Annotated in this window: 55 protein-coding genes (1 of these 55 only partly in view); 34 read left to right on the forward strand and 21 right to left on the reverse strand. The window is 65.6% G+C overall.

What is annotated here, in order from left to right; genetic code table 11:
* Positions 1-36 precede the first annotated feature (36 nt).
* Both ACMHYJ_RS13155 and ACMHYJ_RS13160 read right to left on the reverse strand, forming a co-directional pair.
* The gene (locus ACMHYJ_RS13155; protein WP_414246634.1) at positions 37-354 is read right to left on the reverse strand and encodes a hypothetical protein; all 318 of its coding nucleotides are present in this window, start codon (positions 352-354) and stop codon (positions 37-39) included.
* The gene (locus tag ACMHYJ_RS13160) at positions 351-1,016 is read right to left on the reverse strand and encodes an MFS transporter (protein ID WP_414246635.1); all 666 of its coding nucleotides are present in this window, start codon (positions 1,014-1,016) and stop codon (positions 351-353) included. Before ACMHYJ_RS13160 ends, ACMHYJ_RS13155 begins: the two co-directional genes overlap by 4 nt.
* Before the next feature lie 273 nt (positions 1,017-1,289).
* On the opposite strand from ACMHYJ_RS13160, the gene ACMHYJ_RS13165 reads away from it, so the two are divergent.
* The 11 genes from ACMHYJ_RS13165 (at position 1,290) to ACMHYJ_RS13215 (ending at position 14,111) form a co-directional block, all read left to right on the forward strand.
* The gene (locus ACMHYJ_RS13165) at positions 1,290-2,711 is read left to right on the forward strand and encodes a PLP-dependent aminotransferase family protein (RefSeq protein WP_414246636.1); all 1,422 of its coding nucleotides are present in this window, start codon (positions 1,290-1,292) and stop codon (positions 2,709-2,711) included.
* Positions 2,712-2,719: 8 nt separating this feature from the next.
* Positions 2,720-3,658, forward strand: a complete 939-nt coding sequence (locus ACMHYJ_RS13170; protein ID WP_414246637.1) for an alpha/beta fold hydrolase — start codon at positions 2,720-2,722, stop codon at positions 3,656-3,658.
* Between the two features lie 31 nt (positions 3,659-3,689).
* On the forward strand, positions 3,690-4,199 hold the full coding sequence (locus tag ACMHYJ_RS13175; RefSeq protein WP_414246638.1) for a DinB family protein: 510 nt from the start codon (positions 3,690-3,692) through the stop codon (positions 4,197-4,199).
* 47 nt (positions 4,200-4,246) lie between these two features.
* The gene (locus tag ACMHYJ_RS13180) at positions 4,247-5,014 is read left to right on the forward strand and encodes an SDR family NAD(P)-dependent oxidoreductase (RefSeq protein ID WP_414246639.1); all 768 of its coding nucleotides are present in this window, start codon (positions 4,247-4,249) and stop codon (positions 5,012-5,014) included.
* Positions 5,015-5,215: 201 nt separating this feature from the next.
* A complete protein-coding gene (locus ACMHYJ_RS13185; RefSeq protein ID WP_414246640.1) occupies positions 5,216-5,503 on the forward strand; it encodes a co-chaperone GroES in 288 nt (95 codons plus the stop codon).
* A gap of 92 nt (positions 5,504-5,595) precedes the next feature.
* Positions 5,596-7,233: a chaperonin GroEL gene (groL, locus tag ACMHYJ_RS13190; RefSeq protein WP_414246641.1), complete on the forward strand. Its 1,638-nt coding sequence runs from the start codon at positions 5,596-5,598 to the stop codon at positions 7,231-7,233.
* A 367-nt stretch (positions 7,234-7,600) separates the two neighbouring features.
* Complete coding sequence (locus tag ACMHYJ_RS13195) at positions 7,601-8,632, forward strand: AAA family ATPase (protein WP_414246643.1); 1,032 nt, start codon at positions 7,601-7,603, stop codon at positions 8,630-8,632.
* A 64-nt stretch (positions 8,633-8,696) separates the two neighbouring features.
* A complete protein-coding gene (locus ACMHYJ_RS13200; RefSeq protein WP_414246644.1) occupies positions 8,697-11,123 on the forward strand; it encodes a S8 family peptidase in 2,427 nt (808 codons plus the stop codon).
* Between the two features lie 71 nt (positions 11,124-11,194).
* Positions 11,195-11,578, forward strand: coding sequence for a diacylglycerol kinase (locus tag ACMHYJ_RS13205; RefSeq protein WP_414246645.1), 384 nt, complete (start codon positions 11,195-11,197; stop codon positions 11,576-11,578).
* A 137-nt stretch (positions 11,579-11,715) separates the two neighbouring features.
* The gene (pyrF, locus tag ACMHYJ_RS13210; protein WP_414246646.1) at positions 11,716-12,540 is read left to right on the forward strand and encodes an orotidine-5'-phosphate decarboxylase; all 825 of its coding nucleotides are present in this window, start codon (positions 11,716-11,718) and stop codon (positions 12,538-12,540) included.
* Between the two features lie 98 nt (positions 12,541-12,638).
* Positions 12,639-14,111: a diguanylate cyclase gene (locus ACMHYJ_RS13215; protein WP_414246647.1), complete on the forward strand. Its 1,473-nt coding sequence runs from the start codon at positions 12,639-12,641 to the stop codon at positions 14,109-14,111.
* Between the two features lie 7 nt (positions 14,112-14,118).
* Here ACMHYJ_RS13215 and ACMHYJ_RS13220 read toward each other — a convergent pair whose 3' ends face one another.
* The 7 genes from ACMHYJ_RS13220 to ftsY all read right to left on the reverse strand — a co-directional run bounded on the left by ACMHYJ_RS13220 (position 14,119) and on the right by ftsY (position 19,929).
* Complete coding sequence (locus ACMHYJ_RS13220) at positions 14,119-14,622, reverse strand: CinA family protein (protein ID WP_414246648.1); 504 nt, start codon at positions 14,620-14,622, stop codon at positions 14,119-14,121.
* A gap of 112 nt (positions 14,623-14,734) precedes the next feature.
* The gene (locus ACMHYJ_RS13225) at positions 14,735-15,253 is read right to left on the reverse strand and encodes a phosphatidylglycerophosphatase A (RefSeq protein WP_414246649.1); all 519 of its coding nucleotides are present in this window, start codon (positions 15,251-15,253) and stop codon (positions 14,735-14,737) included.
* Positions 15,254-15,258: 5 nt separating this feature from the next.
* A complete protein-coding gene (gene thiL / locus ACMHYJ_RS13230) occupies positions 15,259-16,236 on the reverse strand; it encodes a thiamine-phosphate kinase (protein ID WP_414246650.1) in 978 nt (325 codons plus the stop codon).
* A 17-nt stretch (positions 16,237-16,253) separates the two neighbouring features.
* On the reverse strand, positions 16,254-16,736 hold the full coding sequence (nusB, locus tag ACMHYJ_RS13235; protein WP_414246651.1) for a transcription antitermination factor NusB: 483 nt from the start codon (positions 16,734-16,736) through the stop codon (positions 16,254-16,256).
* Entirely contained in the window at positions 16,729-17,253 is a 525-nt protein-coding gene (gene ribH, locus ACMHYJ_RS13240; RefSeq protein ID WP_414246652.1) for a 6,7-dimethyl-8-ribityllumazine synthase, read from the reverse strand. Before ribH ends, nusB begins: the two co-directional genes overlap by 8 nt.
* 14 nt (positions 17,254-17,267) lie before the next feature.
* The gene (ribBA, locus tag ACMHYJ_RS13245) at positions 17,268-18,452 is read right to left on the reverse strand and encodes a bifunctional 3,4-dihydroxy-2-butanone-4-phosphate synthase/GTP cyclohydrolase II (protein WP_414246653.1); all 1,185 of its coding nucleotides are present in this window, start codon (positions 18,450-18,452) and stop codon (positions 17,268-17,270) included.
* 106 nt (positions 18,453-18,558) lie between these two features.
* Positions 18,559-19,929 carry a signal recognition particle-docking protein FtsY gene (gene ftsY, locus ACMHYJ_RS13250; protein WP_414246654.1) on the reverse strand — a complete coding sequence of 457 codons (1,371 nt, stop codon included), beginning with the start codon at positions 19,927-19,929 and terminating at the stop codon, positions 18,559-18,561.
* Between the two features lie 62 nt (positions 19,930-19,991).
* On the opposite strand from ftsY, the gene ACMHYJ_RS13255 reads away from it, so the two are divergent.
* Positions 19,992-20,624, forward strand: a complete 633-nt coding sequence (locus tag ACMHYJ_RS13255) for an RsmD family RNA methyltransferase (protein ID WP_414246655.1) — start codon at positions 19,992-19,994, stop codon at positions 20,622-20,624.
* Positions 20,621-21,124, forward strand: a complete 504-nt coding sequence (gene coaD / locus ACMHYJ_RS13260; protein WP_414246656.1) for a pantetheine-phosphate adenylyltransferase — start codon at positions 20,621-20,623, stop codon at positions 21,122-21,124. Before ACMHYJ_RS13255 ends, coaD begins: the two co-directional genes overlap by 4 nt.
* A 61-nt stretch (positions 21,125-21,185) precedes the next feature.
* Here coaD and ACMHYJ_RS13265 read toward each other — a convergent pair whose 3' ends face one another.
* Together ACMHYJ_RS13265 and ACMHYJ_RS13270 are read right to left on the reverse strand one after the other, a co-directional pair.
* On the reverse strand, positions 21,186-21,584 hold the full coding sequence (locus tag ACMHYJ_RS13265) for an MOSC N-terminal beta barrel domain-containing protein (protein WP_414246657.1): 399 nt from the start codon (positions 21,582-21,584) through the stop codon (positions 21,186-21,188).
* Positions 21,585-21,660: 76 nt separating this feature from the next.
* Positions 21,661-24,309, reverse strand: a complete 2,649-nt coding sequence (locus ACMHYJ_RS13270) for an AsmA family protein (protein ID WP_414246658.1) — start codon at positions 24,307-24,309, stop codon at positions 21,661-21,663.
* Positions 24,310-24,575: 266 nt separating this feature from the next.
* On the opposite strand from ACMHYJ_RS13270, the gene ACMHYJ_RS13275 reads away from it, so the two are divergent.
* The 10 genes from ACMHYJ_RS13275 to ACMHYJ_RS13320 all read left to right on the forward strand — a co-directional run bounded on the left by ACMHYJ_RS13275 (position 24,576) and on the right by ACMHYJ_RS13320 (position 33,393).
* The gene (locus ACMHYJ_RS13275) at positions 24,576-25,859 is read left to right on the forward strand and encodes a bifunctional O-acetylhomoserine aminocarboxypropyltransferase/cysteine synthase (protein WP_414246659.1); all 1,284 of its coding nucleotides are present in this window, start codon (positions 24,576-24,578) and stop codon (positions 25,857-25,859) included.
* Positions 25,860-25,964: 105 nt separating this feature from the next.
* A complete protein-coding gene (locus ACMHYJ_RS13280; protein ID WP_414246660.1) occupies positions 25,965-27,083 on the forward strand; it encodes a Re/Si-specific NAD(P)(+) transhydrogenase subunit alpha in 1,119 nt (372 codons plus the stop codon).
* Positions 27,083-27,391 (forward strand): NAD(P) transhydrogenase subunit alpha, encoded by a 309-nt coding sequence (locus tag ACMHYJ_RS13285; RefSeq protein WP_414246661.1) that lies wholly within the window; start codon positions 27,083-27,085, stop codon positions 27,389-27,391. The genes ACMHYJ_RS13280 and ACMHYJ_RS13285 overlap by 1 nt, the downstream gene beginning before the upstream one ends.
* On the forward strand, positions 27,388-28,824 hold the full coding sequence (locus ACMHYJ_RS13290; RefSeq protein WP_414246662.1) for an NAD(P)(+) transhydrogenase (Re/Si-specific) subunit beta: 1,437 nt from the start codon (positions 27,388-27,390) through the stop codon (positions 28,822-28,824). Before ACMHYJ_RS13285 ends, ACMHYJ_RS13290 begins: the two co-directional genes overlap by 4 nt.
* A 164-nt stretch (positions 28,825-28,988) precedes the next feature.
* Positions 28,989-29,171, forward strand: a complete 183-nt coding sequence (locus tag ACMHYJ_RS13295) for a type II toxin-antitoxin system HicA family toxin (protein ID WP_414246663.1) — start codon at positions 28,989-28,991, stop codon at positions 29,169-29,171.
* A 20-nt stretch (positions 29,172-29,191) separates the two neighbouring features.
* Positions 29,192-29,581, forward strand: a complete 390-nt coding sequence (locus ACMHYJ_RS13300) for a type II toxin-antitoxin system HicB family antitoxin (protein ID WP_414246664.1) — start codon at positions 29,192-29,194, stop codon at positions 29,579-29,581.
* A 72-nt stretch (positions 29,582-29,653) separates the two neighbouring features.
* On the forward strand, positions 29,654-30,394 hold the full coding sequence (locus ACMHYJ_RS13305; protein ID WP_414246665.1) for a flagellar brake protein: 741 nt from the start codon (positions 29,654-29,656) through the stop codon (positions 30,392-30,394).
* Between the two features lie 72 nt (positions 30,395-30,466).
* The gene (locus ACMHYJ_RS13310; RefSeq protein ID WP_414246666.1) at positions 30,467-31,714 is read left to right on the forward strand and encodes an NAD(P)/FAD-dependent oxidoreductase; all 1,248 of its coding nucleotides are present in this window, start codon (positions 30,467-30,469) and stop codon (positions 31,712-31,714) included.
* 87 nt (positions 31,715-31,801) lie between these two features.
* The gene (locus ACMHYJ_RS13315) at positions 31,802-32,746 is read left to right on the forward strand and encodes a 4-hydroxyproline epimerase (RefSeq protein WP_414246667.1); all 945 of its coding nucleotides are present in this window, start codon (positions 31,802-31,804) and stop codon (positions 32,744-32,746) included.
* Complete coding sequence (locus ACMHYJ_RS13320) at positions 32,743-33,393, forward strand: GntR family transcriptional regulator (protein WP_414246668.1); 651 nt, start codon at positions 32,743-32,745, stop codon at positions 33,391-33,393. The genes ACMHYJ_RS13315 and ACMHYJ_RS13320 overlap by 4 nt, the downstream gene beginning before the upstream one ends.
* A 477-nt stretch (positions 33,394-33,870) precedes the next feature.
* Here ACMHYJ_RS13320 and ACMHYJ_RS13325 read toward each other — a convergent pair whose 3' ends face one another.
* Both ACMHYJ_RS13325 and dapA read right to left on the reverse strand, forming a co-directional pair.
* Entirely contained in the window at positions 33,871-35,352 is a 1,482-nt protein-coding gene (locus ACMHYJ_RS13325) for an aldehyde dehydrogenase (protein ID WP_414246669.1), read from the reverse strand.
* A gap of 117 nt (positions 35,353-35,469) precedes the next feature.
* The gene (gene dapA, locus ACMHYJ_RS13330; protein ID WP_414246670.1) at positions 35,470-36,345 is read right to left on the reverse strand and encodes a 4-hydroxy-tetrahydrodipicolinate synthase; all 876 of its coding nucleotides are present in this window, start codon (positions 36,343-36,345) and stop codon (positions 35,470-35,472) included.
* Between the two features lie 87 nt (positions 36,346-36,432).
* On the opposite strand from dapA, the gene ACMHYJ_RS13335 reads away from it, so the two are divergent.
* The 6 genes from ACMHYJ_RS13335 to ACMHYJ_RS13360 all read left to right on the forward strand — a co-directional run bounded on the left by ACMHYJ_RS13335 (position 36,433) and on the right by ACMHYJ_RS13360 (position 42,834).
* Complete coding sequence (locus ACMHYJ_RS13335) at positions 36,433-36,630, forward strand: hypothetical protein (protein WP_414246671.1); 198 nt, start codon at positions 36,433-36,435, stop codon at positions 36,628-36,630.
* 22 nt (positions 36,631-36,652) lie between these two features.
* Complete coding sequence (locus tag ACMHYJ_RS13340) at positions 36,653-36,841, forward strand: 4-oxalocrotonate tautomerase (protein WP_414246672.1); 189 nt, start codon at positions 36,653-36,655, stop codon at positions 36,839-36,841.
* Positions 36,842-36,910: 69 nt separating this feature from the next.
* On the forward strand, positions 36,911-37,564 hold the full coding sequence (locus tag ACMHYJ_RS13345) for a thiopurine S-methyltransferase (protein ID WP_414246673.1): 654 nt from the start codon (positions 36,911-36,913) through the stop codon (positions 37,562-37,564).
* A 120-nt stretch (positions 37,565-37,684) separates the two neighbouring features.
* Entirely contained in the window at positions 37,685-39,490 is a 1,806-nt protein-coding gene (locus ACMHYJ_RS13350; RefSeq protein WP_414246674.1) for an alpha/beta fold hydrolase, read from the forward strand.
* Between the two features lie 269 nt (positions 39,491-39,759).
* Positions 39,760-41,589 (forward strand): methyl-accepting chemotaxis protein, encoded by a 1,830-nt coding sequence (locus ACMHYJ_RS13355; protein ID WP_414246675.1) that lies wholly within the window; start codon positions 39,760-39,762, stop codon positions 41,587-41,589.
* An 84-nt stretch (positions 41,590-41,673) separates the two neighbouring features.
* Positions 41,674-42,834: an ABC transporter substrate-binding protein gene (locus tag ACMHYJ_RS13360; protein WP_414246676.1), complete on the forward strand. Its 1,161-nt coding sequence runs from the start codon at positions 41,674-41,676 to the stop codon at positions 42,832-42,834.
* Positions 42,835-43,026: 192 nt separating this feature from the next.
* Here ACMHYJ_RS13360 and ACMHYJ_RS13365 read toward each other — a convergent pair whose 3' ends face one another.
* The 3 genes from ACMHYJ_RS13365 to ACMHYJ_RS13375 form a co-directional block, all read right to left on the reverse strand.
* Positions 43,027-43,917 carry a DsbC family protein gene (locus ACMHYJ_RS13365; protein ID WP_414246739.1) on the reverse strand — a complete coding sequence of 297 codons (891 nt, stop codon included), beginning with the start codon at positions 43,915-43,917 and terminating at the stop codon, positions 43,027-43,029.
* 64 nt (positions 43,918-43,981) lie between these two features.
* On the reverse strand, positions 43,982-45,166 hold the full coding sequence (locus ACMHYJ_RS13370) for an FAD-dependent monooxygenase (protein ID WP_414246677.1): 1,185 nt from the start codon (positions 45,164-45,166) through the stop codon (positions 43,982-43,984).
* A 36-nt stretch (positions 45,167-45,202) separates the two neighbouring features.
* A complete protein-coding gene (locus ACMHYJ_RS13375) occupies positions 45,203-46,468 on the reverse strand; it encodes a murein transglycosylase A (RefSeq protein WP_414246678.1) in 1,266 nt (421 codons plus the stop codon).
* Between the two features lie 164 nt (positions 46,469-46,632).
* Here ACMHYJ_RS13375 and rpe point away from each other — a divergent pair, with 164 nt between their 5' ends.
* The 4 genes from rpe to ACMHYJ_RS13395 all read left to right on the forward strand — a co-directional run bounded on the left by rpe (position 46,633) and on the right by ACMHYJ_RS13395 (position 51,182).
* Positions 46,633-47,340 (forward strand): ribulose-phosphate 3-epimerase, encoded by a 708-nt coding sequence (gene rpe, locus ACMHYJ_RS13380; RefSeq protein WP_414246679.1) that lies wholly within the window; start codon positions 46,633-46,635, stop codon positions 47,338-47,340.
* A gap of 59 nt (positions 47,341-47,399) precedes the next feature.
* A complete protein-coding gene (locus ACMHYJ_RS13385; RefSeq protein ID WP_414246680.1) occupies positions 47,400-48,092 on the forward strand; it encodes a phosphoglycolate phosphatase in 693 nt (230 codons plus the stop codon).
* Positions 48,093-48,277: 185 nt separating this feature from the next.
* Complete coding sequence (gene trpE / locus ACMHYJ_RS13390) at positions 48,278-49,798, forward strand: anthranilate synthase component I (RefSeq protein WP_414246681.1); 1,521 nt, start codon at positions 48,278-48,280, stop codon at positions 49,796-49,798.
* Positions 49,799-49,877: 79 nt separating this feature from the next.
* Positions 49,878-51,182, forward strand: coding sequence for a sugar transferase (locus ACMHYJ_RS13395; RefSeq protein WP_414246682.1), 1,305 nt, complete (start codon positions 49,878-49,880; stop codon positions 51,180-51,182).
* A gap of 76 nt (positions 51,183-51,258) precedes the next feature.
* Here the strand turns inward: ACMHYJ_RS13395 and ACMHYJ_RS13400 are convergent, their stop codons facing one another.
* The 4 genes from ACMHYJ_RS13400 to ACMHYJ_RS13415 form a co-directional block, all read right to left on the reverse strand.
* On the reverse strand, positions 51,259-52,512 hold the full coding sequence (locus tag ACMHYJ_RS13400) for an oligosaccharide flippase family protein (protein ID WP_414246683.1): 1,254 nt from the start codon (positions 52,510-52,512) through the stop codon (positions 51,259-51,261).
* A 361-nt stretch (positions 52,513-52,873) separates the two neighbouring features.
* Positions 52,874-53,776, reverse strand: coding sequence for a metal ABC transporter permease (locus tag ACMHYJ_RS13405; RefSeq protein ID WP_414246740.1), 903 nt, complete (start codon positions 53,774-53,776; stop codon positions 52,874-52,876).
* Positions 53,776-54,543, reverse strand: coding sequence for a metal ABC transporter ATP-binding protein (locus ACMHYJ_RS13410; RefSeq protein WP_414246684.1), 768 nt, complete (start codon positions 54,541-54,543; stop codon positions 53,776-53,778). Before ACMHYJ_RS13410 ends, ACMHYJ_RS13405 begins: the two co-directional genes overlap by 1 nt.
* Positions 54,534-54,671, reverse strand: coding sequence for a hypothetical protein (locus ACMHYJ_RS13415; RefSeq protein ID WP_414246685.1), 138 nt, complete (start codon positions 54,669-54,671; stop codon positions 54,534-54,536). Before ACMHYJ_RS13415 ends, ACMHYJ_RS13410 begins: the two co-directional genes overlap by 10 nt.
* 48 nt (positions 54,672-54,719) lie before the next feature.
* Between ACMHYJ_RS13415 and ACMHYJ_RS13420 the strand changes: the two genes are divergently transcribed.
* Complete coding sequence (locus ACMHYJ_RS13420; RefSeq protein ID WP_414246686.1) at positions 54,720-55,199, forward strand: Fur family transcriptional regulator; 480 nt, start codon at positions 54,720-54,722, stop codon at positions 55,197-55,199.
* 39 nt (positions 55,200-55,238) lie between these two features.
* On the opposite strand, the gene ACMHYJ_RS13425 is transcribed toward ACMHYJ_RS13420, so the two are convergent.
* Positions 55,239-55,362, reverse strand: the 3' portion of a protein-coding gene (locus ACMHYJ_RS13425) for a TOBE domain-containing protein (protein WP_414246687.1). It continues 302 nt past the right edge of the window; the window shows 124 of its 426 coding nt (coding positions 303-426); its start codon lies off the right edge, out of view; its stop codon occupies positions 55,239-55,241.

The raw sequence follows: 55,362 nt of genomic DNA on the forward strand, positions 1-55,362 counted from the left end.
CGTGAATTTGTAGTGGTGCAGTTTAAAACAGAACTCTTAAAAATCAATAGCTTGCGTTTTTAACTGTCGAACTCTGGAGGCAAAAGCATAGGCGCTGGCTGCCGTGACCGGCATCGAGATAAACAGCAACATGGCCACCACTCTGGTGGCATACAAGCCCGCCAGCACACATTTGACACGCCATATCCCGGCGGATCGGCTGCAGACGTAGGTTCCGAAGATATTCGCCAGTGCGACCAAGGCCAGGGCCGTACCCGCCTGCTTCAGACTCAGCCCGTGCGCCAGCAAATAGGCAGGCAAGTGCGTCGCAATGAAGCCCAGTTGAAAACCACAGGCGAAGAACCCCAGATTCAACCACCAGAAGCCTCGGCGGCGCAGGGCGTCGCGGATCGAGACCCCCGCCGGGCGGTGCTGGGGATACGCCGGCTGTCTCCTGCCCGGACACACAGCGGCACAATCAGCGGCAGGCTCGCCAGCATCAGCAAGCCCAGGATGATCGCGGTGCCTTGCCAACCCACCCCGACCAGCAGGGACTGAACCAGCGGCACCAGAACGAACTGTCCCAGCCCGCCGATTGCGCCGGCGACAGCCAACGCCCAACTGCGCTGATGTGATTCGAAAATCCGAGACAATGCGCCATAGACCGTGCCGAAAGCCGTACCCGACAAGGCCATGCCGATCAGCACCCCATTGCCAAGCGTGAAACCGACGGGCCCCGAAGCCTGCGCCATCAGGTACAGGCCCAGGCCATAGGCCAAGATGCCGGCCAACAGCACGCGGCGGGCTCCGTAGCGGTCGGCCACCCAGCCTGTCAGGGGTTGCGTCAATCCCCAGACGAGATTCTGCAAGGCCAACGACAGTCCGAACGTTTCCAGGGGCCAGCCATTACCGGACGTCACCGGCTGCATGAACAGCCCCTGTGTATGCCGTATCCCCAGCGACAGGCCCATGAGGGTACCACCGGAAATGACAATCATCCAGCGGGAGGCGAAGAACGGATCAGTATTGATTTTCATGGCAAGGCGCCGGGGGTTGTCATCAACGGAACCATCCTCACCGATCTCGCGTGTGCATCAAATACACAATCACGCCGGATTTTTCCGATACACGCCGGGTGATCCAGCAATTGAATCCCCAAAAAATCCCGGATCTGTATCTTTTCTCCATGCCGGATCGGCCTTACAGTGACAACAGGTTCGCTGGCTCGCCATCGCGCACAGGGCTTGATCAGCGGGCGCACCGGGTCGCCCCAAACGCACGGGCTGGGCGCACCGCACGAAGACAATCCCATGAGTCGCTATCTCAACCTCGCCAATACCCTGAGCCGCCGCATCGAACAGGGCCTCTACGAGGCCGGGGGCCGGCTGCCTCCGGTTCGCAGCCTCAGCACCGAGCACGGGGTCAGCTTGACGACCGTCCAGCAGGCCTATCGCTGGCTGGAAGCGGCTGGCCTGGCTGAAGCGCGGCCCCGGTCGGGCTGGTACGTTTCGGCAAGGCGGCCGACGCCTGCACTGCCGACCATGGGCGAACCCGCGCTGCGTCCGATCGACGTGTCTGACTGGGGACAGGTACAGGATCTGCTGGATCTGGAACGCGAAGGGAAAACGATACAACTGGGCCGAGGCATGCCGGACGTCGAGAGCCCCTCCCTGCGTCCCCTGCAGGCGGCGCTCGCCCGGGAAGGCCGGCATGCCGGCATCGCCAGCCTGCATTACAACGACATGCAGGGAGTACCCGCCCTGCGCGAACAACTGTCCCGTCTGGCCGTGGACGCAGGCTATCAGGCATCCCCTGACACGCTGATTGTCACGACCGGCTGCCAGGAAGCGTTGTCGTGCGCCATACGGATCCTGTGCGTGCCCGGTGATATCGTGGCCATCGCATCCCCCAACTATCACGGCACGATGCAGATCCTGAAGGAGGCCGGTGTCCAAGCCTTCGAAATCCCCTCGGATCCCGTTCAGGGCATCAGTCTGGAGGCGCTCGAACTCGCCCTGGACCGTTGGCCCATCAAGGCCATTCTGGTGATCCCGAACGCCAGCAATCCACTCGGCTACACGATGCCCGAACATCGCAAACGGGGCCTGATTCGCCTGGCCCAACGCTTCGATGTCCCCATCATCGAGGACGACATTTATGGTGATCTGGTCTATGGCTGGCCCCGGCCCCATGCCTTGAAGGCATTCGACGAGGACGGCCGGGTCTTGCTGTGCAGTTCATTTTCCAAGACCCTGGCCCCCGGACTGCGGGTGGGCTGGATCGCTCCGGGACGCTACTTCGACAAAGCGCTGCGCATGAAATACACCAGCTCGGGGCCGACCGCACCGCTGCCGCAAATCGCCGTTGCCGAGTTCCTGCGCAAGGGACATTACCCCGTTCATCTGCGTCGGATGCGGCGACAGTACCAGCGCCAACGAGATGTCATGACCGAATGGGTACAACGCCATTTCCCCGAAGGCACCCGCATCAGCCATCCGCAAGGCGGTTTCACCCTGTGGATCGAATTGCCGGAATCGTTCGACACGCATGCGCTCGATCCCATGCTGCGGGAAAACGGCATCGTCATCGCGCACGGCAATATTTTCTCGGCCGCCGGCAAATACCGGAACTGCATGCGGCTGAGCCACGCCTCGGTCTTCACGCCCCGCACCGAATGGGCGGTGCACAAGATCGGCCAAGCTGTCGGCAAAATGCTCAACACCCACCCCTGAAACACGATATGCCCGACACCATCCGCATCCCCGCTGCCGACGCCTATCCGCTAGGCGGCTTCCAATGGCGCCACGCACCGGCCACCGACGCCCCGCCCCCGGTCGCGCTCATCAACCCCGCCACTTCAGTGCGCTGCCGATATTACATGCGCTTTGCCGAATATCTGCATGCGCACGGCTGGGATGTCGTGACCTACGACTACCGTGGCATCGGCGAATCCCGTCGGGGCGCTTTGCGCCGCTTTCAGGCCGACTGGATCGACTGGGGCACACAAGACTTCGAGGGGGTGCTGCAACACACCAACCGCGCCTTTCCCGGCCAGGCCATCGACGTGGTCGGGCACTCCGTCGGCGGCTTCGTCATCGGCTTGGCGCCTTCAGCGCACCGCATACGCCGGATATTCACCATGGGCGCCCAGTTCGCCTACTGGCGAGACTACCAGGCTGACAAACGGCGCGGCATGTTCCTGAAATGGCACGTTCTGATGCCGCTCATCGCACAGCTGCTGGGCCACGTGCCGGCCAAGCGGCTGGGCTGGATGGAAGACACGCCCAAGGGCGTGGCGCTGGATTGGGCCCGCATGAGCGCGCGTTTCGAGGATTCCGTCCGCCGGGGCATTCTGACGGCTGACGGCCTGCCGCAGGCAATCGAGCTGGCCCGCAATTTCCAGACCATCAGTGCGCCGATCCTCGCGCTGGGCACCGAGGACGACCCCTACGGCACCGAGGCAGCGCTGGATCGCCTGCTGCGCTACTACAGCGCCAGCCCGCGCAGCCACCTGCGACTCGCCCCGCAGGACATCGGCCTGGACACCATCGGCCATTTCGCGTTCTTCCACGAACGCTTCCGCGGCATCCTGTGGCCCTACGCGCTGGAATGGCTGCGACATGCCGCGCTGCCGACAGGCGCCGCCGGACGGTTGAAGATCATGCCGCCCGGTTACTGAATCAATCGTCCGCCCATGGACAGGAGCCCACATGAACCTGCATCACACATTCCAGACAATGGCACGCTACAACCGTTGGATGAACGAAAAGCTCTACGACACCTGCGCCCGCCTGAGCGACGAGGAACTCAAACTCGACATGAAAGCCTTTTTCGGCAGCATTCATGGCACACTGAACCATATTCTGCTCGCCGACCGAGTCTGGCTGGCGCGGCTTGCGGGGGTGCCCTGCGCGATCCGCTCACTCGACCAGGTGCTGTACACGGAATTCATCCCGCTGGCCCAGGCACGCAAGACAACGGACAATGACCTCGACCGCATGATGGCCGGCCTGTCCCGGGAAGCCATGGACGAGCGCATCACATACCGGCCCATCTCCCAAGGAAAAGCATCCAGCGCAACACGCGGCTTCATCCTGCTGCATCTGTTCAATCACCAGACCCACCATCGCGGACAGGTGACCTCGTTGATCTCGCAACTGGGACATGATGTCGGCGTGACTGATCTGATCGCCCTGCCGCAGGCCGCCGCCTTCGACTGACCCAACGTCCCGCTTCCAAGACGACCCGCTTCCAAGGAAACCCACCCATGAACCATCGACTCCCGGACGGCAGCGACCCAGGCACGCTGCTCATTACCGGCGCCGGCCGCGGCATCGGCGCGGCGACTGCGCTGGCTGCCGCGCGCCTGGGCCGCGACATCGTCCTGAACTATGCCCGCGACGAACAGTCGGCCCGTGCCGTGGCGGAATCTATCCGCGCCATCGGCCGCAAGGCCACCATCATCCAGGCCGACGTCGGCCGCGGCGAGGATATCCGGCGGATGTTCGACACCATCGAGCACGAGATCGGACCGCTCCACGGCCTGATCAACAATGCGGGCATCACCGGGCCGATCGGGCCGTTCACGGATACGGCCCAGGCCACCATCGAGCACGTGTTCCAGGTCAACGTGCTGGGCGCCATGCAATGCGCACGCGAGGCGCTGTCGAATTTCAGGCGCCATGGCACGCAGGGTGTGATCATCAATGTCTCGTCCATCGCGGCCCGCACGGGCAGCCCCGGAGAATACGTGCACTACGCGGCCAGCAAAGCCGCACTGGATGCCTTCACCCTGGGGCTGGCCAAGGAAGTGGCCGCCGAAGGCATTCGGGTCTGCGGACTGGCGCCGGGCAGCACACTGACGGATATCCACGCAGCCGCAGGCGAACCGGCCCGGCCCGCTCGCATCGCCCCCGGGATTCCATTGGGCCGCCTGGCGCAGCCCGCCGAAATCGCGGAAGCCATCGCCTGGCTGGCCTCGCCGGCGGCTTCCTACGTCACGGGCACAACGCTGGTCTGCGCCGGGGGGCTTTGACGTCAACCCCCGGTTCGGGCCCGTGTCGCAGCAGATCGAAACCCAGGGGCATTCGGCAGCGGGCCATCGCACTAAAATGTAACGTTGCCGGCCACCCCTTGAAATCCAAAAATTCATCCCTATAATTAGCACTCGATGGGGTTGAGTGCTAACAACCGGCCCCCGCCTTTTTCAAACTTCATACATAACAGGAGTTCCTCCATGGCACTGCGTCCTTTGCACGATCGCGTGATCGTCAAGCGTCTGGACAACGAGCGCACCACGGCGTCCGGCATCGTCATCCCCGAAAGCGCGGCTGAAAAGCCCGATCAGGGTGAAGTCCTGGCCGTTGGCCCCGGCAAGAAAACCGAAGACGGCAAGATCGTCGCGGTTGACGTCAAGGTCGGCGACAAGGTTCTGTTTGGCAAATACGCCGGCCAGTCCGTCAAGGTCGACGGCGAAGAAGTGCTGGTCATCCGCGAGGAAGAAATCCTCGCCGTGGTCGAATAAGCATCCGCGCTCAAGGCCCGAAACCGGCCCTTTTGCCTCCCGGCCTTGTCCGCAAGGCCGAATTGTCCTGAATCATCCCAAGGAATTTCAACATGGCTGCAAAGCAAGTTTACTTCGGTGACGACGCCCGTTCGCGCATCGTCCGTGGTGTCAACATCCTGGCCAACGCCGTCAAGACCACCATGGGCCCCAAGGGCCGCAACGTGGTGCTGGATCGCTCGTTCGGCGCCCCCACCGTGACCAAGGACGGTGTGTCCGTGGCCAAGGAAATCGAACTGAAAGACAAGTTCGAGAACATCGGCGCCCAACTGGTCAAGGAAGTCGCTTCCAAGACCTCCGACAACGCCGGTGACGGCACCACCACCGCCACCGTGCTGGCTCAGTCCATCGTCGAAGAAGGCCTGAAATACGTGGCCGCCGGCATCAGCCCGATGGATCTCAAGCGCGGTATCGACAAGGCCGTGGTCGTGGCCGTGGACGAGCTGCACAAGCTGTCCAAGCCCTGCACCACCAGCAAGGCCATCGCCCAGGTCGGTTCCATTTCGGCCAACAGCGACGCCTCTGTCGGTGAAATCATCGCCAACGCCATGGACAAGGTCGGCAAGGAAGGCGTCATCACCGTCGAAGACGGCAAGTCGCTGGAAAACGAACTGGACGTCGTCGAAGGCATGCAGTTCGACCGTGGCTATCTGTCGCCCTACTTCATCAACAACCCGGACAAGCAAGTTTCCGTCCTGGACGATCCGTACATCCTGATCTTCGACAAGAAAATCAGCAACATCCGCGATCTGCTGCCGGTGCTGGAACAAGTCGCCAAGTCCAGCCGTCCGCTGCTGATCGTGGCCGAAGACGTCGAAGGCGAAGCCCTGGCCACCCTGGTCGTCAACAACATCCGCGGCATCCTGAAGACCACCGCCGTCAAGGCCCCGGGCTTTGGCGACCGCCGCAAGGCCATGCTGGAAGACATCGCCATCCTGACGGGCGGCACGGTGATCTCCGAAGAAACCGGCCTGTCGCTGGAAAAGGCCACGCTGGAGCTGCTGGGCCAAGCCAAGCGCATCGAAGTCGCCAAGGAAAACACCACCATCATCGACGGGGCCGGCCAAGCCGTCAACATCGAAGCGCGCGTCAAGCAGATCCGCGCCCAGATCGAGGAAGCCACGTCCGACTACGACCGTGAAAAACTGCAAGAGCGCGTGGCCAAGCTGGCCGGCGGCGTTGCCGTGATTCGCGTCGGTGCCGCCACCGAAGTCGAAATGAAGGAAAAGAAAGCCCGTGTCGAAGACGCCCTGCACGCCACGCGTGCCGCCGTCGAAGAAGGCATCGTCCCGGGCGGCGGTGTCGCGCTGATCCGCGCCAAGGCCGCCGTGGCCCAGGTCAAGGGCGACAACGCCGACCAGGACGCCGGCATCAAGCTGGTTCTGCGCGCCATCGAAGCCCCGCTGCGCACCATTGTCTCCAACGCCGGCGACGAAGCCAGCGTGATCGTCAACGCGGTTGAACAAGGCGAAGGCAACTACGGCTACAACGCCGCCACCGGCGAATACGGCGATCTGGTCGACCAAGGCGTGATCGACCCGACCAAGGTCACCCGCACGGCGCTGCAAAACGCCGCTTCCGTGGCCAGCCTGCTGCTGACGACCGAAGCCGCCGTGGCCGAAATCGTGGAAGACAAGCCCGCGGCCCCGATGCCCGACATGGGCGGCATGGGTGGGATGGGCGGCTTCTAAGCCTCCCCGCCCGGGCTGGTGTACGACGCATCAGCCCCCCCGGCACCCCGAAAACCCCGCTCGCTTCTTGGCGAGCGGGGTTTTTTGCTTTGGGCCGCCCCAAGGCAAAGAAAGGGCGGGATGAGGTTCACTGATGGTAAAATTGACTTATCCTCACGCTTGTCGCAACCCTTGAGAAAGCGCACCCTTTCGACAGTTGCCAAGATTGCCGCGACATTGCATATATCTGTCGGTCTGCTTTTCGTTTTGGCGGCCGATCAGGATGAACTATGAGACACTGCCGAGCAGGTCGCCGATCAGTTGATGCAGTCTGCGCTGGCATCTCTGAGAGCCTCGGACAACATGACAGCGCAAGTGGGAGGCCGTTATGGCTAATGCCGAACAACTCAAGGCGTTGGTGAAATCCCACATCGAACGGGACGACCGGCATTTTTATTCCGTTGCCATGCAGGTCGCAGCCCGTGAAGCCAAGGTGGGCCACGGCAAGCTCGCTCAAGAACTGCGCGACATGATCGACGCAGCCAAGTCCCGTGTGTCGCCCGCCGATGCGACGGGCAATCTCGTGCCTCTGGCGCGCCCCCGCGGCGAGCTGGCAAACCTGCTGACGGTAACCTATCCGCAAAATCGGCTGGTGGACATGGTGCTCGATACGGATGTGGCCGAGCAGCTTGGCCGCATCCTGAAGGAGCAAAAGCATCATTCGCGCATCCGCGAGCATGGCCTGTCACCACGACGCAAACTGCTGCTGGTTGGGCCACCCGGCACGGGCAAGACGATGACGGCCTCCGTGCTGGCGGGCGAGCTTGGCATTCCCTTGTTCTCCGTGAGGCTCGATGCGCTCATCACCAAGTTCATGGGTGAAACGGCCGCCAAATTGCGTCAGATATTCGACGCCATCAGTGAGGTTCGCGGCGTTTACTTTTTCGACGAATTCGATGCCATTGGCTCGCAGCGAGGATTCGCCAACGATGTGGGCGAGATTCGGCGAGTGCTCAATAGTTTCCTGCAAATGATCGAAAGCGACCAGTCTCACAGCCTGATCCTTGCTGCGACCAACCATGTCGAGATACTCGACTACGCGCTTTTCCGTCGATTCGACGACGTGATCGAGTACCGGCTGCCGAGCGGGCCTCAAGCCGCCAAGCTGCTGCAGGCGCGACTCGGGAAATTTGCTCCCAAGCCCTTCCCTCTGAAAACTTTCACCGCAAAGGCGGAGGGGTTAAGCTACGCGGAAATCAGGCGCGCCGTGGACGAGTCCATCAAGGAGGCGGTGATGCATGACGAGGATCGCGTGACGTCTGATGCGCTCGCGCGGGCCTTCGAGGAACGCCGGAAATTCAGCATCAGAATGAACGATAAGAAGGCTGTGCAGAACTATGCCGGATCAACCGCAAGCTAAACGTCCACACCTCATTCTTCGAGACACATCACGAGCAGTTGAATTCACGGCGAAGTCGTCGCCCGTGAAGCAGAAGGACATTCCAGTTCAACCCAGGCAGCAGCATGCAGCCTATCTTCAAGGGCAGATCGAGGACTTGAAGCCCGCAGCGGCCAAGGCTGTGCGCGTCCAGCAGGAGCTGCAACTGGAAAGCGGGCTGGGCCTGCAAATCCAATTCACCAGCCAGCCAGATGTGGCGCTGGCATTTATGAGCCTGGCGAACGCGACCAAGAAAATAGAACTCCTGAGCGTCCGCGAAGAAGGCAACCGCACGCTCGCCAACGTCTTCGTCCCGGATGGAGGGCTCGCGCACTTCGAGCAATATGTCGCGGACTATCTGGCGGAGAAGAAAGGCAACAAGAATCAGGCGCTCGACCATCGGAAGCTGCTCGACGCCATCGAATCCATCCGAGTGGCAGAGATCAGGGCGTTGTGGACCGATGCGCCCGAACTGTTGCCGGCTGATCCCGCCACGGCTTTCTGGTGGGAAGTGTGGCTGCCGGTTCGAGGTGCGGGGCAGCGGCAAGCCGTGGTGGAGGATTTCAAGAAACTTGCTCGCCTGGCAGATTGTGCGGTCAGCGACCAGCAGGTCAGCTTCCCCGAACGCACGGTGCTGTTGATGTATGGCTCGCAACAGCAACTCTCGCGCTCGGTGATGACCTTGAACTGCGTGGCCGAGCTTCGCTATGCCAAAGAGACCGCCGAGTTCTTCGATGGCATGGCGGTGGCGGAACAGCGCCAATGGGCGGACGATCTGCTGCGGCGTGCGCGATTGCAGCCCGCAGGCGATGCCCCCCGGGTCTGCCTGCTGGATTCGGGCGTGACTCGCGCGCATCCACTGCTGGAGCCCTTGATGGACGCGGCGGATCTGCACACCGTCGAGCCGGTATGGGGCGTGGATGACCAAGCGGATCACGGCACGGGACTGGCCGGTCTGGCAGCTTACGGCGACTTCACCGATGCCCTGTCTTCTACGGACGCGATCAGCGTCCCGCATCGGCTAGAGTCGGTCAAGCTGGTGCCTGCGGAAGGCGCCAACGAAGGCGATGCGCGGCACCACGCCTACTTGTTCGCGGAGGGCGTCGCTCGCCCCGAAATCTCTGCGCCAGCGCGCGCCCGCGTGTTCACTTCTGCCGTGACGGCTTCGGACTATCGGGATCGGGGCCGGCCTTCGTCATGGTCGGCCGCCGTTGATGGCCTCGCGGCGGATGCAGATGGCGCCGGCGAGAACCCGCGTCTGTTCGTGCTCTCCGCTGGCAACAATCGTGACGCCAATGCATGGGCCACTTATCCCGACTGCTTGGCCACTAACCTTGTGCATGATCCAGGGCAGGCATGGAATGCCATCACCGTAGGCGCGTACACCAGCAAGATCGACACGCAGGGACATCCATCCCTGAACCCCATTGCCGAAGCGGGTGGACTCAGCCCGTTCACCACCACGACACAGACCTGGGATCGCGCGTGGCCGCTCAAGCCTGATGTGGTGCTGGAAGGCGGCAACGCGGCTAAGGATGATCATGGCGCATCGTGGATGACCAGCTTGAGCCTGCTGACCGCCCACAATCAGCCGCAGGCGCGCTTGTTCACCACCAGCAATGCCACCAGCGCCGCTTCCGCGCTATGTGCCGGCATGGCGGCACGGATCATGGCTGCCTATCCGCATCTTCGTGCGGAAACGGTGCGCGCATTGCTCGTTCATTCGGCACAATGGAGCGATGCCATGCGTGCGATGTTTTTGCCGGCTGCTCCGAACAAGGATCACTTCGTCAACCTGATCCGTCACTGCGGCTGGGGTACGCCGGATCTGAACCGCGCACTGTGGAGCGCGGGTGATTCCTTAACGCTGGTGGTTGAAGATTTGGTGCATCCATATACGAAGGTTCAGGGCAAAGGGGTCGTCACCCGCGATATGAACCTGCATTCCTTGCCGTGGCCGAAGGACGAGTTGGAGGCATTGCAGGACACGCCTGTGGAGATGCGTGTCACGCTGTCGTATTTCGTCGAGCCCAATCCTTCGGCACGGGGCGTCGCGTCGAGGTATCACTACCCTTCGCACCGTTTGCGCTTCGATGTGCAGCGCGCGCTGGATGCGTCTACCGAGCGCTTCATTGCACGGCTGAACGCCGCCGCACTGCGTGAAGACGAGGCTGATGGCGATCCGGTCAATCCTTCCGATCCGAACTGGCTGCTGGGTGGCCAGAGGCGGCATCGTGGCTCATTGCATCAGGATGTCTGGAAAGGCACAGCCGCTGAACTGGCCAGCCGTGGATTTATCGCGGTCTACCCTTCTGCCGGTTGGTGGCGGACACGGCCGGCACTGAAACGCTATGCCTTGCCAGCACGATACAGCCTCGTGGTTTCGATCCAGACACCACAGACGGACGTGGACATCTATGCTGCCGTGGCTCAGAAGATCCCCGTGGCCAACGTGATTGCCGTCGAGACATAAGGCGCGCCCCGTCGGGCTGCCCCAAGGCAAGATTGTTTACAATGCCCCCAACTTCCCGGACGGCGTTCGCCATGACTCGGACTTCCCCCTATAAAAGCACGGGTGGCTTGATCCGTGTCTTTCGCGCCTTTGGCTATTCCCTGCAGGGGCTGGCGGCCGCCTGGCGGCACGAAGCCGCCTTTCGCCAAGAGACACTCCTGACGGCCGTCCTGCTGCCGCTGGGCCTGTGGCTGGGCGAAACACCCGGCGAAAAACTGTTGCTGGCGGGCATGCTGGTGGGGGTCTTGATCGTCGAGCTGATCAATTCGGCCATCGAGGCCCTGGCCGATGCCATCAGCACAGAACACCATCCCCTGCTGGGGCGCGCCAAGGACATCGGCAGCGCCGCCGTGCTGCTCATGCTGCTGCTGGCGGGGGCGGCCTGGGCCTGCGTGCTGATCCCGCGCTGGGTCTGACGGCAACACCGCCAACCTGGACAGCTCGTCCGTCATCCCAGCGCGGGGGCCGCCGGACGCGGAGGATGGCGGCCCGGGCCGCATCGCGGTCTACAATCATGGCGAATTCTTCCGCTTAACCTTCTACAGTGTGCGCCATGAACTTCATCGACAAGCTCAACCACGCCTGGGTCAGCCAGGATTCTTTGCTGATGGTGGGGCTGGACCCCGACCCGCGCCGGTTTCCGGCCGAACTGGCGGGCCGCCCCGACGCCGTGCTGGAATTCTGCCGCAGGATCGTGGACGCCACCGCGCCCTTTGCCTGTGGCTTCAAGCCGCAGATCGCCTACTTCGCCGCGCAGCAGGCAGAGGATCAATTGCTGGATCTGTGCCGCTACATCCGCCAGCAGCATCCCACCCTGCCGATCGTGCTGGATGCCAAGCGCGGCGACATCGGCAGCACGGCCGAACAATACGCCCGCGAAGCCTTCGAGCGCTACCAGGCCGATGCCGTGACCGTCAACCCCTATATGGGGCGGGACTCGGTGCAACCCTATATCGACTATGGAGACCGGGGCGTCATCATCCTGTGCCGCACCTCAAACCGGGGCGGCGCCGATTTGCAGGACATGCGCCTGGCCAACGGCACGCCGCTGTATCTGCATGTGGCCGACCAGGTCGCCCGCGTGTGGGACACCACCGGCCAATGCGCCCTGGTGGTGGGCGCGACCTTCCCGGAAGAAATCGCCCAGGTGCGCCGCCGAGTGGGCGACATGCCCTTGCTGATCCCGGGCATCGGCGTGCAGGGCGGCGACATCCAGGCCACGGTGCAGGCGGGCCGCACCGCAGATGGCCGGGGGATGATGATCAATTCATCACGCGCCATCCTGTATGCCAGCCCCCAGGAAGACTGGGCCGGGGCGGCCGCCAAAACCGCGCGCGCCACCCGCGGCGCCATCCGCCAGGCCCTGATGGCCCCCTGACCCGAGGCGGCCTTAATGCCGCCTCGATCTAAGGCTTTCCCGGATAAGTGCGAAATAAGAACACGCTTATTACAAAGATTCAGTAGAATCTTTGCACTATGCCCCAGATTACTGCCAGTATGCCGCCATGGCTGCGGCGAACAGGCCCGTTCCTGTCGCTCGCCGCATTGGCGTTTTTGCTGATCTACACCAGCCTGATATTCCGTCCCCTGTTGGGCGACATCGGTTTTTGGCCGGCCAATGCACTATTGGCTGGCGCGTTGCTGCGGGTCACTTCCATACGCCACCGCTACTTATGGCCCGTCATCCTGCTGGGGGCCTTCGGCGGATACGGCTACTGGTACGGCAGCTGGGACACCGCGCTGCTGAACACGATCATCAATCTGTCCGGGGTCTGGCTGGCCACGATGCTGCTGCACCGGGTCTGGCCCCTGGACACCCTGCGCAAGCCCATGGCCATCGTGCATATCCTGCTGGCGGGCTTGGCGGCGGCCAGCTGCACGGCCTTCATCGGGCTGCTCGGATACCAAACCGCCACACTCCTGCCTCTGGACACGCCCCTGCGGCCCGCCATCGGGGTGCTTTTCCAACAATGGTTGGGCTACAGCGCGGTGCTGCCCGTCTGCCTGCTCTGGGCGCCGGCGCGGCGCGGCCCCGACCGCCGCCGCTCCTGGACCCGCGCCTTGCACCAACTGATGGCCAGCAGCCGCCAGTGGCCGCTGCTTGTGCTGCTGGCGGCCGTGGGCTTGGCCGCCTTGCTCGGCGGGCCGGGCACGGCGGCCTTTCCCATTCCCGCCCTGCTGATCTGCGCCTATGCCTATCAGCAGCAGACCTGTGCCTGGCTCACCCTGGTCACCGCGCTGATCCTGATGATCAGCCATGCCCAGGGCTGGTCGATCATCTCCCAGGATATTCCGTCGGTCTGGACGCAGGTGTCGCTGCAGATGGGCCTGCAGCTGATGGTGGCCACCCCCCTGGTCGTTTCCAGTTCGCTCATGGCCCGCAACGATCTGGTTCAATCCCTGAACCAGGCGCTGGATCACGATGAACTGACCGGCGCCATGTCGCGCCAGGCCTTCATGCGGGGGGCGACCGAATACCTGCAGCAGTCGCCCGCCGCGTTCTATGGCAACTGCGTGATGATGCTGGATATCGACCACTTCAAGCAGCTGAACGACAACCACGGCCACGCGGCCGGCGACAGCGTGCTGCACGAATTCGCGCGGGTCATCCAGGGGGCCATTCGCCCGCAAGACCTGTTCGGCCGCCTGGGCGGCGAAGAATTCGGCGTTTTCCTGCCCAACACCACTTTGCACGACAGCCTGGAAATCGGCGAACGGCTGCGCAAGGCCGTGGAAAAAATCCGTCTGTACTACGACAGCGACGAACCGCTGCGGGTGACCGTCAGCATCGGCACTATGCACGACGGCCAAAAGCCCCACGCCACCCTGTCGGAACTGCTGTCGCTGGCGGATCAGGCCATGTACCAGGCCAAACACCAGGGCCGCAACCAGGTCAAGGCGCTATCCAGCGGCCAGCTGCGCGAACTCAGCCCCCTGCCGCTGACCTGACGGCCGCTTAACGCCGCAGGGCGTCCAGGCCGGCCTGCAGGGCAAAACGCACGGCCGCCTGACGCACCGCATCGCGGTCGCCATCAAACACCCGGGTCAAGGCACGGGTGCTGATGCCTTCCCCCGCCCGATGCGCGATCCCGAAGCACACCATGCCCACGGGCTTGCCCGGCGTGGCCCCGCCCGGGCCGGCGATCCCCGTGGTCGCCAGGCCCAGCCGGGCCGCCGGCGTGGCGGCCAGCACGCCCGCCGCCATCTCCATGGCGGTTTCTTCGCTGACGGCGCCATGGCGATCCAGGGTATCCGGCAAAACCTGCAGTTGCTGGATCTTGGCGGCATTGCTGTACGTGACAAAGCCGCGCTCGAACCACAGGCTGGAACCGGGGCAGGCGGTCATCGCCCCCGCCAGCAGCCCTCCGGTGCAGGATTCGGCCGTGGCGCACAGCCAGCCGGCTTCCCGCAGGGCGGCGCCCAATTCGCCTGCCAAAGCGCGTGTTTCCCGGTCGATCATGTGGTGTTCCTCCTGCGGTCGAGTGTGCGGCGCGCGCGAATCAGCGCGCTTGCCCCATGGCCTGATGCGTGGCGGCTTGACCTGATCCGCATGACGCCTGAGCGCCCCGGCCTCATGGCCACAGGCCCAGGCGCATCAACAGCACCCCGGCCAGCACAGCATAGAATGCGGCGAAAAGGTCATCCACCATGACGCCAAAACCGTTTTTGCAGCGGCGATCCAGCACGCTGACCGGGGGCGGCTTCAGGATATCGAAGACGCGAAACAGCACCACCCCCAGCAACTGCGACCAGAAACCGTCGGGCAACAGCCAGAGAACCAGCCAGATGGCGACGATTTCATCCCAATTGATGCCGCCGTAGTCGGCCACGCCCAGGTCTTGGCCGCAACGCTGCGCCGCCCAGCAGCCCAGCCCGAAAGACAGCAGCAGCACAGCCGCCACCCAGCCGTCTGCCAGCCCCTGCAGGAGCACAACCCACAGCAGCCACCCCGCCAGCGTCCCCCAGGTGCCCGGCGCCGGATGGATCAGGCCGGAGCCGAAACCGAAAGCCAGGATGCGTTCGGGGCGGGCGAAAACCCAGCGCGCCGTGGGACGCGGGATGGCGGAGCGGGGATCGGAGCCGGACGACATGGGATTTACGTCTGCGAGATGGAAAAGTGATCGAAGCCGCGGCGAGGGACGGGGATTTCCCGGCCCAGGGCATCCAGGACGCGCAGCCCCGTGCCGCGCCGTATCGCGCCCACCCGGGTAATGGGCAGCTTCAGCTGGCGCGACAGCGTCGTGATCTGTTCGCGCCGGCGCGGATGCGCCGTGAAGCAGAGTTCGTAGACATCCCCGCCCGCCAGCACCGCATCGCGCCGGACGGTGTCGTCCAGGCCGGCCAGCGCGGCATGGGCGGGCAGGGTATCCAGCCACAGATCGGCGGCGCACTGGCTGGCATCCAGCACATGGCCCAAGTCTTGCAGCAGGCCATCGGAGATGTCGATGGCGGCATGCGCCACACCGGCCAGATAGCGGCCCAGGCGCAGGCGCGGCGTGGGGGTTTCCAGGGCGGAACGGCACAGGGCCAGGCGGTCGGGGTCGGGCGGCAGGCTGCCCTGCATCAGCCGCAAGGCGATATCGGCCGCCCCCAGCACGCCGGATACCCAGAGGTCGTCGCCCTGGCGGGCCGCATCGCGGCGCAGCGCCTGGTGGCGGCGGACTTCGCCCATGACGGTAATGCAAAGCACGACTTGCCGCGCCCCGCCGGTGGTGTCCCCGCCCACCAGCGGGCACTGGGCGTCGCGCGACAAGGCATGGAAACCATCGGCAAACGCCTGCAGCCAGGCATTATCCAGGCGCGGCAAAGACAGCGCCAAAGTGCACGCCAGCGGCCGCGCGCCCATGGCGGCCAGATCGGACAGGTTGACGGCCAGCGCTTTGTGGCCCAGCCGGCGCGGGTCGCCATCCGCAAAGAAGTGGCGGCCTTCGACCAGCATATCGGTGCTGACCGCCAGATCGCAGCCCTGGGCGGGGGACAACAGGGCGCAATCGTCGCCGATCCCCAGCATGCCGCTGGGGGCCGGACGCTTGAAGTAGCGGGCAATAAGATCGAATTCGCCTTGTGGCTGCATAACGAGCCTTGGGGGCGCTACGCACGCCCGGCCGATTGGATTTCGGGAGCGCGCACCTGGGCGGCCAGTTTGTCCAGCACCCCATTGACGAAGCGATAGCCGTCGGTGCCGCCGAAGGACTTGGCGAGTTCGACGGATTCGTTGATGGCCACGCGGTAGGGGACTTCGAGGTGCTGGACGAGTTCGAAGGTGCCCAGCAGCAGGATGGCGTGTTCGATGGGCGAGAGTTCGGCCAGGGGGCGGTCGATGTAGGGCACGAACTGCGCGCGCAAGGCATCCGCCTGGCGGGTAGCCCCCTGCAGCAGGGTCAGATACCACTGGGCATCGGCCTGGGGGAAGTCTTCGGCATCGCGCACATGGGCGTCGATCTCGCCCAATTCGGCGAGATCGGCGCCCCCGCGCAGCAGCCAGGCATACACCCCCTGCAAGGCGAATTCGCGGGCCATGCGCCGAGCGCTGCGGGCGCCATTGCGCCCGTTGCGCGGTTTGGGGTCAGTCATCGACGTCCTCTGCGAAGTCGTCGTCGTCATCCTCATCGTCGTCATCGTCGTCGGATTCGGGTTCGAGCGCGGCGACGAGATTAGCCATTTCGACGGCCGCGCGGGCGCAATCGCGGCCCTTGTCGGCAGCACGCGACCGGGCTTGCTCGTCGGTGTCGGCGGTGAGCACGCCATTGGCCACGGGGATGCCGGTTTCCAGCGCAATGCGGCTGATGGCGGCGGCGGATTCGTTGCTGACGATTTCGAAGTGATAGGTTTCGCCGCGAATCACGGCGCCCAGGGCGATCAGGGCGTCGAATTCGAAGGTTTCGGCCATCTGGGCCAAAGCCACGCCGAGTTCGAGCGCGCCGGGCACCGAGGCGACCATGACATCGCGTTCGTCCACGCCCAGGGCGGCGAGTTCATCGAGGCAAGTCTGGAGTTCGGCCTCGCCGATTTCGGCGTTGAAGCGGGCACGCACAATGCCGATGTGCAGGCCTTCGCCGTTCATGTCGGGAGTCATCACATAAGGGTTCATGGTCGTGATTCCGGTTAGGTTGAGGCGTTATCGGCGCCCGGTTCGTTATGGTAACCCGTAATGGTCAGGGCGAACCCCGCCATGCTGGGCATTTTGCGCGGCCGGGCCAGCAAACGCGCCTGGCCCACGCCGAGATCGCGCAGGATCTGCGCGCCGATCCCGAAGGTGCGCAAACCATGGCGTTCGCCGTCCGGGACGGCGGGCGCGGCGGACACAGCGCCCGTGCTGCGCGCCCAGGCATCGAATTGGGCGAACAACAGGTCGGCCTGCCCATGGCAGTTCAGCAAAACCACCACCCCGCTGGGAGCGGCGGCAATGGTGCGCAATGCCTGGGGAATCGTCCAGCTGTGTTGGGTGGCGCACTCGCACAGCAAATCCAGCACGTTGGTGGGCTCGTGCACGCGCACCAGGGTTTCCTGGTCGGGCTGGATCTGCCCATGCACCAGCGCCAGGTGGGGGGCGTCGGACGCCCGGTCGCGGTAGGCGACGGCGGTGAATTCGCCCCAGGGGGTGGTGACCTGGCGTTCGACCAGGCGCTCGACCATGGTTTCGTGTTCGCTGCGGTATTGGATGAGGTCGGCGATCGTGCCGATTTTCAGGCCGTGTTCCTGGGCAAACGCCATCAGATCGGGCAAACGGGCCATCGTGCCGTCGGGCTTCAGGATTTCGCAGATGACCGCCGCCGGAGTCAGCCCGGCCATGGCGGTCAGGTCGCAGCCGGCCTCGGTGTGGCCGGCGCGCACCAGCACCCCGCCCGGTACGGCCCGCACGGGGAAAATATGCCCCGGCTGAACCAGATCGGACGAGCGCGCATCGCGGGCCACGGCGGCCTGGATGGTGCGGGCGCGGTCGGCGGCGGAAATCCCGGTGCCCACGCCTTCGGCGGCCTCGATGGAGACCGTGAAATTGGTGCCATAGCGGGTGCCGTTCTGGTTGGCCATCAACGGCAGCTGCAATTGCGCGCAGCGATCCTGGGTGAGCGTCAGGCAGACCAGGCCGCGCGCGTGGGTGACCATGAAGTTGATGGCGTCGGGGGTGACGAAATCCGCCGCCATGACCAGATCGCCTTCGTTTTCGCGGTCTTCTTCATCCACCAGAATGACCATGTGGCCGGCGCGCAGTTCGGCCACGATTTCCTGCACTGAAGAAATCGCAAAGCCGGACGCCGCGTCGGCCGGGGCCTGGGTATCGGTATTCATTGATCCTGTTCCTGTAAGAAGGGAGCGGTTTCCCCGCCCGCCCCACCCGTCCCGCCCGCACGCGGCGGCGGGGCGGGCAGGCTGCGGAAGCAGCCGCCCGATTGCATTATTTTAGCGATTCGCCACGCGAACCCAACAAGGCTTCGGCAAACTCGGCGGCCACGAAAGGCTGCAGGTCTTGCATGCCCTCGCCCACGCCGATCCAATACACCGGCACGGGCCGCACCCCCTGGCTGCCCGCCGCCACCGCCGCCAGCGTGCCGCCCCGCGCCGTGCCATCCAGCTTGGTGACGACCAGCCCCGTCAGCCCCAGGGCGGCATCGAAGGCGCGGATCTGGGCCAGCGCATTCTGCCCGGTATTGCCATCGACCACCAGAAGGATTTCGTGCGGCGCGCCGGGATCGGCCTTGCCGATCACGCGCTTGATTTTTTTCAGTTCTTCCATCAGGTGCAGTTGGGTGGGCAGACGGCCGGCCGTGTCCACCAGCACCACATCCGCCGCCCGCGCCCGGCCGGCGTTGACGGCATCAAAGGCCACGGCGGCGGGATCGCCGCCTTCCTGGGCGATGACGGTCACCCCATTGCGCGTCCCCCAGGCAACCAGCTGTTCGCGCGCGGCGGCGCGGAACGTATCGCCCGCCGCCAGCAGCACGCTGGCCTGCCGGGCCTGCAAGGCATGCGCCAGCTTGCCGATGGACGTGGTTTTGCCCGCGCCATTGACCCCGGCGATCATCACCACCATGGGGGCGGCTTCACCCACCACGAACGGTTTTTCCAGAACCTTCAGGTGATCGGCCAGAATATCCCGCAGGGCTTCGCGCACCGCATCTGGCTGATCCAGACGCTGCTTGCGCACTTGCGCGCGCAATTGGGCCAGCAGCTTTTCCGTGGCCTCGACCCCGGCATCGGCCATGATCAGGGCGGTTTCCAGTTCTTCGAACAGGGTTTCATCGACCTGGACGCCGACAAACAGGCTGCCCAGGCTTTGGCCCGTGCGCGACAGCCCGCGGCGCAGCCGCCCCAGCCAGGACAGGGATTCAGCCGCCGGGGCGGGCGCGGCATCCAGCCGCGCCAGGGGGTCGGCCGCCACGTTGGGCGCGCCGTCCGACCAGGGATCGGGCGGCTGCACCGCCGATGCGGCGGCGTCTTCGCCGGGCGGGCCGCCGACGGGCCGATCGCCGGCCGGCGGGCCGTCGCCGGACAAGGCGGTATCCAGCGGGCCGGTATCCGACGAGCCGGCGGACGGCCCCGCCGCCGCATCCAGCGGCGCGGCGGCAGCGGATGACGAGGCGGGCGGCGGCGCGGGGGACACCGGCGCGGCGGCGACCGCTGGGCCGGGACTGTCCGCCTGCAAGCCGGTCGCCAGGGCTTCTGGCAGTTCGGTCGGCGCGACCGGGGCGATTTCCGGTGTTTCCAGCGCTTCTGGGGGCGTCTGCGGGGCAGGCGGGGATTTTTTGCGTTTAAAAAAACTGAACATAGGCTTTACACTGGAGAGTCCGGCGGACGCCCGACGCCGTATTTTTCAACCACGGGCCGCGCATGAAACAACATCAGATTCGTATTGTAGGCGGTGACTACCGACGCACGCCCATTCGCGTGCCCGACGGGGCCCATTTGCGCCCCACACCGGATCGGGTGCGCGAAACCCTGTTCAATTGGCTGGCGCATCTGTGGGGCGGGGATTTCGCCTCGAAACAAGTGCTGGATCTGTTCGCCGGCAGCGGGGCGCTGGGCTTTGAAGCGGCTTCCCGGGGCGTGGCCCTGGCCCAGTTGGTCGAAAAAGCCCCCGCCGCCCTGGCGGGACTGCGGGCGGTGCAGCAACGGCTGCGGGCCCCCGCCATCCGCATCCATGCGGGCGATGCGCTGGCCTATCTGCGCGCCCTGCCCGCCCCCGGCTTCGACCTGTTGATGCTGGATCCGCCCTTCGGCGGCGACTGGCCCGCCCGCCTGCGCCCCCTCCTGGGCCAGGCGCTGCGCCCGGGCGGCCTGCTGTACCTGGAAGCCGAAACCCGGGCCGCCGCCGATTGGCCCCCCGACTGGACGGTGCTGCGCCAGGGCCGCGCCGGGCAGGTGCATTACGCGCTGTTGCAATTTGCTGCAACGCAGAAAAATCGTAATAATGGCCGTTTATCGCCTGCCGATGATCCTCATCATCCTTCGGAGCTCGCATGATTACCGCTGTTTATCCTGGCACGTTCGACCCCCTGACCCGCGGGCACGAAGACCTCGTGCGGCGCGCCGCCAGCCTGTTCGACCATGTGGTGGTGGGGGTGGCCGTCAGCCAGAACAAAAAACCGTTTTTCAGCATCCAGGAGCGCCTGGAGATCGCCGAGGAAGTCCTGGGGCACTACCCCAATGTGCGGGTGCGCAGCTTCGGCGGGCTGCTGAAGGATTTCGTGCGCGAGCAAGACGCCCGCGTGATCGTGCGCGGCCTGCGGGCGGTTTCCGACTTTGAATACGAATTCCAGATGGCGGGGATGAACCGCCACCTGCTGCCCGAGGTCGAAACCCTGTTCATGACGCCGTCGGATCAATACCAGTTCATTTCGGGCACCATCGTGCGCGAAATCGCCATCCTGGGCGGCGACGTCAGCAAGTTCGTGTTTCCGTCGGTAGAACGCTGGCTGCATTCCAAGGCCAAGGCCCTGCGCGAACAGCAGGCCGGCGGCTGACTGCCGCCTCGGCGAAACTCCCAGGCCGCATGTCCCGGCGCGCCGGCGCAGCGCCCCGCCGTCAGCGCCGGGCGGCGCCCGGCCACTGCACGGCAGGGGCTTCGGGGTGCACCTTCAGCAGGCGGCAGGGCTGCCCCAGCCACTGGGTGAACCAGGCGGCGGCCAGGTCGCCTTCGTCCACGGCCCGCACGGCCTGGCCATCCACCAGGGCCTGGCATTCGACGCTGGCGTCGTCTTCGATGACATCCAGGGGGATGTCCAGGCGCAACATGCCGGGGGCGCGCACCACCAGATAGCCGAAGCGCAGGCTGAGATCCAGTTCGGCCAGACCGGGCGCACGATCCGCGTCCAGCCAGGCATTGCCCGGATCCACCAACAGCCAGCGGCCATCGTATGCCCGGGCGCGGTCGTCGTCGGCTACGGGGCGGGCCCCGGCGATGGGCTGTGCGGTCTGTGTCATCCGTGCGTTCCTTTGCAAAAGGGAATTGATAAAAAATCAGCGGCAACGACCGCCGTCCGCGAACGGCGGCCCCGGGTCATTGGCCCAGCAAGCCCTTCAGCGCATTGCCGATGCGCTCGACGGGATCTTTGTCCGGGGTGGGCGCGGCGGGTTCGATATCCGGGTCGGGCAACAGCTGATTGATGGGGTCATCGCCCCCGATCAGCCCCATCAGGCCCGATTTGAGCACCTTCTGGATCGTCTGGTTGCGAATACCGCCCCACTGCACCGCGTAATCGGGGGCAGACCAGGCCCCGGAGACCTGGACGGGGATGGTCACCCCGGCCAGGCTGCCCAGGTCGATTTTCAGGGCCTTGGGCAGGCGGGCGGCCACCTGCACCAGCAACTGCACGTCCAGCCGCCGGCCAGGCACGTCCAGGGCGGCCGGCTTGCCCGCCGACACCCGCAGCGGGCCGGCATCCAGCAGCAGCTTGGCGATCCGGCCCTGGCCATGGTCGAAATCCACGCGGCCGTCCAGGGTGGTGAAGCGCGTGCTGCGGCGGTCGTCGAAGGGCGAGGGCACGGCATCCAGGCGGCCCTTGGCGACATTGCCCAGCGATGCGGACACTTCGGTCAGCGTCTGCACGGCATCCACCCCCTGGACGGCCCCATCGCGCACCTGCCAGGTCGCCCGGCCGCCCAGGGCCTGCTGCCAGGCCTGCACACTGGCGCCCGCCGTCTGCAAGTCCAGCTGCGCGGTGGCCCGCCCCGACACCAGATTGCGCCCCGTGAGGGCATGCATCAAGGGGGCCACGGAGACCTTGTCGAGATTCAGCTTGAGCGCGACTGTCTGCGGCTGCGCGGCGGCGGCCGGCCCAGCAGCCGCCCGGGGCTGGCCCAGAACGGCGTCGCCCGCGCCCTGGGCCGCGTCGGCGGCGGCCAGCCGCAACCGGCCCGTGGCGCTGCCCCCATACAGCTGGGCCTTGAATTCGGGCACTTCCAGTGTCCCATCCACCAGCCGAACCGGCAGCGAGACTTGGCTCAAGCGCATTTCGCGCACACGCAGATCGGCCACCTGGACATCCCCCTGGATGTCCTGTCCACGCAGCCAGCTGAAGTCCACGGGAACATCCGCCGTTGCGACAGACGCCGGGGCGGGCGCCGGGGCCACCGAGGCCGGCTCCCCCGTATCGGCCGCGTCCGGAGCCGGCGTCCGGGACGATGCCGGCGGGGTTGGCGGGCCCGCCAGCCAGCGATCCAGCAAGAGTTTCTCGGCATTGAGCGTGAAGGTCGTCCGGGGATCGGCCAGCCGCGTGGTGGCGGATTTCAGAGTCGCCTGGGCACCGTCGACCATGGCGCTAAGATCCATGTCCAGGGCATCGCGCACCAAATCCAGATGCAGGCTGCCGATCAGGGGAAACTGCACCAACGCCTGGTCGTGGGCGGGTTCCTGCACGCTGAAGTCGCCCTGAACGGCGCTGAGGCTGCCCTGATGCTGGCGAGTGTCCCAGGCCAAGGGGGAGGCCAGCTTCAGTTGCAGCAGACGCTGGCCCTGGGTATAGGCGGCATCCAGACTGGCCGTCCGAAACTGCAGTTGCTGGGCATTGCCCGAAAGGCCTTCCAGCCCCAGGGCCACGGCCAGTGTGTCGCCGCCCGTGGCTTTCAGGGTGGCCACCAGCGGATCGGCCTGCGCCGAGTCCGGCGACACGGCCAAAGCCGGCGCGTCCAGCGCGAAACCCAGTTGGCGGTCACGATCCAGGCCCTCGGCGCGCAAGGCCAGCTTGGCGATCTTGAGTGCCATCTGGCGCTGATCCAGACGCAGCTGGGCGGCGCCCAGGCTGGCCTTCAGCCCGCTGATGGGGTGCGGCCCGATGATGTCGCCCTGGATGGCCAGCGCCAGGTTGTCGGCGGCAAACCGGCGTTCGCCCCCCCGGTAGGCCAGGCTGCCCTTGAGGGTGGCGTCGGCGTGATCCAGATTGCCCAGCCGCCCGGTGATCTGCACATTGATCTTCTGGGCGGAATAGTCTTGCGCGGCCGGATCCAGGCGCAACAGCGCCTGGGCCTGCAACTGGGCGTCCTGCACCGGGTCGGCCCCCGCGATCTTGGCCTTGAGCGACACATCGAAAGGCTGGTCGAAAGTGACCCGGCCAGTGCTGGCTTCGATGCCCGACAAGGTGGTGGACAGCCCGTCGGCCTGATCCAGGTAATGAATTTGCCCGTCTTTCAGGGCCAGGCCGGCAATATCAATATTGAGATCGGAACGCGGCCCCGCGCGCGGGGCCACCGCCTGCGCCGCGGCGGCCAGCGGGCCGGCGGCGGCGGGGGCCGGCGCCGCCCCATCGGTCTCGGCATCCAGCAGATCGCTGAAATTGAACCGGCCCCGGGCGTCGCGCACCAGCCAGGCCTTCAGGCCCGTGATGGCCACGTGATCGACAACCAGCTGATTGGACAGCAGCGGCCAGATCGCCACCGCCAGGCGGGCGCTGTCCATGGAAACAAACGTGTCGTCGGACTGCCGGTTGGACAAGGACACCTGGCTGACCGCCAGGCCGATGCGCGGAAACAGCGACAGGCTGATGTCGCCGTCGATGGTCAGCGTGCGGGCATAGCGGTCGAACACCAGCTGCTCAAGGCGGGACTTATAGGCATTGGGGTTGAAAGTCAGCAGAAAAATCGCCAGCCCGACAACGGTAACCAGCAAAACCAGCACCAGGCTGAACACCCCCCGCTTCAACCAGACGTTCATACAAATCCTGTGTTTCTAACCCGACAAACCGCGCACCGGCGGACAATAGCTGGAATGCTAACCCAAGCCCGCCCGTTAGCGCAGCGGGATCGGGCCGACAGCCGCTCAATCAAGCAACTAAATATCATCGCCGACAAATAAGCCATATCCATATTATCTTTGGTTATATATAAATTGTTGCAAAAGCCTGTGTTCAAACGCCGTTCGCCAGTACCATGGAAGTTTGCTTAAAAACTTGACTCGGACAAATTCCTTCAGGAGACACCATGAGCCGCAAATTCGAGACCCTGGCCATTCATGCGGGGTACGCCCCCGACCCCACCACGAAATCGGTCGCCGTCCCGATCTACCAGACCACGTCCTATGCGTTCGATGACACCCAGCACGGCGCCGACCTGTTCGACCTGAAAGTGCCCGGCAACATCTACACCCGCATCATGAACCCCACCACCGCCGTGCTCGAAGAACGGGTGGCGGCCCTGGAAGGCGGGGTCGCGGCCCTGGCGGTGGCCTCCGGCATGACGGCCATCACCTACGCCATCCAGACCATCGCGCAGGCGGGCGACAACATCGTGTCCACCAGCAAGCTGTACGGCGGCACCTACAACCTGTTCGCCCATACTTTTCCGCGTCAGGGCCTGGAAGTCCGCTTCGCGGCGCACGACGACATCGACGCGCTGGAAGCCCTGATCGACGACCGCACCCGCGCCGTGTTCTGCGAATCCATCGGCAATCCGGCGGGCAACATCATCGACATCCAGGCACTGGCCGAGGCCGCCCACCGCCACGGGGTGCCGCTGATCGTGGACAACACCGTGGCCTCGCCCGCCCTGTGCCGTCCCATCGAATGGGGGGCGGACATCGTGGTGCACGCCCTGACCAAATACATGGGCGGCCACGGCACCAGCATCGCCGGGGCCGTGGTAGACGCGGGCACCTTCCCGTGGGCCAAACACCGCGACCGCTTCCCCATGCTGAACGAACCCGACCCGTCCTATCACGGGGTGGTCTACACCGAGGCCTTCGGCCCGGCGGCCTTCATCGGCCGCTGCCGGGTGGTGCCGCTGCGCAACACCGGCGGGGCGATCTCGCCCTTCAATTCCTTCCTGGTTCTGCAGGGCATCGAAACCCTGCCGCTGCGCATGGAGCGCCACTGCGCCAACGCCATGGCCGTGGCGCAGTTCCTGCAGTCGCACCCCCAGGTGGCCTGGGTCAACTACGCCGGGCTGGCCGACCACGCCGAGCACGCCCTGGCCCGGAAATACATGGGCGGCGCCCCCGCCAGCATCCTGTCCTTCGGCATCCAGGGCGGGCTGGCGGCCGGGGCGAAATTCATCGACGCGCTGCAGTTGATCCTGCGGCTGGTCAACATCGGCGACGCCAAATCCCTGGCCTGCCACCCGGCCTCCACCACCCACCGGCAGCTCAACCCCGAAGAACTGGCCCGTGCCGGCGTAGGCGAGGACATGATCCGCCTATCCATCGGCATCGAGCACATCGACGACATCCTCGACGACCTGCGCCAAGCCCTGGACGCCAGCGCCGCCTGAACGCGGCACGCGACAGAGCCTCGTCCGGGCGCACGCCCGGGCGCTTCACCCAGAACATAAGGATTTTTTCATGTCTTTGTACCCGTCTTATCTCGGGAGATCACCATGCAGATAGGCATCCCGCGCGAAACCCTGCCCGGCGAGACCCGGGTCGCCGCGATCCCGGACACCGTCAAGAAACTGATTCAGGCCGGCCACCAGGTGCGCGTCGAACGCGCCGCCGGCCTGGCGGCCCGCTACCGCGACAGCGATTACGAAAGCGCCGGGGCCACCCTGGTGGACGCCGCCCAGGCGCTCGGGGCCGAACTCGTCCTGAAAGTGCGCCGCCCCGATGCCGCCGAGCTTGCCCAGATGGCCCCGCAAGGCATCTTGCTGGGCATGCTGGATCCCTTCGACCTCGATGGCCTGCGCCCGTTGGCCGAGGCGGGCCTGACCGCCTTCGCCCTGGAAGCCGCGCCGCGCACCACCCGGGCGCAAAGCCTGGACGTGCTGTCGTCCCAGTCCAATCTGGCCGGCTACAAGGCTGTGCTGCTGGCCACCCAATACTATGGCCGCATTTTCCCCATGATGATGACCGCCGCCGGCACCCTGAAAGCCGCCCGCGTGGTGGTGCTGGGAGCCGGGGTGGCGGGCCTGCAGGCGATTGCCACGGCGCGCCGCCTGGGGGCCGTGGTCGAGGCCAGCGACGTGCGCCCCGCCGCGCGCGAACAGGTCGAATCCCTGGGCGGGAAATTCATCGACGTGCCCTACGAAACCGATGAAGAACGCGAAATCGCCCAGGGCACGGGCGGCTACGCCCGTCCCATGCCCGCCGCCTGGATGGCGCGCCAGGCCGCGCTGGTGGCCGAGCGCTGCAAGCAGGCCGACATCGTCATCACCACGGCGCTGATCCCCGGGCGTCCCGCCCCGGTGCTGATCCAGCCCGACACGGTGGACGCCATGAAACCGGGCGCCGTCATCGTGGACATGGCGGTGGAACGCGGCGGCAACTGCCCGCTGTCGGTGGCCGGCCAGGTGGTCGACCACAACGGCGTCACCCTGGTGGGCCTGACCAATCTGCCCGCCTTGCTGGCGACGGACGCCTCCGCCCTGTACGCCCGCAACCTGCTGGATTTCCTGAAGCTCATCATCGACGCGGAGGGCCGCTACGCCCTGCCGGCAGATGACGACATCATCCAAGCCTGCCTGGTCTGCCAAGGCGGCCAGCTACTAAGGAGCGCCTGATGGAAGCCGTCAACCCGACCCTCATCAACATCATTATTTTCGTCTTGGCCGTATACGTGGGCTTCCACGTCGTCTGGAACGTCACTCCGGCCCTGCACACGCCCTTGATGGCCGTCACCAACGCGATTTCGGCCATCGTCATCGTGGGGGCCATGCTGGCCACGGGCCTGACCGACGGCGCCCTGGCGCAAAGCATGGGCATGATCGCCGTGGCGCTGGCCGCCGTCAACGTCTTCGGCGGCTTCCTCGTCACCCAGCGCATGCTGGAAATGTTCAAGAAAAAAGAACGTAAAGGGGGCCAATCATGATTTCGGCCAACCTCGTCACGCTGCTGTATCTGGTGGCGTCCGTGTGCTTCATCCAGGCGCTCAAGGGCCTGTCGCACCCCACCACCTCGCGCCGGGGCAACGTGTTCGGCATGGTCGGCATGGTGATCGCCATCCTGACCACCGCCGCGCTGATCATCGGCCTGGCCCGCGACGGCACCGCCGGCCTGGGCCTGGGCCGGGTGATCCTGGGCCTGCTGATCGGCGGCAGCATCGGCACCCTGCTGGCGCGCAAGGTCGAAATGACCAAAATGCCGGAACTGATCGCCTTCATGCACAGCATGATCGGCCTGGCCGCCGTGGCGATTGCCGTGGGCGTCGTGGCCGAACCCCACGCCTTCGGCATCGCCGCGGCGGGTGCGCCCATCCCCACCGGCAACCGGTTGGAACTGTTCATCGGCACGTTCGTGGGCGCAATCACGTTCTCCGGTTCGGTCATCGCCTTCGGCAAGCTGTCCGGCAAATACAAGTTCCGCCTGTTCCAGGGCGCGCCCGTCGTGTTTCCGGGCCAGCATCCGCTCAACCTGATCCTGGCGCTGGTCATGCTGGGCTGCGGCTTCTGGTTCATGGCCACGCAGTCATGGCTGCCGTTCGTGCTGATGACGGCCATCGCCTTCGTCCTGGGGGTGCTCATCATCATCCCCATCGGCGGAGCCGACATGCCGGTGGTCATCTCCATGCTGAACAGCTATTCGGGCTGGGCGGCGGCGGGCATCGGGTTTTCGCTGAACAACCCCATGCTGATCATCGCCGGGTCGCTGGTGGGCTCGTCCGGGGCGATCCTGTCCTACATCATGTGCAAAGCCATGAACCGCTCGTTCTTCAACGTGATCCTGGGCGGCTTCGGGGCCGAGGCCAGCGCGGGCGCCACCGCCGACGCGGGCCAGCGCAACGTCAAGTCCGGCAGCCCGGACGACGCGGCCTTCCTCATGAGCAACGCCGACACCGTGACCATCGTGCCGGGCTACGGCCTGGCCGTGGCGCGCGCCCAGCACGCCCTGAAAGAACTGGCCGCGAAGCTGTCGGACGCCGGGGTCACGGTGAAATACGCCATCCACCCGGTGGCCGGGCGCATGCCGGGCCACATGAACGTGCTGCTGGCCGAAGCCGAAGTCCCCTACGACCAGGTCTTCGAGATGGAGGACATCAACAACGAGTTCGCCCAGACCGACGTGGTTCTGGTGCTGGGGGCCAACGACGTGGTCAACCCCGCCGCCAAGAACGACCCGGGCTCGCCCATCGCCGGGATGCCCATCCTGGAGGCCTACAAAGCGCGCACCGTCATCGTCAACAAACGGTCGATGGCGGCCGGCTACGCCGGGCTGGACAACGAACTGTTCTACATGGACAAGACCATGATGGTGTTCGGCGACGCCAAGAAAGTGCTGGAAGACATGCTGAAGGCGCTGGAATAAGCGCAGCGGCCCTCCCCGCCCGGGGAGGGGCCGTTCTGGATTGACATCCTCCCCCAAAGGAATGGGATTCCTGCGGGGCTCACAGCGGCGCAGGACTTCAGCCGCGCCCACAAAAGGTCGGAAGATATTTTGTGTATTCTTGTGTAATGTGTATAATTACACACATGGACAGCGCAGACCTGATCAAACAACTGAAAGCCGACGGCTGGTATTTAGTGCATACCGTTGGGTCACACCATCAGTTCAAGCATCCAACCAAGCCCGGCAAGGTCACAGTGCCACACCCTAAAAAGGATCTGCCACTACCAACACAACGCAGTATCCTCAAACAAGCCGGCCTGCGGTAAACCGGCCTGGAGAACACCAAATGCTCTACCCCATCCATGTACACAAGGATCGCGACAGCGCCTATGGCGCATCCTTTCCAGACTTCCCCGGATGCTTTGCCGGGGCTGACGATCTACAGGGCTTGCCTCGCGCTGCCCAGGAGGCCGTCGAAGCACACTTCTATGGCGATACCGAAGCGATCCCCGCCCCCAGCGCACCCGAGGCATGGGAAGGACGCGAAGACTTCGCGGGCGGCTTCTGGATGATGGTCGATATTGATTTATCCAAGGTCAACGCCAAGGCTGTACGGCTGAATATCAGTCTGCCGGAAAATCTAGTGCATCGCATCGACGCGGTGGCCAAGGCTCAACGCCTGTCGCGCTCCGCATTCCTGGCAAAAGCGGCAGAACGGGAAATGGCGGAGGCCTGATCCACAGCCCGCGCTTGCGGGCTGTTATCGTTTAGAATCAACACTGGCGCCACTATTACCCCTAACCCGACCATGGCCTTCCAGGACGACGATCCTTTCGCGGTATCGCAAAAATTTGAAATCCAGAGCCTGTTGCAAGGCCTGCTGGAAAAACGCGTGCTGGTGCGCCTGGACGTCCCCGGCCATGCCGTGTCCGTCATCTCCACCGTCCTGGAACTCGACCCTAAAAAAGGCCTGGTCATCCTGGACAACGCATCGGAAGACACCATCAACCAGCAACTGCTGCAGGCGCCGTCCGCGCGCCTGCAGGGCCTGCTGGATCGCGTCATGATCGAATTCCACGGCCCCATGCAACCCGCCAGACAGGGGGGCAAGCCCGCCCTGGCCATGCCCTGGCCCACAGCCGTGCGGCGCATCCAGCGGCGCGAATTCTTCCGCATGGACGTCCCCGCCACCCACCCCGCCACCTGCGTCCTCTACAGCAAAGGCCTGCCCGACGGCCAGGCCAGCTTCCAGCTGGCCAACATCAGCGCGGGCGGCCTGCAACTGATCGACCGCACCAACCAGCTGGCCAGCCAGCCCATCGGCACCTTTTTCGACAACTGCACCCTGAACCTGCCCGACGTCGGCACCCTGACGGTCAACCTGCGCCTGCTGCGCCAAGACCAGCTCATCCAGGAAAACGGCCGCCCGCCGCTGCAGCTGGTGGCGTGCCGCTTCTTCAATCTGGCGTCCAACCGCCAGATCACCGTGCAGCAATACGTGGGCATCCTGGAACGCGCGGTGCTGGCCCGCCGCTGGGGCGCCGACTGATATATTAATTGCATATTTACAGGCGCTGTGCCACCATGAGGGGAACGCATTCCTCTGCTCCGAAGGATCCCCATGGACGCGACCTCCTGCGATATTGCCATCATCGGCGGCGGCATCATCGGCGCCAGCTGCGCCCTGGCCTTGAGCGATCTGGGCCGGGACGTCCGGCTGATCGAACCCCAGGATCTGGCCTGCGGGGCCAGCAAGGGCAATGCCGGCGGGCTGGCCTTTGCCGACATCCTGCCGCTGGCCTCGCCCCACATCATCCGCCAGGCGTTTCGCTGGCTGTTCGACCCGCTGGGGCCCCTGAGCCTGCCGCCCGCCTACCTGCCCCGCATGGCCCCCTGGCTGCTGCACATGTGGCGCGCCAGCTGGCGCGACCGTTATGCCGCCAACATCCGCGCCCAGGCCGCCTTGATGGCCCTGGCCCAGGACGAGATGATGGCCATGCTGGATCAGGCCGGGCTGCGGCACCACCTGCACACCCAGGGGGTGCTCGAAGTCTATGAAGGCGCGGCGCGGTTTCAAGCGGCCCAGCCGCACCTGGAATGGCGCACCCGCTACGGCATCGACTGGCAGGTCCTGGAGGGGGCCGCGCTGGCCAGTTGCCAGCCGGGCCTGGCGCCGCGCTTCACGCACGGGGTCTATATCCCCGGCTGGCGCAATGTGGCCGACCCGCAGGCGCTGGGCCAGGCCATCGGGCAGGCGGCGCTGGATCGCGGCGTGCGGCACCAGCGCCAGGCGGTGCGCTGGCTGCAGCCCTGCGGCAATGGGGCGCGGCTGATCCTGGAAGACGGCAGCCAGCTGCGGGCCGCCCAGGTGGTGCTGGCGGCGGGGGCGCGGTCGCATCTGCTGGCGCGCGGCCTGGGGGATCGCATCCCGCTGGAAACCGAGCGCGGATACAACACAACGCTGGCCCCGGATGCGCTGGATCTGCGCCAGCAAGTGACGTTCGGCGACCACGGGTTCGTGATCTCGCCGTTGGCGTGCGGGGTGCGCGTGGGCGGGGCGGTAGAGCTGGCCGGCCTGGATCGCGCACCCGATTACCGGCGCGCCCAGGTCATGTTGGACAAGGCGAAGACGTTTTTCCCGGGCTTGAAGACAGAAGGCGGGACACAGTGGATGGGCTTCCGGCCCAGTCTGCCGGATTCCCTGCCGATGATCGGGCGGTCGCCCCGGCATACGGCCGTGGTGTATGCGTTCGGACACGGGCACCTGGGGCTGACGCAATGCGCGGCAACGGCGCGGCTGGTGCGGGATCTGGTGACAGGGCAGGCAGCGGCGATTGATTTGACGCCTTACCGGGCCAACCGGTTTTGATTTCGAGGCGGACGGCAGCGGCCGCTTCGATGCTGGAATGAAGCAATGGATGGGGCGTGGCGGATACCGCGCCGGAGATAGACAGGCATGACGACAAAACGTATTTCGATATTGGACTCGCACACGGGCGGAGAACCGACCCGGCTGGTGCTGGATGGATTTCCCGACCTGGGGACGGGGGACATGGCGGCGCGGAGGCAGCGGCTGGCGCAAGCGCACGATGCCTGGCGGCGAACGGTGATTCTGGAGCCGCGCGGACATTCAGTGATCGTGGGCGCCCTGCTGTGCCCGCCGCAAGACCCAAACGCGGCGGCCGGGGTGATTTTTTTCAACAACACGGGCTATCTGGGCATGTGCGGGCACGGCACCATCGGGCTGGTGGCATCGCTGGCGTACCTGGGCCGCATCCAGCCGGGCGTGCACCGGATCGAAACCCCGGTGGGGCCTGTTGACGCCACCTTGCACGAGGACGGCAGCGTGAGCGTGCGCAATGTGCCGGCGTACCGTTTCCGGCAAGCGGTGCGGGTGTCCGTGCCCGGCGTGGGCGCGGTCACCGGGGACATCGCCTGGGGGGGCAACTGGTTTTTCCTGGTGGATGCGCCGCAATGGGTACGGCCGGGGGCGGACACGCAAGCGCTGACGGAAATCACCTGGGCCATCGGCCAGGCCTTGCAAGATCAGGGCATCCACGGGCGCGATGGCGCGCTGATCGACCATATCGAGCTGTTCGGGCCGGATGCGCAGGCGGACAGCCGCAATTTCGTGCTGTGCCCGGGCAAGGCCTACGACCGATCCCCCTGCGGGACGGGCACCAGCGCAAAAATCGCCTGTCTGGCGGCGGACGGCAAGCTGCGGCCCGGCGAGACCTGGCGGCAGGCCAGCATCATCGGCAGCCGGTTTCAGGCCAGTTACCAGCCGGGGGATGCGCCCGGCACGGTGATCCCGACGATCCGGGGGTCTGCCCACATCAGCGGGGAAACCACACTGATCCTGCAGGCGGACGATCCCTTCCTGTGGGGGATTCCCGAATGACGACGATGCCGACCAAGCAAAGGGCGACGGAGGCGGCTTATGATGCCATCGAGCAGCTGATTGCGACGCTGCGGCTGGAACCCAACCAGCCCATCGTGGAAAATGACCTGATCCAGTTGACGGGGCTGGGGCGCACGCCGATCCGCGAGGCCCTGATGCGGCTGGTGGCCAGCGGGCTGATCGAGCAGCAGCCGCGCCGGGGTCTGCGGGTGAGTGAAATCCGCATCGCCGAGCATTTGATCCTGATTGATACGCGACGCGTGTTGGAGCGCCTGATTGCGACGTCGTCGGCGCGACGGGCGACGCCGGATCAGCGGGCGCGGCTATTGCAGTGCGGGCACGATATGGTCAATGCCGCGCAGCGGGGGGATTTGGCGGCGTATATGCAGGCGGATCAGGCGCTGGACCGGATCAATCATGAAGCCTGCCGGAATCCGTATGCGGTGCAGGCGATTGTGCCCATGATTATCCAGTGCCGGCGGTTCTGGTATGCGTACCGGCACGAAGGGGATCTGGAGCGCGGGGCGCGCAGCCACCTGATGGAGGTGCAGGGGATTCATGCCAATGACGCGGATCAGGCGGTGGCGGGGGCGGATGCCCTGATGGATTATCTGGTGGAGTTTACGCGGGCGGTGATTGAGGCTTGATGGTGGGGGCCTGGGGGCCTCTGGGGGCCTGAGAGCTTGGGAGCTCATCGGGGAGTGAGGGATGACGGGGGGACAGGTCACGATTTGGCGGCTGCGCCGGGGATGGGGGAGTGGGTTCCAACAGTCCCCCCGTCATCCCCCACACCCCGATTGACGACAAGAGGAACAGTGCTGGATTCAGCCGGGTGCGCTTGGCGAGGCGATAAGAATGGTGAATCGCCAGCCGGCCAGGAACGCCTGGAGAAACGATAAGTGTGGCGACACGCCAGCCGCTCGGGAACGCCCGAAGGAGCGACAAGCGTGGCGATGCGCCGGCCGTCCGGGAATACCCGAAGGAGCGATAAGCGTAGCGACACGCCCTCCCCGGGCACACGGCCCGAGGAACGGCAAAAATAGCGGCGCGCCACGCGATGGGGCGCGCCCGGGCGGGGGGAAACGGCGGACGAGGCGATGTTTCATCCGCCGGGGGACTGCGGCTCAGTTCACGTACCAGATGGTCTTGGTCTGCTGGTATTGATCCAGGGCTTCCAGGCCATTGTCGCGCCCGCCGAAACCGGACTGCTTGTAGCCGCCGAAGGGCGTGGTGATGTCGCCTTCGGAGAAGCCGTTGATGGACACGGTGCCCGCCTGGATGGCGCGGGCGACGCGCTGGGCGCGGGCGACGTCGCGGGTGTACAGGGACGCGGCCAGGCCGTAGGCGCTGTCGTTGGCCAGTTCAATGGCTTGCGCTTCGGTGTCGAAGGGGGTGACGGCCAGAATCGGGCCAAAGACTTCTTCGCGGAACAGCCGGGATTCGGCGGTGACCTGGTCGAAGATAGTGGGCTCGACATACCAGCCGCTGCCCAGGTCGCTGTGGACGCGGCCGCCGTGCACCAGCCGGGCGCCTTCGGCCTCGGCGCCGTCCAGGAAACCACGTACTTTTTCAAAATGCGCGCGCTCGACCAGGGGGCCGATCTGCACGGATTCGTCGGTGGGCAGGCCGACTTTCCAAGCGGACAGGCGTTCGCGCAGGCGGCCCAGCACGGCGTCCTTGACGCTGTTCTGGACAATCAGGCGTGACCCGCAGCTGCAGTTTTCGCCCATGTTCCAGAAAGCGGCGGCCAGGACGTGATCGGCCAGGCCATCCAGGTCGGCATCCTCGAAGATGACCTGGGGGCTTTTGCCGCCGCATTCCAGCACGATTTCCTTCAGGTTGCTTTCGGCGGAATACTTGAGGAAATAGCGCCCGACTTCGGTGGATCCGGTAAACGAAACGATGTCCACGTCCATGTGGCGTCCCAGGGCCTGGCCGGCTTCTTCGCCCAGACCGGTCACCAATTGCAGCGTGCCCTCGGGCACGCCCGCCTGGTGCGCCAGCTGCGTCATGCGATAGGCACTGAGCGAGGTGAGTTCCGCCGGCTTGACGATGACGGCATTGCCCGCCGCCAGGGCCGGCGCCACTTTCCAGGCGTACATCTGGGCCGGGAAGTTCCAGGGCAGAACGGCCCCCACCACGCCGATGGGCTCCTTGACGATCAGGCCCAGGGCATCGGGCCCGGTGGGCGCGATGCGGCCAAAGCACTTGTCGATGGCCTCGGCGTACCAGCGGAAGGTATCCAGGGTGGCGGGCAGGTCGGTGTTCAGGCATTCGGTGATGGGCTTGCCCGCATCCACGCAGTCCAGCGCGGCCAGTTCTTCCAGGTGCTCGGCCATCAGGTCGGCCCAGCGCAGCAGAATGCGCTTGCGCTCGGCCGGGGCCAGCTGCGACCATTCGCCGGATTTGAAGCTGGCGCGCGCATGGCGCACGGCCTGGTCGATGTCGGCCGCCGTACCGGCTTCGATACCGCCGATCACGCTGTTGTCGATGGGGGTGGTGTTGTCCAGGCGCGCCCCGCCGGCCTGGTGGCCCGGCATCAGGTGGCCCGCCCACAGCGCGCCGGCGCGGGCCTGTTCGAAAATCTGTTCTTTGCTTTGCGGCATAGCTGCCTCCGTTCAATTCAAGGGGCCGGGATGGCGTCGAACATCATGCAATCGTCCAGATGGCGCCCGGTGTGCGGTCTGGCGCGGGCGGCGTCCCCGTCCGCGCCCCATTCATATTCAAGCCTGATAAGCGTCCAGGGCCGCCAGGAAACCCTGGGCATCGGCATCGGACAAAGGCGCCAAGGGCAGACGCACGGTGCCTGCCTCTACCCCGTGACGGCGGCAGCCCAGCTTGGCCTTCTGGTTGTAGTCGCCCGATTCCATCGCCAGGATCACCGGATACATGCCCGCCATCAGGCGGCGCACGTCGTCCCAACGGCCCTCGATGGCGGCCCGCACCATTTGCACCTGCTCGGCCGGGAACACATTGGCCCCGCCGCTGATCCAGCAGCGCACGCCCCAGAACAGGAAATCGGCGGCCATGTCGTCCGACCCGCTGATGATCTGGAAATCGGGGATTCGGGCCTGGATCAAGTGCAGGGCGCGGTTGAAATTGCCGCTGCTTTCTTTGATGCCGACGATATTGGGGATCTGGGCCAGTTCGATCACGGTCTCCACCGCGATCTGCACGCCCACGCGCTGCGGGAAGTCATACAGAATGATGGGCAGCGGCGTGGCGGCGGCCACGGTGCGGAAGTGCCGCAGGATGCCGGCCTGTTCGGGCAGGCTGTAGGGCGGCGTGGCCAGCATCAGACCGTCGTAGCCCAGATCCTGGGCCTGCCTGGCGTACTGGATGGATTGCGGCGTGGACAGCGCATTGATGCCGGCGATGATCTTCACGCGGCCCTGGGCGGCATCCGCCACGGTGCGCAGCACCAGTTCGCGCTCGGCCTCGTCCAGCGCATAGTATTCGCCCGTGGTGCCGCAGGCCACGATGCCCGCCACCCCCGCCTGGATGAAATGACCCACCAGTTGGCGCAGCGCATCGGCGTTGACGCTGCCGTCATCGCTGAAAGGGGTGACGATGGGGACCAGGATACCTTCGATGTGCATATGCTTTCCTAGGTAGATTAGATGAATGCCCAACGGGCCAGGATCGCATCCATTCTAATATTCAATAAATATATTTACAACATATCAATGACATTTCCAGCCGCTTGCCGGGGCGCGGCCGATCGGGGTGCTCGCCACGGGTTCGGCAAGAAGCGCACCTGGCGGGCCGGGGTGGGCGATGAATACTGGCATAATAAGTTCGGCAAGCGCGACAACGGCCAGGATCAGAAGAAGCCGGGCACGCACACCCATGCCATCACCCGCCAGATGGCATACCGTTTCTAACTTTGACCCGAGGGGGTTTCCCATGCCCACGATCCACATCGAACTCTTTGAAGGCCGCACGCCGGAAAAAAAACGCGAACTGGTTAAAGCCCTGACCGAACGCACCTGTGACGTCCTGGGCTGCCAGCCCGACGCGGTGGACATCATCCTGTCCGAAATCCGCAAGGACCACTGGGCCACGGGCGGGGTGCTCTGGTCCGAAAAAACCTAATACCCTGGCCACACAAGACACACCCATCGTCGGGTCGACCCCGGCGCGAAACACACAGGACACCACATCATGGACGCTGATTTTTGGCTGCAACGCTGGCAGGCCGGGCAAACCGGGTTTCACCAGGATCGCGTCATGCCGCTGCTGCAAAAATACTGGCCCCGGCTGGGGTTGGCGGCCAACGCGCCGGTGCTGGTGCCGCTGGCGGGGAAATCCCTGGATGTGGCCTGGCTGGCCGAACAAGGCCACCCGGTGCTGGCCGTCGAGCTGTCGCCGTTGGCCGTCACCCAGTTCTTCACCGAACACGACCTGCGGCCCCGCACCTGGGACACGCCCCAGGGGCGCTGGCACGAAGCCGGCAACATCCGCTATTTTTGCGGCGATATCTTCGCGCTGGATACCGCGCTGCTGGCCGATTGCCGGGCCTGCTACGACCGCGCCGCCCTGATCGCGCTGCCGCCCGACCTGCGCCAACGCTACGCGGCTCATGTATACGGACATTTGCCGCCCGGCTGCCAGGCCCTGCTGTTGACCCTGGACTACCCGCAGCACCAGATGGACGGCCCGCCGTTCGCCGTGCCGGACGCCGAAGTACAGACGCTGTTCGGCGCACACTGGCAGATCAATGCCCTGGGTTCACGCGATGTGCTGGCCCAAGAGCCCAAATTCGCGGCGCGCGGCGTCAGCCGCATGAACACCCGGGTATACCAGTTGAGCCGTTAGTGTCGTGTCCGGCCAATGCCGATCCCTGCCCTCGGCGCCCGGCCCGCGCTGTTCAACTTCTTGACAGCTTCTGGATCATCACCTAATTTAGCCGGTTCGATACCCACAACAAAGACCGCCATGTTCCCTTATTCCTTACGGCTGGCCACCGCTCTGGCCGTCCTGATCCTGGCCGGCTGCAGCGATGGCTCGGGCTCGGACGTCGCCCCCGCCCCCCAGCCCCAAGACCCTTTGGCGGCCTACAAGAACCAGACAGTCCACTGGCACGATTGCAGCGCTTATTTTTCCCAGGCAACAGACCCGGACGAATTCGAAACCTTCACCCGCCTGGGCACGCGACTGCAATGCGCGGATATCCAGGCCCCGATGGATTATGCCCACCCCGACCAGAGCCGGATCACCGTGTCGATCATGCAGGTGCTGGCCGCCGATGCGCCGGACACCAAGCCCCACCTGTTCTTCAACCCGGGCGGCCCCGGGGTCGACGGGCAAAAGGACGCCGTGTGGTACGCCGCTTTGCTGGCCCAGGGCAACGCAGCCACAGCCCTGGGAAAAAAATACCAGGACATGGCGCAATCATATAATTTCGTCGGGTTTTCGCCCCGGGGGGTCGGTGCCAGCAGCAACCTGATCTGCGCCGGCAACGAATACGTCTATGAATCCGACCCGACCCAATGGGGAAATACCCCAGACAATATCCAGAAACTGACGGACACGGCCCGCTATATCGCAAAGAATTGCCAAAAAAACCCAATATCGGACTACATCAATACCGATGCTACGGCGCGCGACATGGATCTGATGCGCCATCTGCTGGGCGATGTGCAATTGCATTACTTCGGCATTTCCTACGGCACTTGGCTGGGTTTCTGGTATGCGGGCATTTTCCCGGATCGGGCCGGCCCCATGGTGCTGGACAGCAATATGGATTTCAGCCAATCCATCCATGACGCGTCCATCCTGTATAAAGAAGGCCAAATACACACCTTCCAGAATTTCATCGCCCCCTATATCGCCCGGCACGACGACATCCTCGGCCTGGGCGACACGGCCGCCGCCGTCATCGCCAACACCCAGGCCCTGGGCCACGAAGCAAAAGCCGTGCTGCTGGGCCTGAATCTCAGCTTCCGGGCCGAACCCGGCGTGATACCGTCCTACATCGCGGCCTTGAAACTGATGACTCTGACCCAGGATCTGCTAGACCGAGGGAAATCCCCGGACGACATCCAGCAGGCCCTGCTGGCCACCCCCCCGATCGCCGACGAAGCCATCCAGACATTATTCCGCAAAGGCATCGAACCCGTTGTGCAACTACTGAAAAACCACCGGAACCCGCTGTTCTACGCCACACCCAGTTTTTTCAGGCTGAACAATTCGGCTTCTGTGTGGAACACCGTGGTCTGCAACGACGAACCGATTCCCCCGGGCCGGGATCAAGCCTACTGGACACAAACCGGGCTGGCCCTGGCCGAACGCCAATCCATCATTTCCAATGACATCATCCAGCAACCCTGCCTGGACTGGGCTCCCCCGGTGGACGGCGCCTCCAAGCCCGCCATTGAAAGCCTGAAAACCGTCCCGCTGCTGATGCTGCAAAGCCAGTTCGATGTGCCTACCCCCTTGTCCGGCGCCCTGCGCGCCTTCGATCGGCTACCCGCCACAAAAATGGTGCAGGTGTCCAATGAAGGCACGCACGGCCTGCTGGTTTACGAGACCGAATGCGTGGACTTGGCGGTCATGGACTACCTGTTGGGCACCCCGCCCGCCCAACGCCTGACCACATGCCCCGGCAAACCCCTGGCGCTGGATCAACAACACGCCGACCAAGGCAAAACGCGCAGCGCTCAGCCGCCCTCGCCATCCCCCTTCACAGACCCCGCACGGGCCAGGGTCCTGAAGGAAAAACTGCGTCAATCCATTCAATAGCCAAAAACCGGGGGCGGGCCGCCATTTCCCGGGGCCCGGGCCCGCCGCCCGCCCTCAGCGAACACCGCAAATGGATCGAACGCCAAACGCGCATCAGCGCCAGAATATCGGGTCGCCCCGGCCAATTAAGCAGAATTATTGCTAAAGTAGGCTACTATTAAGCGCATTAGAAGAAGACACACTTCATACAATTAAAAAAACAACCTGTATCGCTGCCAGGTAGGCTGCCTGGGGTGGTACGGCTCGCCCCCCTACAACCCGAGGACTCCATGCGTAACCTGAAAATTGGCACCCGGCTGGCGCTGGGTTTTGGCTTTATTCTTCTTTTATTGATCGTGATGTCGGGCATTGGCGCCTGGCGCATGCTGGCCACCGAGTCCGGCAGCTCGGATCTCCTGCAGCGGCAGTCCAATAATGCGCTGATCCTGCGCTGGGCGCGGCAGGTGGACGTCAACGCCAACCAAGCGCTGGCGGCCGCCAACCTGACCAACCCGGACGTGCTGAAAGTCTTCAAGGACGGCTTGACGGAAACCGACCAGCGCTCGGATCAGCTGCGCGACGAAATCCAAAAACAGCTGACCTCCCCGACCGCGATTGCCCAACTCAACAAAGCCCTGGCCGTGCGCGAAACCTACCTCACAGGGCGCGAACAGGCTTTCAAGGATCTGGACAACGGCGATTACGCCAAGGCGGATACTTTCTTCAACCAGGAAATGCCCAAGATCACCGCCGAATACATCAGCGAAATCGACAAGCTTTCCCAAATACAAAGCAATGAAGTCGAACATTCCTTCGACAAAGCCGGCCAAGCCAATCAACTGGGACTCAGCCTGCTGGGCCTGGCTACCCTGCTGGCCCTGATCTTCGGGCCGCTGTTTGCCTGGCGGGTGACCCGCAGCGTCACCCACCCGTTGGGCCACGCCATCGGCCTGGCCGAAGCCGTGGCCCAACGCGATCTCAGCCACCAGGTGCACGCCACCGGCCGCGACGAAGTCGGCCAGCTTCTGCGCGCACTCAGCACCATGGAAGAAAACCTGCGCCACACCGTCAGCGACGTGCGTGGCGGGGCCGAATCCATCGCCTCGGCCGCCAACCAGATCTCCGCCGGCAACCTGGATCTGTCCTCGCGCACCGAACAACAGGCCAGCTCCCTGGCGCAGACCGCCGCCACCATGGAAGAAATCACCGCCACCGTGCGCCAGAACGCCGACAACACCCAGCAGGCCAACAGCCTGGCCGCCGCCGCCGCGAAAACCGCCGCCGACGGCGGCGACATGGTGGCCGAACTGGTCGCCACCATGGGCGAAATCAACAGCAAGTCCCAGCAAGTGGCCGACATCATCGGCGTCATTGACTCCATCGCCTTCCAGACCAACATCCTGGCGCTCAACGCCGCCGTCGAGGCCGCCCGCGCCGGCGAACAGGGCCGCGGCTTTGCCGTGGTCGCCGCCGAAGTGCGCGCCCTGGCCCAGCGCTCGGCCGGCGCCGCCAAAGAAATCAAAGACCTCATCGACGATTCCGTCCAGGCCACCACCAAGGGCAACGACCAGGCCGCCCACGCGGGCGACACCATGCAAGAAATCGTCACCAGCATCAACCGCGTCACCGACATCATGGGCGAGATCAACGCCGCCAACCGCGAACAGACCACCGGCATCGAGGAAATCAATTCCGCCATCACGCAGATGGACGACGTCACCCGGCAAAACGCCAGCCTGGTCGAAGAATCCGCCGCCGCCGCCACCAGCCTGCAGGCCCAGGCCGACCACCTGGCCGACTTGGTCGCCACCTTCAACCTGGGCGACCAGGCCGGCGCCGCGCAACGCGGATCGGGCCGCGCCCGGGCGGGCGCCGGGGCATCGGCCGGCGCTGCCGGCATGGGCGGTACTGGCGGCGCCTCCGGGCCGCAAGCGGGCGGCACAGCCGCCGCGCGCCTGCCCTCGGCGCCGGAAAAAGTCGTCAGCCCCGCGCCGGGGCGTACCCCCCGGGCCGCGCCCAAAGCCGCACCGAGCGCCCCGGCCGGCAACCGCCCGGCCCTGCGCGCCCCCGGCAAGCCCGCCCCCGCCACGGCCGACACCGAGGAATGGACTGAATTCTAAGAAAAACACACCCATGAGGCCAGGCCCTGGTTGACGCAACAGCCAGGGCCTGGCCTTTTCCCAATCCATCCCAGGAGACAGTTCATGCGTTTTTCTTTCTTGGCCCTGACGCTTGGCGTCGCGCTGATGGGCAGTGCCCCCGCCGCGCTCGCACAAGTCAAGATCGGCGTGGTGACATCGGCCACCGGGCCGACGGCGCTGGTGGGCATCCCGCAAAAAAACACCGTGCCGCTGCTGCCCACCCGGGCGGGCGATCTTGACATCGAATACATCAGCCTGGACGACGCCAGCGACCCGACCCTGACGGTCACGGCATTCAAGAAGCTGATCAGCGAAAACCACGTGGATGCCCTGATCGGGCCCACGGGTTCGCCCAATGCCATGAGCGTGCTGCAATTTGCCGCCGAATCCGGCACCCCGATGTTGGCCCCCGTCGGGGCGGCGTCCATCGTGCTGCCCATGACCCCAGAAAAAAAATGGGCCTTCAAGACCACGCAAAACACCGACATCATCGCCCAGGCCCTGGTGCGCGACATGGTTCAGCGCGGCATCAAGACCGTCGGTTTCATCGGGTTTGCCGACGCCTACGGCGAAGACTGGGCCCAGGTATTCGGCCAATTGGCCAAGGAAAACGGCCTGCGGCTGGTGGCCTCCGAGCGCTATCAACGCACGGACAGTTCCGTCACGGGCCAGGCGCTCAAGCTGCTGGCCGCCAAGCCCGATGCCGTGCTGGTGGCGGGCACCGGGGGCGCGGCGGCCCTGCCCCAGGTCACCCTGGCGCAGCAGGGCTACAAAGGCCAGTTCTACCAAACCCACGGGGCGGCCCTGCCCGTCTTCCTATCCCTGGGCGGCCCTGCCGTCGAAGGCACCATCCTGGCCGCCAGCCTGATGCTGGTGCTGTCGGAAATCCCCGACAGCAACCCGTCCAAGCCCATCGTCCAAGACTACATCCAGCGCTACCAGGCGATGTACGGCGAAAAACCCGCCACCTTCGGCGCCAACGTCTACGACGCGGGCCTGCTGCTGCAGCACGCCATCCCCATGGCGGCCAAAACCGCCCAGCCCGGCTCCGCCGAATTCCGCCAGGCCCTGCGCGACGCCCTGGAACAAACCAAAGAGCTGACCGCCACCCAGGGGGTCTACACCATGAGCCCGGCCGACCACAGCGGGTTCGACGAGCGCGGGCGCGAACTGATTACGGTGAAAGACGGCAAATGGGTGTTGCTGCCCTCCCCGACGCCCTGATCCGCCGATTGACGCAGCATTAAAACAGGGACGGCCCGCAGCGGATACGAGCCACAGGGGCGACGGTTGATCGGCATGGGGCGCGGCAGTCAGCCGCGCCCCGGATCAAGACGCGCTTGAATGCACCACCCGCATCCAGCCGCCGTCAACCCGGCACGGACAAACAGGCGCGGCGGGCTTGCGCCCTGGGCATCACCCCGCCTTTTGCTGATCCAGTTTCTGCTGCAAAGCATCCAGCGGCAGTGCCCCGTTGACGCGGCTGCCGTCGGCGAAAAACAAGGCCGGCGTGCCGCGCACATTCAGCTGCCGCCCCAGGGCCAGGTTGTCCTGGATAGGCGTGGCGCAATCGGCGGCGGCGGGCAGCTGGCCCCGAACCATCCAGTTTTTCCAGGTGGCGGCCGGGTCTTGCGCACACCAGATATCGCGGGCCTTGGTGCTGGAATCCGGCGACAGGATGGGATACAAGAAGGTGTATACCGTCACGTCGTCGATGTTTTCCAGGGTCTGGTGCAGTTGCTTGCAATAGCCGCAATTGGGGTCTTCAAACACCGCCATCTGGCGCGCGCCGGTGCCTTTGACCTGACGGATGGCGCGATCCAGCGGCAGGCTGTCGAAAGCCACCTGCTGCAGGATTTCCAGGCGTTCGGCGGTCAGGTCGCGGCGCGCTTTGGCGTCGATCAGGGCGCCTTGCAGCACATAATCCACCTGGGCATCGGTATAGACCAGATCCAAGCCCACCTGCACTTCGAAAATCCCCGCCATCGGGGTCAGGCGCACGGCGTCCACCTGAATCCCGGGAAAGCGCTGGGCAAAGGCCTGGCCGATGGCCCGGGCCTGTTCGGGCGGCGGCGTGGTGGCGGCCAATACCCGGGCATCGGGCGCGGCGGCGGGGTCGGTCGCCGCAGGGGATTGGCCCACTGCAGGGGACTGGCCCGCCGCAACAGCGGGCGCGGTGCCGACGACCCGGGCGTCGGACGCCCCGGCGGCGGCTGTCGGCCCGGCGGCCTGGGCAGCGGCCGGGCTGGACGCCGCGGGCGCGGCCTGGACTGCCTGGGGGGCGGCGTCCCCCGACGGGGCGGCCAGGGCCGCGCCCGATAAACCGGCCCCCAGCATCAAGACGGCGGCAGATGATTTCAGTTTCATGGTTTCAGTTTCTCGCGGCGGCGCGGATGAGTTGGCGTTTGATCAATGGTAACTGATCCGCCACCAGCATGCCTTGGTTGCGTGCCCAGGCCAGCGGCGCGCACGACGTGCCGAACAATCGGTGCAGGCCGTGGGTGACCAGACCCATGGCCAGCACCGGCTCGGCCCGGCGGCGGCGGTAGCGGGCCAGCAGGCGCATGTCGCCCAAGGGGCGGTGGGGCGCCCGGGCGGCCAGCACCCGCAGCAGCACCTCGACATCGCCCAGGCCCAGGTTAAGCCCCTGGCCGGCCAGGGGATGCACCCGGTGCGCGGCATCGCCCACCAGGACGACGCCGGGGGCCGCCATGGCGCTGCGTTCCAGCGTCAGGGGGAAGCCCTGGGGCGCGGTGCGCAGGCGCAAATCCCCCAGCCGCCCCCCGGTAATGGCCCGGGCGTGGCCGGCAAACCAGGCTTGGGCCTCGTCGGCCGGCATCGCCAGCCATCGGCGTGCCTGGGTTTCGGGCATGGACCACACCAATGAGGCCTGCGGGCCATCGGCCGTATCGGGCATGGGCAGCAGGGCGAATACGCTGTCGCCGGTAAACCACTGGCAGGCATAGCGCTGGTGCGGGCGGCCGATGTCCAAGTGCGCCACCACGCCCATGTCGCCGTAAGGCGTGTAATCATGGTGGATGCCCGCCGCCTGGCGCACAGGAGAGCGCGCGCCATCGGCCCCCACCAACAGCAGCGCCTGCCACTGCCGCCCCTGCCGGGTCGTGATGCGCACCCCGTCCGCCGCGTGGTGATCCAGGCGGTCGAAGTGGTCTTCGTGCCAGGCCAGCCCCATCACTTGCACGGCCTGCTGCAGGGCGCGCTCGATTTCGCCCGACTCAACGATCCAGGCCAGCGTGTCGCGGGCATCCTGCCAGGCGGACAAGTCCAGCAGCCCTTGGGCGTCCCCGTGGATTTCCATGGTCTCCACGGGGGTGACGCGACGCATATCCACCAGCCGCCAAGCGCCCAAACGATCCAGCAACGCCTGGCTGGCCGCCGAAATGGCATACACCCGGGGATGGTAGTCGTCCGCCGAGCGCGCCGCCGGCGCCTGGCGCGGCCCCAGCAAGGCCACCGGCAGACCCGCCCGCGACAGCCCCAGGGCGCAGGCCAAGCCGGCGATCCCGGTGCCGCAGACAAAAATAGGATGTTTCATGGGAGCTCCCAACGAATATGCCGCTTTGCCGATATTTTATCTAGCGCTGGGGGCGCCCGCAGCGGCGGGCCACAGCAGCCACATGCGGCCTGGCTGTTTCATGCGCCCGGCCGACGCCCCGGCCGCGTCGCCGGTGCCCCAGTAGTAATCCGCCCGCGCCGCGCCGCGAATGGCCGCGCCGGTGTCCTGGGCGAACACCAGGCGCTGCAGCGGCGCGCCGCCGGGCTGCCGGGTGTCCAGCCACAGCGGCGTCCCCAGCGGCACGAACTGGGGGTCGACGGCCACGGCCCGCTGGGCCATCAAGGGAATACCGTAAGCCCCGCGTGGGCCGAGCTCTGGATCCACAATGGCTTCGGCCCGGAAAAACACCATGGCCGGGTTGACGTTCAACAGCGTCTGCACGCGGTCGGGATGATTGCGCGCCCATTGTTTGATGTTTTGCATGGAAGTCTGGGCCAGCGGCATTTCGCCCTGGCGCGCCAGCCACTGCCCGATGGACGCGTAGGGCTGGCCATTGTGGTCATCGTAGGCCAGGCGCAACACCCCGCCATCGGGCAGCACGGCCCGGCCCGACCCCTGGATCTGCAGGAAAAACGCCTCGACGGGGTCGCTGGCCCAGACAATCGCCGGCGGCTGGCGGGCCGGATCGGCGGCAATCTGGGCCCGGGTATCGTAGGGCACCACGCGCCGCCCCGCCAGCTTGCCGCGCACCCGCTTGCCGGCCAGTTCGGGATAGAGCGCCCCCAGATCGACCACCAGCAAGTCCGGCGGCGTGGCGTACAGCGGCCACTGATAATCGCCCCCCCGGGCGCGCGCCGCATGGATCAGGGGTTCGTAATAGCCAGTGACCGTATTGCTGGCCGCCTGGCCGGGGGCCTGATCCAGCCGCCAGGGCTTGAGCATCGCCTGCAGAAACTGGCGCACGGGCTGGCCCGACGCCTGCGGCCCCAGGCCGGACTGGAGCGCCGCCTGGCACACCGGTTGCCAGACCCGGGGGGCCGCCCGGGCGGGCAAGGCCAAAGACCCCGACACCGGCCGCATCAGCCCCTTGCAGTTGTTCAGCAAGGCTTTCCAGACGTGGGACAGATCATCGTCCGCCCAGCCCGGCAACTGCGACCAGGCCGCCGGCGCATAGTGGCCTTTCAGGGGGCGCGCCGGGGTTTCGGGCAGGGCCGACAAGGCCGGCACCACCAGCGGCTGATCCACCGCCGGGGCCGCCTCGGGGGCAGCAGGCTCATCGGGGATCGAGGCACATGCGCTCAACAGGGCCAAGACGGCCGCAGACCAGTACAGTTTTTTCATCCGGGACCAGCTGAATTAAAATAGCGGAAATCAGGAACACGCGGATAGCCAAGCCCACAGGCGCGGCGATACGCCAACGCCGCGCCGGCATCCCTGAACCCGTCATCATGACACATCCGCCGCGCGCCTTGCTAAATTCTTCACGTCCAACCCTCGCCCCCGCCATGACCGCCCCCCTGCCCGCCGCCCGTATCGCCCCCAGCCTGCTGTCCGCCGACTTCGCCCGCCTGGGCGAAGAAACCACCGCCGTGATCGCCGCCGGGGCGGACTGGATTCATTTCGACGTCATGGACAACCACTTCGTGCCCAACCTGACGATGGGCCCCATGGTCTGCGCCGCCTTGCGTCCCCACACCCAGGCGCCCATCGACGTGCACCTGATGGTCGAACCCGTCGACGCCCTGATCCCCGCCTTTGCCCAGGCCGGGGCCAACATCATCAGTTTCCACCCCGAAGCCTCGCGCCACGTGGATCGCACCCTGGCCCTGATCCGCGACCACGGCTGCCAGGCCGGGCTGGTCTTCAACCCGGCCACCCCGCTGCATTGGATGGATCATCTGATGGATCGCCTGGATCTGGTCTTGCTGATGTCGGTCAACCCCGGCTTTGGCGGACAGTCGTTTATTCCCCACACCCTGGAAAAACTGGCCCAGGCCCGCGCCCGCATCGACGCCTGGCAAGCCCGGGGCGGCCAGCCCATCGCCCTGGAAGTCGATGGCGGGGTCAAAGCCGACAACATCGCCGATATCCGCGCCGCCGGGGCGGATGCTTTCGTGGCGGGATCGGCCATTTTCGGCCAACCGGACTACACCCGGGTCATCGCGGCGCTGCGCCAGGGCATCGCCCAAGGGGATGCCCGCCGCGCCCCCTGACGCGCCGCCGCCCCCCAACGTGATACGATAGGCCGCCTCGTTTTCTGGTTTAGCCAAACATGCAGTTCTCTGGAATCCTGTTCGATCTGGACGGCACGCTGGTGCACACCATCCCGGATCTTGCGGCGGCCGCCAACGCCATGCGGCTGGACATGGGTCTGTCCGTCCTGCCGGAAGACTTGGTCGCCACCTTCGTCGGCAAGGGGGTCGAACAGCTGGTGATGCGCACCCTGGGCCACGAAGGCCCGGCGCCCAACATCGACTCGGTCATGCGCGGGCTGGCCCGTTTCCAGGATCATTACCGCGGCCTGAACGGCCGCTACAGCCAGCTGTACCCCGGCGTCGTCGGCGGCCTGCAGGCCTTCCGCGACCAAGGCGCGCGCCTGGCGGTGGTCACCAACAAAGGCACGGCCTTCACCGCCCCGTTGCTGCAGCACATGGGCTTGGCCAGCTTTTTCGACGCCGTCGTGTGCGGCGACACCTGCGAGCGCAAGAAACCCGACCCGCTGCCCCTGTTCCATGCCTGTGACCTGCTGGGCATCCGCCCGGCGCAGGCCTTGTTCATCGGGGATTCGATCAACGACGCGCAAGCCGCCCAGGCCGCCGGCATCCCCATACTGGCGGTGCCCTACGGCTACAACGAAGGCCAGCCCGTGCAAAGCCTGCAGGTGGATGCTATAGTGGACAGCATTCTGGATGCAGCCCGGTGGGCGGCCCACAGACACACAAAAACGCACACACAAGCCACATGACTTCCATTTGCTATTACCCGATCGCCGCCCGCGCCACTTGGCGCTGGTGGCGCTGGCGTTCCGGGTAATGGCTTCCCGGCGCGCGTGGCCCCTGCCGCCGCGCCGCCTTGCATGCACCGCCCGGGCTTTGTATTGGCCGGGCTTTTTTCTGTCCCGGCCCCCTGTAACCCCCTCTTGCTACCGCCATGACAGAAATCGAATTCAACGCACTGGCCGCCCAAGGCTATAACCGCATTCCTTTGATCGCGGAAACCTACGCCGACCTGGACACCCCGCTGGCCATTTATCTGAAACTGGCCCACGCCGGCCCCGAAGCCGGGCGCAACAGCTGCCTGCTGGAATCCGTGGTGGGGGGCGAACGCTTCGGGCGCTATTCCTTCATCGGCTTGCCCGCCAAGACCTTGATCCGCGCCACCGGCAGCGTCACCGAAGTCGTGCGCCAGGGCCAGGTGGTGGAAACCCACCACGGCGACCCGCTGTCTTTCATCGAAGCCTTCCAGCAGCGCTTCAAAGTCGCGCTGCGCCCCGGCATGCCGCGTTTCGCCGGCGGCCTGGCGGGATATTTCGGCTACGACACGGTGCGCCACATCGAGCCCCGCCTGGGGCCGTGCGTCAAACCCCGTCCCGTGGGCCAGCAGCCGGGCACGCCGGACATCATGCTGCTGCAGGTGGACGAACTGGTCATCGTGGATAACCTGGCCGGGCGCACCTACCTGATCGTCTACGCCGACCCGGCCCAGCCAGAGGCCTACGCACTGGGTCGCCGCCGCCTGCGCGCCCTGCGCGAAAAACTGCGCACCCCGGTGGTCATCCCCTATGCCTACGCCAGCATGCAGACCCCCACCGAGCGCGACTTCAAGAAAGAAGACTACCTGGCCGCCGTGCTGAAGGCCAAAGAATACATCGCGGCCGGCGACCTGATGCAGGTGCAGGTGGGCCAGGTGATCGCCAAGCCCTTCCGCGACTCGCCCCTGTCCCTGTACCGGGCGCTGCGCTCGCTCAACCCATCGCCCTACATGTACTACTGGAACTTCGACAGCTTCCATGTGGTGGGGGCCTCGCCCGAAATCCTGGTGCGCCAGGATCGTGAAACCGTGGACGGCGAAACGCGGGAAATGGTCACCATCCGCCCCCTGGCCGGCACGCGCAAGCGCGGCACCACCCAGGACGAAGACCTGCGCCTGGAACAAGAACTCCTGGCCGACCCCAAAGAGCGCGCCGAACACGTCATGCTGATCGACCTGGCCCGCAACGACATCGGCCGGGTGGCCAAGACCGGCACGGTCGAAGTCACCGACACCATGACCATCGAGCGCTATTCGCACGTCATGCACCTGGTCTCCAACGTGCGCGGCGAACTGCGGGACGGCATGGGCAACCTGGACGTCCTGCGCGCCACCTTCCCGGCGGGCACCCTGACCGGCGCGCCCAAAGTGCGCGCCATGGAAATCATCGACGAACTGGAGCCCGTGCAGCGCGGCATCTACGGCGGCGCGGCCGGATACATGAGCTACGGCGGCGAAATGGACATGGCCATCGCCATCCGCACCGGGATCATCCGCGATGGCATGCTGTACGTGCAGGCCGCCGCCGGCATCGTGGCCGATTCCGACCCCGAAAAAGAATGGCAGGAAACCGAGGCCAAGGCCCGCGCCCTGCTGCGGGCGGCCGAGCAAGTCCAATTCGGGCTGGACGAGCCGATTTGAAACCCCAGGGGGCAGCCCCTGTTTTTAAACCACGGGGGGCCTGCCCCCGCGCCTTAATTTTTCAGGAACCCTTCACATCGTGCAGGACAGCCGCCCCACCGCCGACCCGGCTTCCCATGTCGAAAGACGCCATTCCCGCTGGTACGAAATCGTCCTGTTGAGCGCGCCCTTCCAGGTGCTGGCCGGCCTGGTGGTGGTGCTGCTGCTGCCGGCCATGGGGGCCTGGGGGGTGGATTTCTGGCGCTACCCCGATGGCCCGCGCGTCAATACCCAGTGGGTGGTGGGGCTGTCGTTCATCCTGATCGTGCTGGTCTTGCGCCGCCTGTCGGGGTTTTCCGGCGGCGGCGTCATCGCCCACGTGGCGCCGGTGGTCAGCATGGTCTATCTGCTGGCCTTTGCCGGGCTGTTTTTCACCCGCAGCGACTACTCGCGCCCGGTGCTGCTGTCAGCCTATGTCCTCACCCTGTTCTGGTGCTACACGGGCTATTTCCTGGGCCGCCGGTATCGCAAAGTCAAGCTGGCCGTGCTGCCCATGGGGCCGGGCATCACCCTGCCCTCGGGCCCCAACCTGGAAATCCGCCCGCTGAACACCCCCGACCTGCACGGGGTGCGCTACGACGCCCTGGTGGCCGACCTGCGCAGCCCGGCGATGACCCCGGAATGGGAACGCTTCGTCGCCACCTGCATCCTGGCGCAAATCCCCGTGTTTCACGTGCGCCAAGTGCAGGAAGGCCTGACCGGCCAGGTGCGGCTGGATCATTTGTCCGAAAACGAAGTCGGCACCCTGCTGCCCTCGCCCCTGTACGTCATGTGCAAGCGCCTGGTGGACGTGGCGGCGGTGCTGCTGGCCGCCCCCCTGGCCCTGCCCGTCATGGCCCTCACCGCCCTGGCCATCCGGCGCGACAGCCCCGGCCCGGCGCTGTTCGTGCAAAACCGCGTGGGCCTGGGCAACCACGACTTCAAAATCTACAAATTCCGCAGCATGCGGGTGGATGCCGAATCGGCCGGCGCCCGGCTGGCCGCCGCGGACGACGACCGCATCACCCGGGTGGGGGCGTTCATCCGCAAGACCCGCCTGGACGAACTGCCCCAGCTGTGGAACGTCCTGAAAGGCGACATGAGTCTGATCGGCCCGCGCCCCGAACAACGCGTTTTCGTGGATCAGTTCGACGCCGAAATCCCGTTCTACATCTACCGCCACGTCGTGCGGCCCGGCATCACCGGCTGGGCCCAGGTCATGCAAGGCTACGCCAGCGACGCCGACGCCACCCGCATCAAAATCCAGCACGATTTTTATTACATCAAGCACTTTTCATTGTGGCTGGATATCCTGATCCTGTTCAAGACCGTGCGCATTGTGCTGACCGGCTGGGGGGCGCGGTAGCCCCCCAGCCCGGCCGACCACCACACAGGCCCCCAGCGGGCGGGCCGCCGGCAACCCCGCCGGAATATCCGGCCATTCAGGCCAGACGCACGGTTCGCCGGGCCAGCAACAGCATCACCCCCAGCAACAGGGTTTCCACCCCCACCAGGCCGGCGGCCATCCCCACCCCGCCGTAAAAACACGACAGGCCCGTGCCGACGGCCAACCCCAGCATGGAAAACAGCAGCACCACATAGCTGGTGGATCGCGCCCGGCCCGCCGGAATCAGCAGCACCATGGCGATGCTTTGATTCAGGATGCGCAACGGCGCCAGGGGCAACAACACCAGATAGACCGCCTGCGCGCCTGGATAACCCGCCCCCAGCATGAGATCCAGCGCCCAGGGCCCCAGTTGCCAGGCCAATGCCCCGCCCAGGGTCGCCACCACGGCCACCCCCAGCAGCACCAGCAGCGGCAGGCGCAACGCCGCCACCCCGGCCCGCCCCTGCAGGCGGCGCGAAAACACGGGGAAAATCGCGGTCAGAAAAGGCACCCCCAGGCTGGTCATGCCCTTGATCAGTTTTTCGGCCGGGGCGAATTCGCCCACGGCGCGCTTACCCGCGGCCACGCCCAGCAATACCGGCACGGCGGTAATCGCCAGATTGGTGGCACTGCGGTAGACAAAAAAGTGAAAGCCCTGGCGCACCTGCACGCAGGCCCCGGCAAAGTCCCAATGCAAAGGCCCCACCTGACGGCGGCACCACAGCAGCAACCCCGCCATGCTGAGAATCGGCGGAATGGCCAACAGCGGCAGGGCCAAAAGAAAATCCTGCGGCCCCCGCACCCACAGGGCCACCAGCCCCAGCCCCAGCAAGCGCAGGGCCGCATCCAGCAAGGCAGGCAGCGCCATCTGTTCGCGCCCTTGGAAATACCACATGGGGCTGAAGCCGGCCGCCATGAAATAAGCCAGCACAAAACCCAGCAGCGCCAGATGCCAGGGGTTATCGTCCAGCGCGCCGACCGCCCACACCAGCAGCATCAGCGCCACCATGGGAATGGCCAGCAGGCCCTTGGCCAGCATCACCTGCGACACCAGGCGGTTCAGCACCGCCGTTTGGCCCCGCGCCAAAGCGGTCTGCTGCGCGGCATTGATGCCAAAGCCATATTCCACCAGCAAAGACGCCGTAAACGCCAGCGCCTGGCAAAACAGAATCTGGCCATACAGACTCACCCCCAGTGTGCGCGCCAGCAGGGGAATTTCCAGCAAAGGGGCCAGCAACGTGATGATCTGCACCAGATACAGTGCACCGGCGTTTTTCAGAAAGGAGGCGACCGCGCGGTGGATGGACAAAATCAGGCCATCAAGCGCTGCATGGCCAAAAGCACAAACACGAACACGCCCAAGGATAAGCCGGCCACCACGATGGCCAGCAGAAAGGATAAACAGACCCAAACAAACAACGGCATCCCGCACAGACGGCCGGACGAGACTTGGGAATCTGTATGATTTGTTGTCAGCATTTGTATCACCCGTGCTAGGCCGATCTGCGTGATTTTAACGGGAAACCGGCGGCCGATCCTCGTTCTTTTCGGGGGCGCGCTGTGAAAACCGCCAAGGGCCGTGCGCGCGGCATCATCCTGTATGAACAACGGCAGGCAAAGATAGCGGCACTGGGGGAGTTCCCCGTCACTTCAGACGGACAAGGACAAGGTCATGGCATGTTTTCCAGAGACCGCAGCAGCCGGGCGCGCCGCGCCCGAGACTGGCGCGCCGCCTGCAGCAGCCCGCCGCGCGGCCCCAGGCCCACCGACACGAAATGCAGCACCCCGGCAGCCAGAATGATGGACGGCGAAGCGGCCAGATCCGCGTAATACGACAACAGCAGGCCCGCATAGGAGGCTAATGCTCCCAGGATCGCCGCCAGCACCATCTGCCCGCCCACCGAACGCACCCAGAACCGGGCGGCGGTGGCGGGCAGCATCATGATGCCGACCACCATCAAAGTCCCCAGCACCTGGAAGCCCGCCACCAGGTTCAGCACCAGCAGCAACAAAAACCCCATATGCGCCCAGGCCCCCGCGCGGCCTTCGGCGCGCAGGAACATCGGATCCAGACATTCGGTGACCAGCACCCGGAACATGGCCGCCAGCGCCAGCAGGGTCACGCTGCTGACCAGCGTGACCAGCAACAGCGCGGCGGCACTGAGGCCCAGCACCGTGCCGAACAACACATGCATCAAGTCCAGGTTGGTGCCCTTGAGCGACACCAGCAACACCCCCAGGCCCAGCGACACCAGGTAAAAAGCGGCAAAGCTGGCATCTTCGCGCAGCGGCGTCAGGCGCGACACCAGACCGGCCAGCAGCGCCACGACAATCCCGGTCAGCAGCCCGCCCAGGGTCATGGCCGTCATGGACAGGCCGGCGGTCAGAAACCCGACCGCCACGCCGGGCAGGATGGCATGCGCCATCGCGTCGCCCATCAGGCTCAGGCGGCGCAGCACCAGAAACACCCCCAGCGGCCCGGCCGCAAAGGCCAAGGCCCAGGCCCCGGCCAACGCCCGGCGCATGAAGCTGAAATCAATAAAAGGCTGTACCAGGAAATCCCACGCGGACATCATGCCAGCCCCCCGGCGCACAGGTGTCGCGCCAAGTGCAGGTTGGCCGGACTCAGCACCCGGCCGGTCGGCCCCCAATCGACCACCTGTCCGCCCAGCAGCAGGGTGTCGGGGAAATGCTGATGCACCATGTCCAGGTCGTGCAAAACGGCCACGATGGTGCGGCCCTGCCCATGCCACTTGTGCAACAGGGCCAGCAGGTCTTCGGTGGTGGCGCGATCCACGGCGGCAAACGGTTCGTCCAGCAGGATGATCTGCGCATCGCGCAACATCAGGCGGGCAAACAAAGCCCGCTGCAACTGGCCGCCCGACAGGGTATCCACGGGCTGGCGGCCGAAGCCGCCCAGGCCCACGGCGTCCAGCGCCGCCTCGACGGCATCACGATCCGCCGCCCCCATGCCGCGCCAGGCCCCCAGACGATGCCAGGCCCCCAGCGCCACCAGGTCGAAGGTGCTGATGGGAAAACTGAGGTCGAGTTCGGCCGACTGCGGCAGGCAGGCCAGGTGGCGGGCCAGATCCGGGCGAATGCGCACCTGCCCGCGCAGGGCGTTGAGCCGGCCATCCAGCGCCTTCAGCAAAGTGGACTTGCCCGCGCCATTGGGCCCCACCAGCGCGGTCAGCGCGCCCTGGGCGAACGCGCCGCTGACATCCCGCAAGGCAATGCGGTCGTGCCAGCCCAGCCAGACTTGGCGCAGCGCGATGGCGGGCGCCGCCGCGACATGCGGCGCACCCTCTGGCTCCGCCGGCGCGGCGGCCCCTACCACCATTGCAAGGCCCACCCGGTGAGCCCCCACAACACGGCCACCGCCAAGGCGGCGCGCCGCATGCGCTGGGCCGCCGACAACAGCAGGGATGAGCCCCGGTAACGATCGGGGCGGGAAGAAAAAGGCGGCATGGCGGGCAGAATCGAAAAAATGAATCGTTATGATATAACATAACCATCATGAGTACCCATCATCATTCCGCCTCGGCAGTTGCCCGGCAGTTGCAGACCGCCCAATCGCTGTGCGAACAGCGCGGCTCACGTTTGACCCCGCTGCGGCGGCTGGTACTGGAAACCCTGCTGCGCCACCCTGGCAGCATGAAAGCCTACGAGCTGCTGGACGCGCTGCGGGCCGCCCAGCCCGGCGCCGCGCCGCCCACGGTCTACCGGGCGCTGGATTTCCTGACCGAGCAGGGTTTGATCCACCGCCTGGACGCCATCAGCGCCTGGAGCGCCTGCAGCGATGCGGGGGGCGACCCCCACGACCTGCTGGTCGTCTGCACCCGCTGCGGCAGCGTGGCCGAACTCAGCGACCCGGCGCTGGGCCAGCGCCTGGCCGATTGCGTGGCCCGGGCGGGCTTTACCCTGGCGGGCCACGAAACCGAACTGCGCGCCATCTGCACCCAATGCCGGCAACCCGCCCCTGAACAGTCCGCGTAAACCCCCGCGCAGGGGCGGATCGGCCCGACGGACAGGCGATCAGCCCGCGACCCCGACGATCACGCTGGACGCCTTGAAAATCGCCTTGACCGAAGTGCCGACGGCCAGGCCCAGGTTCTGGGCGCTTTCATTGGTGATGATGGCCGCCAGGGTCAGGCCGTCG

Origin of the sequence: Castellaniella hirudinis (assembly GCF_047468865.1) — a bacterium.
Classification (GTDB): Bacteria; Pseudomonadota; Gammaproteobacteria; order Burkholderiales; family Burkholderiaceae_B; genus Castellaniella; species Castellaniella hirudinis_A.

Bases quoted from the DNA above. Each gene is read 5' to 3' on its own strand.
- ACMHYJ_RS13160 (WP_414246635.1), bottom strand. From the start codon at position 1,016: ATGAAAATCAATACTGATCCGTTCTTCGCCTCCCGCTGGATGATTGTC.
- ACMHYJ_RS13165 (WP_414246636.1), top strand. From the start codon at position 1,290: ATGAGTCGCTATCTCAACCTCGCCAATACCCTGAGCCGCCGCATCGAA.
- ACMHYJ_RS13170 (WP_414246637.1), top strand. From the start codon at position 2,720: ATGCCCGACACCATCCGCATCCCCGCTGCCGACGCCTATCCGCTAGGC.
- ACMHYJ_RS13175 (WP_414246638.1), top strand. From the start codon at position 3,690: ATGAACCTGCATCACACATTCCAGACAATGGCACGCTACAACCGTTGG.
- ACMHYJ_RS13180 (WP_414246639.1), top strand. From the start codon at position 4,247: ATGAACCATCGACTCCCGGACGGCAGCGACCCAGGCACGCTGCTCATT.
- ACMHYJ_RS13185 (WP_414246640.1), top strand. From the start codon at position 5,216: ATGGCACTGCGTCCTTTGCACGATCGCGTGATCGTCAAGCGTCTGGAC.
- groL (WP_414246641.1), top strand. From the start codon at position 5,596: ATGGCTGCAAAGCAAGTTTACTTCGGTGACGACGCCCGTTCGCGCATC.
- ACMHYJ_RS13195 (WP_414246643.1), top strand. From the start codon at position 7,601: ATGGCTAATGCCGAACAACTCAAGGCGTTGGTGAAATCCCACATCGAA.
- ACMHYJ_RS13205 (WP_414246645.1), top strand. From the start codon at position 11,195: ATGACTCGGACTTCCCCCTATAAAAGCACGGGTGGCTTGATCCGTGTC.
- pyrF (WP_414246646.1), top strand. From the start codon at position 11,716: ATGAACTTCATCGACAAGCTCAACCACGCCTGGGTCAGCCAGGATTCT.
- ACMHYJ_RS13215 (WP_414246647.1), top strand. From the start codon at position 12,639: ATGCCCCAGATTACTGCCAGTATGCCGCCATGGCTGCGGCGAACAGGC.
- ACMHYJ_RS13220 (WP_414246648.1), bottom strand. From the start codon at position 14,622: ATGATCGACCGGGAAACACGCGCTTTGGCAGGCGAATTGGGCGCCGCC.
- ACMHYJ_RS13225 (WP_414246649.1), bottom strand. From the start codon at position 15,253: ATGTCGTCCGGCTCCGATCCCCGCTCCGCCATCCCGCGTCCCACGGCG.
- thiL (WP_414246650.1), bottom strand. From the start codon at position 16,236: ATGCAGCCACAAGGCGAATTCGATCTTATTGCCCGCTACTTCAAGCGT.
- nusB (WP_414246651.1), bottom strand. From the start codon at position 16,736: ATGACTGACCCCAAACCGCGCAACGGGCGCAATGGCGCCCGCAGCGCT.
- ribH (WP_414246652.1), bottom strand. From the start codon at position 17,253: ATGAACCCTTATGTGATGACTCCCGACATGAACGGCGAAGGCCTGCAC.
- ribBA (WP_414246653.1), bottom strand. From the start codon at position 18,452: ATGAATACCGATACCCAGGCCCCGGCCGACGCGGCGTCCGGCTTTGCG.
- ftsY (WP_414246654.1), bottom strand. From the start codon at position 19,929: ATGTTCAGTTTTTTTAAACGCAAAAAATCCCCGCCTGCCCCGCAGACG.
- ACMHYJ_RS13255 (WP_414246655.1), top strand. From the start codon at position 19,992: ATGAAACAACATCAGATTCGTATTGTAGGCGGTGACTACCGACGCACG.
- coaD (WP_414246656.1), top strand. From the start codon at position 20,621: ATGATTACCGCTGTTTATCCTGGCACGTTCGACCCCCTGACCCGCGGG.
- ACMHYJ_RS13265 (WP_414246657.1), bottom strand. From the start codon at position 21,584: ATGACACAGACCGCACAGCCCATCGCCGGGGCCCGCCCCGTAGCCGAC.
- ACMHYJ_RS13270 (WP_414246658.1), bottom strand. From the start codon at position 24,309: ATGAACGTCTGGTTGAAGCGGGGGGTGTTCAGCCTGGTGCTGGTTTTG.
- ACMHYJ_RS13275 (WP_414246659.1), top strand. From the start codon at position 24,576: ATGAGCCGCAAATTCGAGACCCTGGCCATTCATGCGGGGTACGCCCCC.
- ACMHYJ_RS13280 (WP_414246660.1), top strand. From the start codon at position 25,965: ATGCAGATAGGCATCCCGCGCGAAACCCTGCCCGGCGAGACCCGGGTC.
- ACMHYJ_RS13285 (WP_414246661.1), top strand. From the start codon at position 27,083: ATGGAAGCCGTCAACCCGACCCTCATCAACATCATTATTTTCGTCTTG.
- ACMHYJ_RS13290 (WP_414246662.1), top strand. From the start codon at position 27,388: ATGATTTCGGCCAACCTCGTCACGCTGCTGTATCTGGTGGCGTCCGTG.
- ACMHYJ_RS13295 (WP_414246663.1), top strand. From the start codon at position 28,989: ATGGACAGCGCAGACCTGATCAAACAACTGAAAGCCGACGGCTGGTAT.
- ACMHYJ_RS13300 (WP_414246664.1), top strand. From the start codon at position 29,192: ATGCTCTACCCCATCCATGTACACAAGGATCGCGACAGCGCCTATGGC.
- ACMHYJ_RS13305 (WP_414246665.1), top strand. From the start codon at position 29,654: ATGGCCTTCCAGGACGACGATCCTTTCGCGGTATCGCAAAAATTTGAA.
- ACMHYJ_RS13310 (WP_414246666.1), top strand. From the start codon at position 30,467: ATGGACGCGACCTCCTGCGATATTGCCATCATCGGCGGCGGCATCATC.
- ACMHYJ_RS13315 (WP_414246667.1), top strand. From the start codon at position 31,802: ATGACGACAAAACGTATTTCGATATTGGACTCGCACACGGGCGGAGAA.
- ACMHYJ_RS13320 (WP_414246668.1), top strand. From the start codon at position 32,743: ATGACGACGATGCCGACCAAGCAAAGGGCGACGGAGGCGGCTTATGAT.
- ACMHYJ_RS13325 (WP_414246669.1), bottom strand. From the start codon at position 35,352: ATGCCGCAAAGCAAAGAACAGATTTTCGAACAGGCCCGCGCCGGCGCG.
- dapA (WP_414246670.1), bottom strand. From the start codon at position 36,345: ATGCACATCGAAGGTATCCTGGTCCCCATCGTCACCCCTTTCAGCGAT.
- ACMHYJ_RS13335 (WP_414246671.1), top strand. From the start codon at position 36,433: ATGACATTTCCAGCCGCTTGCCGGGGCGCGGCCGATCGGGGTGCTCGC.
- ACMHYJ_RS13340 (WP_414246672.1), top strand. From the start codon at position 36,653: ATGCCCACGATCCACATCGAACTCTTTGAAGGCCGCACGCCGGAAAAA.
- ACMHYJ_RS13345 (WP_414246673.1), top strand. From the start codon at position 36,911: ATGGACGCTGATTTTTGGCTGCAACGCTGGCAGGCCGGGCAAACCGGG.
- ACMHYJ_RS13350 (WP_414246674.1), top strand. From the start codon at position 37,685: ATGTTCCCTTATTCCTTACGGCTGGCCACCGCTCTGGCCGTCCTGATC.
- ACMHYJ_RS13355 (WP_414246675.1), top strand. From the start codon at position 39,760: ATGCGTAACCTGAAAATTGGCACCCGGCTGGCGCTGGGTTTTGGCTTT.
- ACMHYJ_RS13360 (WP_414246676.1), top strand. From the start codon at position 41,674: ATGCGTTTTTCTTTCTTGGCCCTGACGCTTGGCGTCGCGCTGATGGGC.
- ACMHYJ_RS13370 (WP_414246677.1), bottom strand. From the start codon at position 45,166: ATGAAACATCCTATTTTTGTCTGCGGCACCGGGATCGCCGGCTTGGCC.
- ACMHYJ_RS13375 (WP_414246678.1), bottom strand. From the start codon at position 46,468: ATGAAAAAACTGTACTGGTCTGCGGCCGTCTTGGCCCTGTTGAGCGCA.
- rpe (WP_414246679.1), top strand. From the start codon at position 46,633: ATGACCGCCCCCCTGCCCGCCGCCCGTATCGCCCCCAGCCTGCTGTCC.
- ACMHYJ_RS13385 (WP_414246680.1), top strand. From the start codon at position 47,400: ATGCAGTTCTCTGGAATCCTGTTCGATCTGGACGGCACGCTGGTGCAC.
- trpE (WP_414246681.1), top strand. From the start codon at position 48,278: ATGACAGAAATCGAATTCAACGCACTGGCCGCCCAAGGCTATAACCGC.
- ACMHYJ_RS13405 (WP_414246740.1), bottom strand. From the start codon at position 53,776: ATGTCCGCGTGGGATTTCCTGGTACAGCCTTTTATTGATTTCAGCTTC.
- ACMHYJ_RS13410 (WP_414246684.1), bottom strand. From the start codon at position 54,543: ATGGTGGTAGGGGCCGCCGCGCCGGCGGAGCCAGAGGGTGCGCCGCAT.
- ACMHYJ_RS13415 (WP_414246685.1), bottom strand. From the start codon at position 54,671: ATGCCGCCTTTTTCTTCCCGCCCCGATCGTTACCGGGGCTCATCCCTG.
- ACMHYJ_RS13420 (WP_414246686.1), top strand. From the start codon at position 54,720: ATGAGTACCCATCATCATTCCGCCTCGGCAGTTGCCCGGCAGTTGCAG.